Here is a 57,671-nt window from a genome sequence, read left to right as displayed (position 1 = left end):
AACTTAATCCGTAATGAACGCCGGTTAGAGCTTTGTTTTGAAGGACATCGTTTATATGATTTAAGGAGATGGAATATTTTTGATGAAACTCCAGATGCAATAGGCTTGCAGTTTAACGGCGGGGAGTATAATGAATTTTCAGTAGAGCCAAGGCTATACAATGCAAATGCCAATTATGCGCCAATTCCTCAGAACGAGGTGGTAAGATTCAACCTTATTGAGCAGAACGAGGGTTGGTAGGGATACTTTAAAAGGATATAAATTTAAGCTTCGGCCAAGATGTTAATTTAATTTTTTCATTTTATGAACACAAGATATTTCATTGCCATACTTACAGGCCTGTTTATGGCGTCGTGTAGCAATACAGAACCTGAATTTGATGATTTTGAAACTCAATCGGTTTACTTTCCGTATCAAACTCCAGCTAGAACCTTGGTTTTAGGTAATTATAATCAGGGTATAAATGAAGCAGATAATGCACATCGTTTTGAAATTACGGCTTTAATGACAGGTGTGTACTCCAATGATGAGGAAAGAAAGATTCATTTTGAAGTAGACAATAGCCTGTTGGCAAACGTTGCCAATGTCCAAGCCTTACCTGCGGATTATTATACTTTTGAGACTATTAGTCCGGTAAGTATTTCTTCAGGAGATACTAAAGCACGTATTCAGGTGCAGTTGTATGACGGATTTTTCAATGATACATTGTCTTTTGGCGAGGTGAATACCACTAACTACGTAATTCCGCTTAGAATTACACAAGCCGATAATATTGATAGTGTACACTCGGGCAGAAGCTTTGAGGGTATTCCAGATTTAGACAGGGTGAATGCGGCACATTGGGATATACTTCCCAAAGACTATACATTGTTCGGAATAAAATATATGAACAGGTTTCATGGCAACTACCTTAGAAGAGGAACCGACATGATTACTACCGGCACCCCTATTTTAGGTAGGGAATACAATGCAGAATTTACGGTAGATGACGAAATAGCGTTTGTAGAGACCAGTGGGTTTAACAAAGTTCATGTTCAGAATATTATAGGTAGAGGAGAGAATTCTAGCCCTGGTAATGTAGATATGGAACTAACTTTTACGGATGACACTTGTATTATTTCTAGTTTCAAGGATGATCCTTATGGTATAAGTGGTACCGGTCAATTTGTGGAAGGTGGTGATACATGGGGAGATAAGCCTAGGGATGTTATTTATCTAGATTATACCTACACGGATGCTGATAATTCAGAAACACATGCGGTTAAAGATACTTTGGTAATACGAGATAGAACTGCTGTTTTTGAAGAGTTTGAAATTGAACTAAAATAAAATTGGAAAATGAAATATATTCTAAATTTTACACTAGATAAAGTTGCGCTGCTGCTAATGGCATTGGTGATTTCTGTTTTTTCTTCCTGCGAAAGTGATGATGAAGGCGGCGAAGTAAATACAGCTTCCACGGTACGCATGAAAACGCTGCCTAAAGTAGCCTATGTATTAGGGGAAGCATTGGACCTTTCCGAAATTGTGATTTCTATGGATAAGGATGGGGATACGGTAGATGTTCCATTTTCCTCATTTTCCGCAGAAAATATTACAGTTGAACCCAGTAATGGTACTGTACTTAACTTTGATCACCAACAGATTACCATAAAAATAGGAGATACCGGTAAAGGGTTGATACAGTCCATTAGCGTAACAAATAATGTGGTTGAATTAGAGGTGAAAACAAAAGCGACCGAGAACTACGTAGATGGTCAAAAGTTGGACCTTGCAGATATGGAGGTTACATTGGTTTATGAGGACGGAACTAAAGAAAATCTAGTTTTTGATGATTTTGGTACGGAAATTCAAACTGTTCCCATGCATGGAGATATTCTGTCTACGGAAAACTCCGAAGTAACGGTGACGTATGTCTCTACAAAAGCGAAAATAACACAGGACATACAGGTAGTACCGTTTGCTCCAATAAGTGGTGTTTTAACAACAGAACCAGTTAAATCTGAATATGAAATAGGCGAAAGGTTAGAGTTGGCGGGTACTGTTTTGACCTATACCATGTCCACTGGGGAAGAAGTAATTATTCCATTCGAAGATTTTGAAGCTTTTGGATTGACGGCATCCCCAGCAAATGAGGAAAAATTGAAGGCTACAGACGAAGAGGTGCAAATAATGCATGCATCCGGTGTTTCGGTTTCGGTTCCAATTACCGTCAATACCTTAGATGTTACTGCAATGGTAATGGAAACCAAGCCAGAGAAGACTTTGTATGTAGCAGGCGAAACGATTGATTTAAAAGGGCTGACCCTGCGATTATCGTTGAATGGCAAAGACGATCTTATCGTTTCAAGTGAAGATTTTGATATCTACGGAATTATATCCACTCCTGCTCAAGGAGAAGTTTATGCCGAAGGTTCTTCGGAGATTGTTATATCCTATCCTGATTTGGTGGATACGGTTTCCATATCATTAAGTTCGGAAACTATCTATGAGTCGGATTTCTCAGGAGGTATAGATGGTTGGAGTGCCAATCAAAACGGGGGAGGTTCAGTTAATTTCTTTGCAGAGGATAATGAATTAATTGCTAAGGATATTGTTGTAGGGGCTAATCCTTGGGATGTGCAGCTATTCAGAGGAGGAATAGTTTTAGATAAAGATGCCAAGTATAAACTTACCGTAATTGTTAAAGCATATCCAGGACAAGGAGATTTCTGGTTCAGCCTCTCGGTCGGCGATGGCACAGGTAGGGATGGTTGGCAAGCGTATGGTGCAGCTGATGGCGTCTGGTTGGCCGGTGATACCGAGTACCAGACGTATGAGAGAGAATTTGTAATGGGGCAAGAAACTACGACCGGAGCCCGTATTTTATTGGATATAGGTAACCAAACGAACGGTATTATGGTACAGTACGTAAAGTTGGAGAAGTTATAGTTTAGAGTTGAGTAGTAGTTAGTGTAATCTTTTGACCCATTAGAATCAGTCATGGAGGTCAGAAGAGAAAAAAAGGCCGGTTTGTTTTGCAATTGACCGGCCTTACTATTGCCGTTTTATAATCCAGTGAATATTCGATAAGTCAAGAAGTAATTAAAGACCGAAACTCGTCTACAGGGCGTTTTATATAACGCTAGTGCCGCAACACCCTAAAATTAGAATCAAATGAAAAATACAGTTTTACTATTTATAGCTTTTACCATAAACCTTGGCTTTTTTATTGGGTGCGCCCAGACAGACAACGTAGACAAGATAGCTACGCCCGATACCGTAGAAAGTATAGATGATAGGGAAAACGAGGAAATGGAGCGTACTGAAGAAGATGATAATGAGGATATGCAAGAAATCACTCCTAAAGATTTTGTAATGGATATGGGTGCCGGTTGGAATTTGGGGAATGCTATGGATACCGAAGATGAAGATGAAACCGCGTGGGGTAATCCGTTGACAACTAAAGCAATGATTGATGAGATTGCTAAAAAAGGTTTTAAAACCTTACGGTTACCCGTTACATGGAGGTTTCATATGGGTTCCGCACCGGATTATGTAATAGAAAAAGAGTGGTTGGACAAGGTTGAGGCGATTGCCAATTTTGCTTTGGATAATGACATGTATGTCATCCTGAATATTCATCATGATGAAGCCTGGATTATCCCTACTTATGAAAAGGCTCCGGCTGTAAAGGAGCAGTTGACAAAAGTTTGGACACAAATAGCGAACAGATTTAAATCTTACAATGAATACCTAATTTTTGAGACCCTAAACGAGCCAAGGCATGAAGATACGCCTGAAGAATGGAACGGAGGTACTGCCGAGGGGCGTGATGCAGTTAATCAATTTCATCAAGTTAGCTTGGATGCCATCCGTGCAACGGGTGGTAACAATGCAACCCGGAAAATTATGGTTTCCACTTATGCCGCAAGCACAAGTCAAAATGCCCTAGACGCCTATACCGTTCCCAATGACGATGAAAACGTACTTGTTTCCGTACACAGTTATTTTCCTTATTTATTCGCTCTTGAAGGAAGTGACCCTACATGGGGCACCGAAGCTGATAAATCAGAACTCACTCAGGAGTTAAATAAAATTTACGAGAAATTTGAAAAAGAGGGTAGAGCGGTTGTAATGGGGGAATGGGGCTCTACATTTAGCGATAATCCTGAAGACCGTTTGGCACACGCAGAATTCTATGCTAACGGCTGTGTTGAGAGGGGCATTTGCCCTGTTTGGTGGGACAACGGAAATCTTGATGAATTTGCAATTTTTAATAGGAACACCTTAGAATGGAACTACCCGGAAATTGCAGATGCAATTGTTAAAGCAGTTAAGGACCGTAATTCTATGGGTAAAACGAATTGATTTTAAGTCACTTATATTTTCGGTGTCCGTTAAATCCCCGCAATATAACTCTCTAAATTCTCGGATCGCTCCAGCCCCATTTTTTTGCGAATTCTGGAACGGGATACATGAACACTGTGCGGTTCTATATTTAGAATTCTAGCCATTTCTTTGGTGCTCAAATTTAGTTTGATGAGGGCACAATGTTTCTGTTCAGTGCTGCTGAGTTTAGGGTGAAGTTCTTTCAATTTATCGTAAAAAGCGGAGTTTACTTGAGTAAATTGTAGATTAAAGTCGTTCCAAAGGTCTTTGGATCCTTTTTTGTATTTACTGAAAAGCGATTTGTATTTAGGTGAAGCTTCCGTTTTTAGCAGCTCTAAAAGTTCATCAATAGCACTGTCTTTATCTATTAATTGAAGCGCATAAGAAGTTAATTCCCTACTTTTTAGCTCTATTTGATTTTCGCTTCGTTCTTTTATGAGTTTGGAATTTAATTCTGCTTCTTTTTTATGGAGCATTGTCTTTTTTAATTTAAGTCGCATTTGGAATATCACCGCGACCACGATTCCCAAAAGCACCAGTAAGAATAAGATGACCTTTAGACGGAATTGAATAATGTTGTTCTTTTCTATAATTAGGTTTTTCTGTCCTAATTGCTCATTTTTTTCTGAAATCGACTTTAGATAAGTGTCTTTTATTTGAAAAAGTTCACTGTTTGTTCTGTTTTTCGCCTGTAGCACACGGTTGGCAGTATTTGTAGATTCCACCAGATAATTATAAGCGCGTTTTGTTTGCCCGTTTGTAGAGTACACTTCGGATATTTTGCCGAGAACTTCTGCTTCCAAATCATTCCGAAGTCCGTGTTCACGGCTCAAGACCAAACTTTCATTGTAAAAATAGAGTGCACTATCATTTTGTTTTAGGTCCTTTTTTAAATCGCCCAAATACATAGATATATTGGGTCTGTAACTTATTTCTTTATGTAAAGTATGGGTGCGGGCAAGGTGTAAATAGGTGCTAGCTTCTTTAAATTCATTTAATTCTTGCATTATTTTTCCCTTTTCTGCATCCCAAAATGGCATTTCTATACTTTTCTCAATGTGAACCGATGGGTTTACAAAGCATGAATCTAAGTATTGGAGGGCTTTTTCATAATTTCCGGATTTACGTTGTCTCACCGCCATATACATATAACCGGAAATGAGGTTTTGCACGCGGGTAGAATCCTGAAGGTATATTTTTTTCGATATTTTTAGGGCTTCCGTTAAATGTAGTACAGATTGTTCGTTCATATTAAACTCATCGTACAAACGGGCCAAAGCAATACGGGTTTGCACTTTTTGAGTTTTGTTGGAGAAGTAATCACCTAAATATTTTGCCTGCCAGAGGTGGTCAAAGGAAGTACTGAACCTCCCTTTTTTCTTTTCAATTTCTGCCATTCCCAACAGACAATTCACTATTTGATTGGTGTCCTTTTTTCTTTCAAAAAAGGCTTTGGAACGTTCAAAAATTAGATACGACTCATTGGGGAACTGATTAGAGCCCGCCATCGCATTTCTCATTTCAGTTGTATAGTAGCTTGTGCTATCCTGTATATTTTTTTTACTAGCTCTATTTTGGCCAAATGACAATGTAGACCAAATTAAAAGTATAATTGATATATGTAAACGATTATAATACAGTAGTTTATTTCTTTTAGTGATTCAGCAATTCAAGATATTAAAATATAGGATGAATATAAGCCTAATGACTTAAAATTTCAGGTTTGTATAATATTTGTAAAGTGTCATTTTGGTGATTTTTAGGTTGCAATAGTTAGTTTTGGAGATACATGTGGAAGAAAACCTCTTCAGTTAATCCAGTAATTTATTTTATCTATGTCACCTACTAAAGTATCTAAAAGAATATTAAAAAGTTTGTTTTACATCTGGGTAGGATTATTTGCCTCCGATGCATTTTCCCAAGAACAAAAACCGAATGTTATTTTAGTCATGACCGATGATCAAGGAATTGGTGATTTGGCATGTCATGGTAATCCATGGATCAAGACTCCTAACATAGATAAGTTTTACAAGCAAGCGGTACGCATGACGGATTTTCATGTTAGCCCAATGTGTACGCCAACCCGTGCAGCATTAATGACGGGTAGGTACCCTGTTAATAATGGTACTTGGGCTACATATAAAGGCCGGGACGCACTGGCTGAAGGTGCGCTCACAATGGCTGATGTTTTCAAACAAAATGGTTATAAAACAGCTATGTTCGGCAAGTGGCATTTGGGAGATAATTATCCTTCACGACCTACCGATAGTGGTTTTGATGTTGCCGTACACCATAAAGCAGGAGGTGTTGGGGAGCTATCTGATTATTGGGGAAATAGTTACAATGATGATGTATACTATGTAAACAATGAACCGCAACAGTTTTCAGGGTATTGTACTGATGTCTGGTTTCAAGAGGCTATGCAATTTATGGATAAGAACAAAGGTGCTCCTTTCTTTTTGTACCTGCCCACGAATGCACCTCATAGTCCGTTTATTGTTGATGAAAAGTATGCCGCTCCCTACCAACATTTGGTGGGTAATAAAATTGTGGGTGCCGAATTTTATGGAATGATTACCAATATTGATGAAAATTTTGGGAAGTTGGAGGCCTACCTTAAAGAGAAAAAATTAGCGGATAATACCATATTAATCTACATGACAGATAACGGTTCTGGTGGCGGTGTGAGTCCAGATGGTAAATTAGGTTTCAATAAAGGATTCAGAGGCAAAAAAGGGCAACGAACAGAAGGTGGTCACAGAGTACCATTTTTCATTCGATGGAAAGATGGCAAGATTAGAGGAGGAAAGGACCTGAACGAATTAACAGCACATGTAGATTTGATTCCAACTCTCGCCGGACTCTGCAAGCTAGAAATTCCTAAAGAGATGAAGTTGGATGGAGTCGATTTTTCTCCTGTGTTGAAAAAAGAAGGAAAGCTTGAAGATGATAGAACCGTTTTTGTACATAACAGACAAGATTGGCGCACACCTTATGATACAGACCAAATGGCTATACTTACTGAAAAATGGAGGTTGGTGAATGGTAAAGAGTTGTATGATATTGAAGCTGATAAACATCAAGATACTGATGTTGCCGCAGCAAATAAAGAGGTTGTAGAACAGCTATTGGCGAAAAATAAGTTGTTTCTAGAGGGGGCAAAGATAGGTTTTGAGTACCAAGAATTTCCAGTGAGTATCATAGGAAGTGAAAACCAAAATGAAATTAAGCTTACCATACAACATGCAATTGGGGAAGACGGTGGCATCTGGAAACCGGAGCAAGTTGCATCGGGCATGAAAAATAGAAACAATACACATCCGATTAAGGTTGAAAAAGCGGGAAAATATAAAATATCCTGTATGCGTTGGCCAAAGGAGTGTCCTGGTCCTATTTTGGGTGTTCCTGAAAAAAATCCTAAAAATCTGTATGAATACAAACCTATGCATCCTGAGAAAGCACGTATTCAGATTGCCAATCAAATTAAAGAACAAGAAATTTCCGGGGACACCCATAGTGCGGATTTTATTGTAAATCTTGATGAAGGCAAGACCATGCTGGTAACCGATTTTATAGAAGGCGATGAAGCTTTTGGGGTGTATTACACTTACATCCAGTACTTAGGTAGCAAATAAAACACTCTTTTAGAATTTAATAACCAATATTAGAATATGAAAAATATCACCATAACCTTAGCGGTACTTTTAGTACTTGTATCTTGCCAGGAACCGACTAAAAAAGAAACTGCAACAGAAACTACAACGGAAGACCAAGGTAGTTTCCCATTTGTGTTGCCAGATGAAAAGCCCAATAGAAAAATGAGTGCGGCCATGGAACGCATTTATACGGATTATGAATCACCGGAGCCACAGAACAATGAGCTTTTTAGCCAGTTTAAGTATACTGAATTAAAGGGGTTCGATTATAACGGGCACGATGGTACCATTACCAGAAGAGACCCTTCAAAAATACTCTTGCACGATGGTAAATATTATGTGTGGTATACCTACAGGAATACCTCTACGCCACCACGAGGGGCAGATATGAGTAATGATACGATTCCATCTTCGGACTGGGACCTTTCTGAAATTTGGTACGCCACGTCTAAAGATGGCTTTACCTGGGAGGAGCAGGGTGTTGCCATTAAAAGACCGGAAAAACCACTAGTGGGTTGGCGTTCGGTAACTACAACGGATATTTTGGAGTGGAAGGGAAAATATTACCTCTACTATCAAGGGTTTATGGAAGCGAGTGGCAAAAGAGGCGATGATTGCCCAGTAGCGGTTTCGTATGCCGATTCTCCGGAGGGTCCATGGACGGCATATAACAAAGTGGTTATACCGAATGGTGGAAAAGGCGAGTGGGACCAATATTCCATACACGATCCATACCCACTTGTACATAATGGCAAGATTTATATCTATTACAAATCAGATTTTGGGGAAGTACCGGATAAAGTCCGTATGCAGGGGCTTGCCATTGCGGATGATCCCTTGGGACCTTTTACCAAGCACCCTTTAAACCCTGTTATTACATCGGGGCATGAAACATCGTTATTTCCTTTTAGAAAAGGAGTAGCTGCTTTGGTCTATAAAGATGGTCCGGAGCATAACACTATTCAATATGCAGAAGATTGGGTGAATTTTGAAATTGCTTCCATCACAGAACTGATGCCGTATGCGGCAGCACCTCATGTGCCCGATGCTTTTACGAATACTAAAGACGGACGCGGAATTACCTGGGGACTTGCCCATTTTATCAGTTTGGGAGGGAAGGACCAATTTCACTCCAAGCTAGTACGTTTTGACTGTGATTTAAGCTTGGACCTTGACGACCCTGAAATGAAAAATCACCGTGTAAATCATAAACCTGATGTTTATTATAGCCAAGGGCTGAGTAGCAAACAAAAGGAACGTTTGCAGTCTGAAAATTTAGAATAAACACGGGAGTAAAACTTCTGTTGATTGAGAAGGGCATCATTTTATGATGTCCTTTTTTTATGTATGAAATTTATCAAATTATAATTTTATGGGCGATTTAAAATGAAAAAAATATCTGATTATTAATGTGTTAGGTTTGGTTTTTCGTTTCGTCTATAGCTACGTGAAGCTCATAAGTAGGTACATGTAATTCAACGAAAGTAAAACTTTTATTATGATTCCATGAGCTACTTTTGGGGTATACAAAACGAATAAGAATTTTTCATAATTAAGTTTTTAGTTCATTAAAATGCGGACGATACATGTCTGGGAGAAAGTTTAGGAAGGTCCATTGCCTCGGTTCATGATAGAAATGATGATGAAGTTACCCCCCTTGAGAACCGGTAGTTGGCCTAGTTGAAAATATCGTTCGCATTTTATTATTTTATAGTGTAATTTCATGTACCTCCATCAGTCACAATTTACTACGGTGACCGTTATTTTTTAAATCCATCTTACACAGTAACTTTACCTTTATAACTTCATTATTTAGGTAATACATATGTCATTTTATAGCAATCTAGCTGATTTTGGGTCCCGTTTTATAGGAAAACATAAGTTGTTCAAACATGGTTTTAATCTTTCACCAATGTATCGTAGAAGTACGGGGAGGATCCAAACGGTTTCTGAAGATTTAAAAAAGGTCACTATTAAATTACCTATCAGTTATAAGAACCGTAATTATGTGAATTCTATCTACGGAGGGAGTTTGTTTTCGGCTGTAGATCCTATACCCATGGTACAGCTTATAAATATTCTTGGTGATGAATATGTGGTTTGGGATAAGTCTGCTGAAATTTCATTCAAAAGACCGGCTAAAGAAAATTTATATGCCGATTTTGAATACGAAACTCATGAAATTGAAGAAATTAAACTACGTGTGCAGCAAGAAGATGAAATAGACATTTTAAAAACAACGCAGTTAATGAATTCCAATAGAGACACGATTTTCTGTGAAGTACGAAAAACCATTTATGTAGCCGATAAGGCGTATTACAAGAAAAAACGGGCCCTGGCCCTGGCTAAGAAGGAAACTATAAATAATCTTAGTTAGGCACCAGTTTTGTCCGAAACCCGCTCAGGTTTAGAAGATAGCTAGACCCCACTTTCTTTTAATTCGGCTTTATTGCCTTTCCAACCTTTGTTGAATTGTATCATTAGATTTTTTACAAGTTCAGGATGGTCATTTGCTATATTTACAGTTTCCATTGGGTCTTTATTGTGGTCGTATAGCTCAATAAAAACAGGTTCGGCATCCTTATCCGTATAATCTTTCCAGACAATAAAACGATAATCTTTGGTACGCATGGAATAGCCCATTAACCGATTTTCGAACAAGTCACGATCCCATTTTTTACCTAGTTGTTTTTTTATCCGTGTTTCAACTTCCTTTATTAACGGACCAAAAGAAGTTTCGCGCATTCCTTTAGAAAGTGGATTTGCAGCCCATTCTCTTAATGCCGGATTTGGGTACTGCGTAAAAGCAGCTGATTTCCATTCTTGGTTTGGATTAGAGAGCAATGGGGCAAAACTCTGTCCTTCTAAGCTGGTGGGTTTTGAAAGGTCCGCTAGATCACATAAAGTAGGGTACATATCTACCAATTCTACGAGTGCATCTGTAGATTTTCCTCTACTTTCTTTAGCCATATCCGGGGTCCAAATTATAAGAGGTACTTTAGTGGCAATTTCATAATTGGTGGCTTTTCCCCAAATTCCCATATCGCCCAAGTGCCACCCGTGGTCACTCCATAAAATGATGATCGTATTATCCCTAATTCCTGCATCATCAAGAGCACTGATCATACGACCTATTTGAGCATCAACATAACTTACACAAGCTAAATAAGCGTGTTTTAATTTTAGGGCAAGTTCAGGATCAATATCACCTTTTTTTGGTATACCTGCTCTAGCGCGCAATTCAAAAGATGCATGGAGCCCCATGGAAGCTCCGTTTTTTGGCGCTTGTGTTTGTTCTGCCAGTTTAATATCCATTTCATCGTACATATCCCAATACTTCTTGGGCGCAATCCAATCTAGATGTGGTTTTTTCATACCCAATCCAAGAAAGAAAGGCTTTTCAGGATTCTTACTCAACATATCTTTCATTGTAGCAATAGCCAAGTCGGTATTATATCCGTCTTCGTAGGCATTGTCGGGAAAATCGGCAAACTCATAAGATGGCCCCTTTCCTAAGCCATTTCTTAGGGCCTTTTTTCCATATTTAGCAACCATTTGTTCACTGACTTCCTTTTGCATTTTAATGTTTTCCGGTAATTTGAATCCGAATTTTACATCGGGTTTATCCATTGCAACGGGTTTTCTGCTCCAAGAAAGTTCAGGGTCGTTATATTGTCCGTGGTAAATTTTTCCGGTGCTGACCGTTTCGTATCCATTAGCCTTAAAATGTTGGGGAAGTGTGACGATATCTGGGTTGGCATCCCTGAAATAGGTAAAATTTTCAATAACCTGAATAGTTTCAGGTCTAGCACCTGTCATTAAACTAGCTCTAGATGGGCTACAAATGGCTTGTTGGCAATAGGCATTGTTGAACAATAATCCGTCATCGGCAAGGGCATCAATATGAGGTGTTATGGCAATTTGGGACCCGTAAGCACCAAGTTCAGGTCTTAAATCATCGATAGCTAAAAAAAGGATATTCGGTTTTTTAACTTTTTCTTCTACCATGTTTTTGGGTTCGTTCTTGCAACTGGCAAGTATTCCAAAAATGATTAGAGCTAAAATTCGAAGATTCATAGTTTTGTATTTGATGACTAATTGAAGGTAAACTTATGTGTAATACAAAATAACCGTAAAATTCGGATTTTTAGTTTCTCTATTTTAGCCAGCGTCGGCACTATTTTAACTCTATCTAGAAGGATGTTATTGAAGAAAATTTTATCATTTTATTCATGCTCATAAAAATTAAGTGTACGTAATACATCAAAATTAATTTACCTTTCAATAGAAATATTCTATATTCAAAACATGGGTAGAGTTTCTAGTTTTTATTTCTTATTTGTGACGATTGTTGCATTGGGGTTTTCGTTCACGGTTCATGGTCAAGATGATATAAGTGATTTTGAAATCACCCATTTTCAGTTGCCTATAGAGACCAGTGCTCAACATATTCTTGAGGATCGTTATGGCTTTATCTGGATAGCTTCCACTAATGGATTATGGCGTTTTGATGGCGGTAATTTTAAAAACTATAGTAAAAATGAACATGAAAAGACCAGTATAACCGATAACCACATTTCGTATCTTTATGAGGATAGTAAGGGTACGTTATGGGTTGGTACCTATGGCGGTGGTCTTCTTAAATATGACCGCGAATATGACCGTTTTCAACGATTTATTCATGATAGTGAAAACCCTAAAAGTCTTAGTTTTAATGAGGTTCGTGTGATTTATGAAGCATCGGACCATTCATTCTATGTTGGTACAGATGGTGGCGGTCTTAATATTATGGACAGGGAAACCGGTACTTTTAAAAGATTTCAGCATGATCCAGAAGACGTTAACAGTATCAGTCATAATAATGTACTTGATATACAGGAAGATGATGATGGACGACTTTTTATAGGCACTTGGATCGGTCTAAACATTTTTGACCCTCATACCGGAAGTTTTACGCGTCTTTCTCAAAATACACCTGGCGCATCCCATTCTTATGGGTTGTTAAGCTTTTACCAAGATATTTTGGTTCCAAATACAAAGTTGTACACTGTTGATGAAAACAACCAGTTTCATGACCTTAATTTTAAATTTGAGAGCGCTAACCATATAGAACCGGATTATGAGAATGATTGTTGGTTCGCCAAAAATGATAAAATAGTTATTGTAGATAGTAATTTTGATGTGAAAAAACGTATCTCACTTAATGAGAGGTTTAACGGAGAGGCATTTTATTTGAGCGATATTTTTCATAACCCATCAAAAGAAGATTCTTGGCTATTGGATTATACGGGCCATTTTTTTCACATTACTAAAGCACCAAAAATCTTCAAACCTTTTATAAGGCCTGGAAGCGGTAGTCAAGTATTAAAAACTAAAAAAAATTATTGGGTTTTTAAAAATGGTGTGGTAAGCATTTATTCGAAAAAAAATTTTGACTTTGTAAAAGAAATAAAAGGGTTTTTGCGTAGAACTTACATGAGTTCCTATGATGATGAAACCGTTTGGGTGGCAGACACTAACACCATTAATAAATATTCAGAAGAAGGCGAACTTTTAAAGACATCACGCCGCAAACCTGCTGAACTTTTTGGATTACTGGAAACCAGTGAAGGCCTTGTTTGGACCGGAGAAGTTTTGGGTGCACGGATCTATAACCCTAAAACTGGGGTAACCGTTTATTTTGACTGTGACCCAAATGACCCTGATGGGATTGGTTATTTTCATAGGGCTAACGAACTTTTTGAAGATTATAAAAATCAGATTTGGCTGGGTACCAATGGCGATGGGGTCAAGAGGTATGTTCCGGAGAAAAATATTTTTGTTCATTACAGGCATGAGATAGGCAACACGGCTACGGTAAACAACAATTTTATAAATGTAATTTTTGAGGACGCCGATCGCACACTTTGGGTAGGTACAAATTCCGGACTTTGTAGTTATGACGTGGAGCAAGATGCATTTATTCAATATGATAATAGCCTGTTAAAGGATAGGATTATCAATAGAATTGAGCAAGATGGCGAAGGTAATTTGTGGTTGGGTACAAGAAATGGAATTATTAAGTTGGATGTTAAGAACGATGTAGCACGTATCTTAAATGAGCAAGACGGGCTGGTATCACAGAAAATTGGTATTTCAAGTTTGGTTACCGATGACGGCCATATGGTGTTCGCAACCAATGAGGGTCTAATGACCTTTGACCCCAAAAAGGTGAAACCAAGTACCAAAACTCCTTCGGTTTACATTTCAAAATTGTGGGTCAATAATGAGCTGGTGACCCCTAACAGCAGCTATATTAAGAAAAGTATAGAAGTAGAGGACCAGCTGCAACTTTCTTATACAGACCGAAAAATAGATCTGGATTTTCAAGCCATTCAGTACGAGAACAATCAACGTTGTCAATATGCGTATAAATTAGAAGGTTTTGATAAAGAATGGACCATTGCCAACGGTACGCGAGCAACTTATACGAACCTTCCATCGGGCAGTTATTCCTTTCTCTTAAAAGCAACGAATGAAGATGGGGTTTGGACGGATAGGATAAAACAATTGGCTATTACCGTTACCCCTCCGTTCTGGGAACGTTTTTGGGTACAGTTGCTGGCCGTTGTATTGGTTCTTTTAATTGCAGGATGGGCACTGAGGTTGTATTTACAACGTGAACGCGCCAAGAATATGTTTGAAATAGAAAAACAGCGGGTGTACCAATTTGAGGAATTGGCACAAATGAAACTCCGTTTTTTTACCAATATTTCGCACGAACTAAGGACTCCTTTAACGTTGATCACCTCTCCACTTGACAAATATATAAGAAGGGGAGTTAGGCCAGATACAAAGGTGCTGCAGATGATGCATAGAAATAGCAATAGACTGCTAGAACTGGTGAATCAGATTTTAGATTTTAGAAAGCTGGAAGGCAGCCAACAATTACGAGTAAAACCGCATGATGAACTTTCGGTATGCGCAAACATATATGCGGCCTACGAATATTGGGCGAAAGAGAAGGATATCGATTTTAAGTGTACTTGTCCTGATACGAACCATACTATTTATTTTGATGAAGATGTTATAGAAAAGATAGTCACCAACCTTATTTCGAATGCCTTTAAGTTTACTGCCAAAAATGGAAAGATTAGTTTGAACGCTACTTATTTGGACACCCAAACAGATGCAGATGACAACACTGTAAGCGGTAGCCTTAAATTAGAGGTGATAGATAACGGCTCCGGAATCCCCCAGAAATATCAAGAAAAGGTTTTTGAACGTTTTTATCAATTAGATGAAAATCCTAATAAAGGATATAGTAGCGGAATAGGTCTTTCCCTGATATCAGAATTGGTAAAGTTGCATAATGGTACAATAGATTTGATAAGCGAGGAGGGTAAAGGGTCGCATTTTACGATTACCGTTCCTATTGGGTATAAAAATTATGAAACGGAGACCGCAGAAGTTCCTACAACATTCGGCGAAATAGCATCTGGCGAAACGGTAATACTTCTTATTGAAGACAATGAGGATATCCGTAATTATCTTTCCGCAGAATTGTCTGACGACTATGTTATAATCCAGGCCGATAATGGTAAAGATGGTTTTCAGTTGGCACTTGAACATATTCCAGATATTGTTATCAGTGATATAATGATGCCGGTTTTTGATGGAATTCAAGTGGCGAATCAATTAAAGTCCAATGAACTTACGGCTCATATTCCCTTGATGTTTTTAACAGCAAAAACAGGTCTAGAGAATAAATTAAAGGGGCTGGAAACCGGTGCTGAAGATTATATTGAGAAGCCGTTTAATGTTTCGGAGATTAAGATGAAAATTCAAAATCGTTTAAAAACCAGGCACCGTCTAATAAAAAAATACCAAAAAGAGGAGTTGTTTGTTGAGCCGTCAACATCCGTAGACCAGTACTTGATAAAAGTAAACGAAGTTATAGATGAACATCTAGAAAACCCAGATTTTTCAATCGATTATTTGTGTGATCAACTAGCTATAGGTCGGTCGCAATTGTACCGAAAGATTCAAGCCCTCACCGGAAAAACTATTATAGAATATGTCAATTCGCACAAATTGTCTAAAGCTGTGCCGATGCTACAAGAAGGCACTCTTAGTATAAAAGAAATAGCGTTCAGGGTAGGGTATAATGACAACAGGTACTTCAGTCGTATATTTAAAAAAGAGTTCGGGCATCCGCCTTCATACTACGTACCTAAAAAATAGATTAAGTGTAAAGGGCACACAAAAAGTGCACCCTTTTGCACAATTAGTCTACATTGGATTTTAGGTTGTTAGGTATTTTTGGGAAACACATTTTCTTACGCACTTAAAAAATACCGAATGATAAACTCCAGACGAAATTTTATTAAACAATCAGCTATGGCTGGTGCCGCCCTAACCGTTCCTTCCTATAGCTTCGGGATTATAAATAAACCAAAATTGTCAGAGCAAATAATTGGTCATGGTAGTTTTACCTACCGTGTTCATCAAGAGTGGGGAAACCTTAACCCGGGAACGACCCCTATAAAAAATTGCCATGAAATGGTAATGGATTCCAAAGGGCGACTCATTATGGTTACTGATGAAGTTAAAAATAACGTCATTGTTTACGATAAATCCGGTAAGCTTTTAAAGACTTGGACGCATGATTTAAAATCCGCTCACGGCCTTACACTATTTAAAGAAGGGGAAGAAGATATGCTTTTCATAACCGATAATGATGGAGCAATTCTTAAAACGACTACCGATGGAAAAGTGTTGATGCAACTTTCCGATCCAAGAGAAACGGGAGTTTATAAGAAAGATCAAAAATACCGTCCTACAGAAACTGCAGTGGCTCCTAACGGTGATATTTATGTGGCCGATGGGTATGGTTCGGATTTTATTTTACAATACAATAAAGATGGAGAATTTATCAGAAAATTTGGCGGTCATGGGTTGGAAGACCATCTGTTCTCAACTGCTCATGGAGTAACCATTGATGATAGAGATCCTGATAATATTACGCTATTGTGCACCTCTCGAAAACATAACTCTTTTAAGCGTTACACCTTAGACGGAAAGTATTTATCCACTATTTTTCTTCCGGGTGCTTTTGTGTGCAGACCAGTAATAGATGGGGCTAATCTGTACTCAGGAGTATGTTGGTCTAGATTAAAATATTTAGAGCAAACACCAGATTCAGGTTTCGTCACCATTTTAAATAAAGAGGATAAGGTAGTTTCCAATCCTGGCGGTACCGCTCCTGTTTATGAAAATGGAGAATTGCAGCTTATGCTTCAAGATACACCGCTATTCAATCATTGCCATGATGTATGTATTGATAATGATAAGAACATTTATGTCTGCCAGTGGAACGCTAATAAGACATATCCTATTAAATTGGAAAGGATATAGTTTATGAAAAGAATCGTTCTACATATCGTCTTTCTTTGTGTAATCCTGGTTTCTTGTAAAGAGGAAGGACAGTATGCTTCTATTCCAGGGAAAAAAATACCCGAAATAGTCGATTATAATTTTGACGTGCGCCCTATATTATCTGACAAATGTTTCAATTGTCATGGTCCGGATGCGAATAAAAGGTCGGCGGAACTTCGTTTAGATACCCCGGAAGGCGCTTATAAAGCACTAAAAGATTCTGAGAACGAATTTGCAATTGTTCCTAAAAACATTGAAAAATCAGTTGTTTATCAGCGGATAACCGCGAAAGATAGTGCCGATTTAATGCCTCCCTTAGACTCCAATCTTAAACTATCTGAATATGAAATAAAGGTTCTAAAAAAGTGGATAGAGCAGGGTAGCGTTTATGAACCGCACTGGGCGTTTATACCTGTTAAAAAACCTGAGGCTCCGCAAGTATCCTCTGATTGGGTAAACAATGAAATTGATCAGTTTGTTTTACGAAAGCTCAATGAGGTAGGTTTAGCTCCCAATGAAATAGCGGACAAGGAACGCTTACTAAAAAGGGTTTCTTTAGATATTACGGGATTACCACCATCAACTGAAATGCGTAAAAAATTTATGCAGAACCAAGCTGGTGATGCCTATGAACAAATTGTAGATGAATTACTGGCCAGTAAGCATTACGGAGAGAAAATGGCAAGCCATTGGTTAGATGTGGCGCGCTATGCTGATTCTCACGGCTTTCAGAACGATCAGTTAAGAACTATGTGGCCTTGGCGAGACTGGGTAATTTATGCCTTTAATCAAAATTACAGCTATGAAAAATTCGTAACCTATCAATTAGCCGGCGATTTGATGCCAGAGAAGAATATGGAAACTATTTTGGCAACAGGTTTTAATAGAAACCATAAAATCAATCAAGAAGCGGGTATTATAGAGGAGGAATTTAGAATCGAAAACGTAACGGATAGGACCAATACTTTTGGTAAAGCCTTTTTAGGGCTAACCTTGGAATGTGCCAAATGTCATGATCATAAGTACGACCCTATATCTCAGAAAGATTACTTCAGCACTTTTGCTTTTTTCGATAAAGTAGTACATCGCGAGAAGGCATTGGGAGAGGTCTTGGCGGAACCACCGCTAATTACTTTAACGGATGATATAATCCAAAAAGAGCTTCCGTTCGTGAATAAGAAAGCTCCGGAAAATGTAGATGTTATGGTTATTGAGGAGAAACCGGACATTAGAACTACGCATGTATTGAACAGGGGTGTTTATGATGATAAAGGAGAAATTGTTCAGCCAAGAACACCTGAATCGGTGTTGAAATTTGATACGTTAGTTTTTGATAGTAATCGTCTTGGATTAACAAAATGGCTCTTTGATACTAAAAACCCATTGACCAGTAGGGTATTTGTGAATAGAGTTTGGCAGGAGATATTTGGGGAAGGAATAGTAAGGTCTTCCGGCGATTTTGGTATGCAGGGCGACTTACCTACACATATAGGTTTGCTGAACTGGCTTTCCTCAGATTTTATGGAGAATAATTGGGATATCAAACGATTGGTAAAACAAATCGTGATGTCTTCAACGTACAAACAATCTTCTGTAGTTACGAAAGAAAAATTAGCGGTCGACCCAGACAACAGGTACTTGTCTCATATGCCGCGTTTACGGTTCAGTGCGGAGACTATACGGGATCATGCTTTAGCTACAAGCGGATTATTGAATGATGAAATAGGAGGACGAAGTGTTAAGGTGTATCAACCAGATGGCATTTGGGAAGCGGCAAGCTCAGGCCGTGGTATTTTGGCAAACTATGTGCAGGACCATGGTGAAGATTTGTACAGAAGAGGGATTTATATTTTTATAAAGCGAACGACCTTACCACCCGTACAGTTAACTTTTGATGCCGCTACAAGAGATCAATGCGAAGTAAAAAGGCAATCAACAATGACTCCGCTTCAAGCATTGATTGCTTTGAACGACCCTACTATTCTTGAGGCTTCAAGAGTATTGTCAGAGAAGTTGGTAAAGGAAAAAGGCACGGTAGAGGAAAAAATAGAAAAAGCTTTTGGTAGAATATTATGCAGAAACATTAAACCGGAGGAAAAACAAATGTTGGTGGATTACTACCATGATCAAGAAGCAGCGTTCAGTGCGGATAAGGATAAGGCCAGAAGTTTTATTGAAGTAGGGGAATACCCCATTCTAGAAGGTCGGGACGAGGTGAAAGTAGCCTCGTTAATGCAAATCATTCATACCATCTACAATCTAGAGGAAACAATTGTAAAAGGGTAAAGGTCAATCAAAAGATATGGATAAAGAAGTTTTTGAACATTATTTGAATACGAACCGAAGACATTTTTTGGGAAAAATGGCCATGGGAATGGGCGGGGTAGCATTAGGTTCTCTTTTAATGCCCGATTTGCTATCCAGTAAGAAAACCGCGGAAGAACAGCTCCCATTAGGGTTAAAACATTTTGCGGCAAAGGCAAAACGCATCATTTTACTGGTCCAAAATGGAGCACCTTCGCAACTGGAGAGCTTTGATTACAAGCCCAAGTTGAATGATATGTTTGGTCAAGAGCTTCCTCCTTCAATTCGTGGAGACCAAAAATTAACGGGAATGACCGCTGGTCAGGAATCTTTTCCTTTGGTGGGTTCCAAATTTGGCTTTAAACAATACGGTAAATCCGGAGCTTGGGTGAGTGACCTTTTTCCACATATAGGTAAAATTACAGATGATATTTGTATCATAAAAAGTATGCATACAGATGCTATTAACCATGATCCGGCTTTAACGTTTATGCAGACAGGCGCACAAGTGGGTAATCGTCCAAGTATTGGCTCGTGGTTTAGCTACGGCTTAGGTAGTGAGAATCAAAATTTACCGGCATACTGCGTTTTGCTTTCTAAGGGTAAAGGTAACGGCCAAGGTGTATATTCCAAATTATGGTCTAATGGCTTTTTGGATAGTTCTCACCAAGGTGTACAGTTAAGTGCAAGTGAAGACCCTATTTTGTATCTGAACGATCCAAAAGGGATGGATAGGGAATCACGCCGTAAAATGTTGGATCACTTGGCTTCTTTGAACCAATTAGGGTATGATGAGTTTGGTGATCCGGAAATTCCAGCAAAAATTAAGCAATATGAAATGGCCTATAGAATGCAAACGGCCGTACCGGAAATAACGGATGTATCCAAAGAACCGGACCATATTAAGAAATTGTACGGACCGGATTGTATGGTGCCCGGTACTTATGCCGCAAACTGCCTATTGGCTAGAAAACTTTCTGAATCCGGAGTGCGTTTTGTGCAATTGTACCACCAAGGTTGGGATCAGCATAATAATTTAGTAGGAGAAATGGCAGGACAGGCCAAAGATGTAGATATGGCATCCGCAGCGCTGATAACCGATTTAAAACAACGTGGATTATTAGATGAGACCTTGGTCATTTGGAGTGGGGAATTTGGTAGAACTAATTATTGCCAAGGTAAATTGACAAAGGATAATTATGGACGTGATCACCACCCCAGGTGCTATAGTATTTTTATGGCGGGTGGAGGTGTTAAAGCCGGATTGTCTTATGGTAAAACAGATGAGCTTGGTTATAATATTGTAGAGAGTCCCGTTCATATTCATGACTTACACGCAACTATTATGCATTTAATGGGCTTGGATCATGAAAAATTAACCCATAAACATCTTGGAAGAAGGTTTAGGTTGACCGATGTTCATGGTCATGTTGTTAAAGATATTTTGGCTTAGACCTATGAAAAAAGGAATTCCTGTGTTTCTGAACGTACTGTTCTTCCTTCATGTACTATTAGCGTTTTTGGTACTTTTTGAAGGCTATCTTAAAATTCCATTTTGGTTGCAGCCGTTGGGTAGAATGCATCCATTGGTTTTACACTTTCCAGTGGCTTTTATCGTGCTTCTGGCCGTACTTAATTTGTTTAAAAAACAGCTAGACCCAGTTTCATTTCAAAAGATAAACTTCACTTTAGTGTTGGGAACTTCTTTTATGACCGTGCTGGCAACGCTCATGGGTCTCATGCTTTCACTGGAAGGGTACGACTCGGAAACAATGACATTTCATAAGTGGTTGGGTATTGCCCTTTGCTTTATTGTGTACGCGCTTGTTTGGTGCTATTCTTATCAAAAGGTATTTCAAGTAGTATTATATATCGGAGTAGTTGGAGTGGTTATAGCAGGACATTATGGAGCGAGCCTTACCCATGGTTCGGATTTTATAATGCAGCCAATTACTGCATCAAAGAAAGCTGTAGTAAATGAAAATACACCCATATATACAGCATACGTTGCTCCAATACTAAAAGAAAAATGTACGAGTTGCCATAATCCTCAAAAGCATAAGGGCGATTTAGATTTGACTACTATTGAAGCAATAGTAAGAGGAGGTGAAAACGGAGATGTTTGGTTAGCACATAATGCTGATAAAAGCCTTTTTTTAAATAGGGTTGCATTGCCGTTGGAAGATGAAGAGCACATGCCACCAGAGGGAAAACCGCAACTGACACAAGAAGAAATTGAGCTGATGCAAACTTGGATAGATCATGGAGCAGACGCTCAAATCAGTTTTGCTCAGTTACAAGAGGTCGATACTTTAAGAACTCTGATTGCTCAAAAATGGATGAAGGCTGCTGAAGATGCAACGTATACATTTGATTTTGCTTCGGCGGAAACTATAGAAGAGCTTAACAACCCCTACCGGACGGTAGTTCAAAAAGCACCTAATTCACCTGCTATTGAAGTCGCTATTTTTGGTAGGGCCGCTTTTCAAGAAAGTTACCTTAACGATCTTGAAAAAATAAAAGAACAATTGGTGTACTTGAATTTAGCCAATCTACCTGTAGAAAATGCGCATATGAATACTATTGGAAAATTGACTAACCTAGAACATTTGGTGCTCAATTTTACAAATATAGATGCTGATGGAATTGCGCAGTTGAATACCTGTAGGAAATTGCAAACGGTATCATTGTCCGGAACAGCCATAGATTTATCTGTACTGGAATCGTTAAAAGCATTAGCTGGATTGAAGGAAGTATTTGTGTGGAACACCCAACTGACTACCAAAGACATTCAAAAAATAAGAAACGAATTACCAAACGTTAGAATAAATGAAGGGTATGTACCAAACCCGGAAGAAGTTTTGCCCCTAACGCCACCTATTTTGGTTGGTGAAGGAAATATCATCAGTAGCGGCGATACAATTTCTTTAGGGCACAAAATGACCGGAGTTACCATTAAGTATACTATAGACGGTTCTGCACCAGATTCAACTTCAACAACATTTAAGGAGCCATTTTCTTTAGATTTGGATGGCAAAAGAAAGCGAATAATCAGAGCCTACGCATATAAAAAGGGATGGTTGCCCAGTGAACCGGTATCGTATGAGTTTTATGATAGGGGATTCGTGCCTGAAGCAGTACAGGTTGAACACCCTGGCATCTTGAGCTCGTATACTGGAGAGGCAGCAAAAATATTGACAGATAATATTATAAATAGTGAAAAAATTGGGTACTCTAAATTTTGGGCTACCTATAAAACAAATCCACTAGTGGCTATTGTCGATTTTAGTAAAGATAGCCTCAAAATAAAAGAAGTAGTTTTAAGTTGTGGCATTCACAACAAGCAGAAAAAATCACCTCTTAAATTCGTTGAGGTGTATACCTCAAAAAACAAAGAGGATTGGCAGTTAATAAAGAATGAGAATTTTGCAGGTGAGAACGATATGGAAAAACTCAAAGAAATATCAGTTCAATTTTTACCAACTTCAGAAAGGTACTTTAAGATTGTAGCACAACCCGTGAAAAAGGAAACGATCAGGGTAAACCAGCTCTTCTTTTTTTAGTAGTCAAACTTGTTGTGGAGTGAGGATAGTTTTTTGTTTCCTGTGTGATTATCTTTGTCATTGCAAATGTCCGCGGTGAGCGCGTTATCCTAAATACATATATGAAAATAAATATTGATGGATTTGTTCTGTCAGTTATTGCTGTAATAGGCATTGCTTATATATTTCCGCAATGGGGAGTGCCCGGAAGTAAAATCCCTATTGATACCATTAGTACAATAGGTGTTTCTCTTATATTCTTTTTCTACGGTCTTAAACTAAGTCCCGAAAAATTGAACTCGGGTATTAAGAACTGGAAACTCCATCTATTGGTACAGGCCTCTACTTTTGTAATATTTCCGTTATTGGTGTTGCTTTTTAGGCCGTTAGTTCAAAACCAGGAACAAGAAATCATTTGGCTTGCCTTCTTTTTTTTGGCAGCTTTACCGTCAACCGTTTCTTCTTCCGTGGTAATGGTTTCCATTGCAAAGGGAAATATTCCAGCGGCTATTTTTAATGCAAGTATTTCAGGAATCATAGGTGTTTTGGTGACTCCTTTGTGGATGGGGCTATTTGTGCAAAATGCACAATCCGACTTCGATTTTACGGACATTTATACCAAACTTATAGTGCAAATTATTTTACCGGTCATAGTGGGCTTTCTTTTACAACGGTTCTTGGGAGAAATGGCACAGAGGTATGGTAAGCAGTTAACGTTATTTGATAAATCGATAATCCTTCTGATTATTTATAAAAGCTTTGCGGAATCGTTTGCAGGGAATGTTTTCTCTTCAGTATCTATTTTAGATATAGTACTTCTTTTGTTTGCCGTGGTTATTTTGTTCTATACCGTTTTTCTTTTAACTGGCTTTTTAGCTCTAAAAATGAGGTTTGATTTGGAAGACCGGATTACCGCACAGTTTTGTGGAACAAAAAAGTCACTCGTACACGGAACGGTGTTTTCTAAAATCCTATTTAGCAATATGGCTTCCATAGGTATCATACTCTTACCGCTAATGTTGTTTCATGCTACACAACTATTGATTATAAGCGTAGTCGCTTCAAAAATGAGTAGGAACGCTAGTATCGATTAGGACACTATATCACTGTTGCTCAACTATAAGTTGTTTACAATGAAAGCTTTAATTAAGCGTTTCGCTGTTCCTCTACAGATTTACGCCATTTAACTACGGGTACTTGAGTCCTGTCGAATTTAAGTCTTGATTTATAGCTTGTTAGAGTAATTTTGAAGTATACAAAGAGACTAAGAATTAGTTCGATTTGTAAATTTTGTTCATTGAAATGCGAGCGATATATGCCTGATGGAAAATTTATGAAGGTCTATTACTGCTGTTCATGATAGGAATGATGATGAATGCAGCCCCCCGGTAAAACAGTAGTTGGCCAAGTTGAAAATATCGTTCGCATTTTTTATTTCACAATTGCAATTTCCACCTTAAGTTAAGGCCAGCGTAGATTCCCTTTCAATCATTGTGGTTTTTATAACCTCGGTCTTAAAATCTTTTTCGGTGTCGTTTTGTTCTATTCTTTCCACAAGTTGTTTTGCTGCGGTTTCACCCATATAATAGCCATGTTGACTAATGGAGGTCAAACTAGGTCTTACATATTTAGGAAGAATTCCATTAGTAAAACAAACTATGGAGAGCTCCTCGGGAATTTTAATACCTAAGGAATTTGCCGTTAACAAAGAGGTGACTCCGGCTTCTTCTTCCAATCCTAAAATAGCATCTACTTTTCCGCTAGAAAGCAATTTTCTGATTTCAACTTCCATTAATGACTTTTCTAGCTTTTCAAAAATCAAGCTTTGGTCTACAGGAATAGCATGGTCTTTTAGACACTGACTATATCCATTTATTCTTAGTTTAGAAATTTCAAGATCACCCAATAAGGAAACAACTGCAATACGTTTGCATCCAGATTTTATAAGATGTTCGGTAGCATTATAGGCTGTTTTTGTATCATCAATCGTAACTTTGTCGCAATTCAATTTTGAGGATACACGGTCAAACATTACTACAGGTATACCTTTGTTCAAAAAAGGTTCAAAGTGTTCTACTTTGTCAAGTCTTCCCGTTTCTTCGGCAAGGGAAACAAGGAGTCCGGATATAGCTCCCTTCCGTAGCATTTCTGTAATAGCAACTTCCTTTTTATAGGATTCATTAGAGATACAGGCAATCATATTGTAACCATTATCATTCAATATTTTTTCAACTCCGCTAATAACTTGGGCAAAGAAATAATTGAGAATATTTGGAATAATAACACCTACGGATTGAGAAGGTTCTTTTCTAAGATTTATTGCGTTTAAATTCGGTCGGTACTTATGTTCTCGTGCATAAGCAATAATCTTGGCTTTGGTACGGTCACTAATTTCATGGCTGTCGTTCAAGGCTTTGGATACGGTAGATTTAGATACCTTAAAGTGCTTGGCAATATCGTCTAAACTAAGTTTTCGCTTCATAACCGTTTCAAGATACTAAATATCATCAATAATTTTCTTCCTCTTTTCTTCCTCTTTTCTTCCTCTTTTTTGTCTTCTGGATTGCTAAAATAGCATTTTGCAACTACGCTTTTTACGAAACCCATTTCGAAAAACATAAATAATTATAAATATCTGATTTTAAACAGGTTGTGGTTATGAAATTTTCAATTTAAAAATGCTGCTATTTCGTATTTTAGTGCAGAATGGAATTATCTACAGTTCGTTTTAAGTTATAGTTTAAATTTGACAAAAGAGCTTGGTTTTGAATTGAATAGTACTTTTTCTAAAGGAATTCCTTCAACAAATGCCAGCACTTACAAACATGAAGAATTATGTATAGTATAGGATATGATATTGGGAGTTCATCCATAAAAGCGGCCTTGGTTGAGGTAAGTACGGGAAAACCGGTTGCGGTAGTGAGCGAACCCAAAAAGGAAATGGATATTCTGGCCATTAATAATGGTTGGGCAGAACAGGACCCGGATACTTGGTGGAAACATGTTTGTACCGCTACAAAAACATTACTGTCCGAGAACAGCATCAAACCGGAACAGGTTACCGGAGTGGGTATATCTTACCAAATGCACGGTTTGGTTGTTGTGGACGAAGACCTTAAACCATTGCGCGATTCCATTATTTGGTGTGACAGTAGAGCGGTAGAAATTGGACAAAAAGCATTTGATGCACTTGGCAATGACCGTTGCAGTGAGAATTTATTGAACTCACCTTCTAACTTTACCGCATCCAAATTGAAATGGGTAAAAGATAACGAGCCGGAGGTTTTTGAACGTATCCATAAGTTTATGCTACCTGGCGATTATATAGCTACAAGATTAAGTGGTATTGCAAATACAACCTTATCTGGACTATCGGAAGGTATCTTTTGGGATTTTAAAACGAATAGTCTGGCCACATGGTTGCTGGATTATTACGGGTTGAACGAATCTCACGTACCAGAAATAGTAGATACCTTTTCTGTACAAAGTAAAGTTTCGGAACAAGGGGCAAAAGAGTCCGGTTTAAATGCAGGTACGCCAATTTTATACAGAGCAGGTGACCAGCCCAATAATGCCTTGTCTTTAAATGTTTTCAACCCAGGAGAAGTTGCGGCTACAGGTGGTACATCTGGAGTAATTTATGCGGTAACCGATAATCTTTCGGTAAAGGAAAGCTCACGGGTAAACAACTTTGCCCACGTGAATTATAGTGAGGCCAACAGGTTTGTAGGAAAACTTCTTTGTATTAACGGAGCAGGTATTCAGTACCGTTGGATGCTGAATAATTTGGATGTTGCTTCGTATGATGAAATGAACGATTTGGCCAATTCAGTTCCTCAAGGTTCTGATGGGGTTAAAATATTGCCCTTTGGAAACGGTGCCGAGCGTATGCTGAACAGTGTGGATTTGGGCACCAATATTTATGGAATTAATTTAAACAATCATACCAAAGCACATTTGTGTAGGGCTTCTCTAGAAGGTATAGCTTTCTCATTTGTTTACGGTATGGAAATCCTTAGATCGGACGGAATTACCGCTACCAAAATACGGGCAGGGAATGATAACCTGTTTAGGTCCAAAATTTTCTCAAATACAATAGCGACCCTTATTGATAGGGAAATTGAAATTTACAATACTACAGGAGCCATTGGAGCGGCAAGGGCCTGTATTTTAAGTGAAGGCGATTTTACAAGCTTCGGTGAGCAGATAATGACCAATGATTATGTTATGAGCTATAAGCCTTCTGAAGAAAAAGAAGCCTTGCAAACGGCATATTCGGCATGGAAAAAGGAATTAGAACAAGTATTAAAAAACAAATAATATGGCATTTTTAGGAGACAAAGAGTATTTTAAAGGAATTGGCGACATTAAGTTTGAAGGGAAAGAATCAGACAACCCTTTAGCGTTTAAATATTACAACCCGGACCAGGTTGTTGCAGGTAAAACTATGAGGGAGCATTTTAAATTTGCTATCGCATACTGGCATACGTTCTGCGGACAAGGTTCTGACCCGTTTGGTCCCGGCACACAAAATTTCCCTTGGGATACATCTTCTGATGCGGTTCAGGCAGCAAAGGATAAAGCGGATGCAGCCTTTGAATTTATTAGTAAAATAGGTTTTGATTATTTCTGTTTCCATGATTTTGATTTGATCCAAGAAGCTTCAACTTTCGCTGAATCAGAAAAAAGATTGGCTACTATTACCGAGTATATCAAAGAAAAGAAATCGGCTTCCGGTATTAAATTATTATGGGGTACCGCCAACTGTTTTTCTAACCCAAGATATATGAACGGCGCAGCTACGAATCCTGATTTTGATGTGGTTGCCAGAGCTGGTGGGCAGGTTAAACTAGCCTTGGATGCCACTATGGCCCTAGATGGTGAAAACTATGTTTTCTGGGGAGGCCGTGAAGGGTATATGTCCCTTTTGAATACCAATATGGGTCGTGAATTAGACCATATGGCGCAGTTTTTGACTATGGCCAGAGATTATGCCCGTAAGCAAGGTTTTAAAGGTAATTTCTTTATTGAGCCAAAACCAATGGAGCCAACAAAACACCAGTATGATTTTGATTCGGCTACGGCAATAGGCTTCTTAAGAGAATATGGTCTTGACCAAGATTTTAAAATTAATATTGAGGTGAACCATGCTACTTTGGCTCAGCATACTTTTCAGCACGAAATGGAAGTTGCAGCTAAAGCCGGAATGTTGGGTAGCTTGGATGCTAACCGTGGTGATTACCAAAATGGTTGGGATACGGATCAGTTCCCGAACAATATTCAAGAGACCACCGAAGCTATGCTGGTATTCTTACAGGCAGGTGGTCTACAAGGTGGCGGGGTTAACTTTGATGCTAAAATCAGAAGAAATTCTACGGACCTTGAAGATATCTTCTTGGCGCACATTGGGGGTGCGGATACCTTTGCCAGAGCGTTGATTACTGCAGATAAGATAATGGCTTCTTCAGATTACACCAAGCTACGTGAAAACCGTTACAGTTCTTTTGATTCTGGTAAGGGGCAGGAATTTGAATCTGGTAAATTAAGTCTTGAAAACTTGTATGATTTAGCGACTAAGAACGGTGAGCTGGAACTTAAAAGCGGTAAACAAGAATTGTTCGAAAATATAATTAACCAGTATATTTAGGTTAAGATAGTACTAAAGTAAATTAGTCGTTTATTGATCTTTAAGCTTTGTTGCCGGTGGTAAAACTACCGGCAATTTAGTTTAAGCCTATTTTTTGTTTTGTACACTTGATGAATGTAATTGCCTATTTGCATGAATTGAACAATTGACCTATCTTCCAACGGCCTCAAAAATCAATTGCTTTCTATGGTAGTAAAAATAAGTCTAAACACACCTGATTAAGTGGTGTTATATATGAAGTGGATTAAGATATTTTTGATTTCTATGTTTTGTGTGTTTTCTACACAAGGTTTTCTACATGCCCAAAATTCAAAACCTGAATATACTTTCGTAAACATTGAGCAGAACAATACACAGAGAGCGGTTTCTACTATAGTTCAAGATAGCATGGGGTTCATCTGGATGGGGACCAATGGTGTTGGTCTAAAGAAATATAACGGTATTGATATCACCACCTATACGAAGGATTTTAATGATGAAAAATCACTGAGTAATTCTCTAATATATACCTCGTACATAGATAGTTCGGATAGATTGTGGGTTGGTACAGAAACCGGTTTGGACGTGTATAATAGAGACCTTGATAACTTCAATGCGGTTCAATTAGATGATAAACAAGGATTGGAAGATGGTATTCTGATAAAAACCATACAAGAAGGTATTAACGGAGAGCTGTTAGTAGGTTCTTATTACCATGGGGTTTTTAGGATTGACCCGGAAACCTTAAGAAGTGAACCCATTCCTTTTCAATCTACATTGGCAAAATCATCAATTCAGGTTACTGGCATAATAAAAAGTGCTTCGGGTAAGATTTTTGTAACCACCAATTACGGACTTTTTGAGTATGATGGGGTAAAGGTTGTGCCTTCTCAGGTTTTGAATGATTATTATGAACAAATTAAGAATCCGAATAAAAATATTATTACCATCTTTCAAGATAGGGAAGGAGCTATTTGGTTGGGTACTTTTACAGATGGATTAATAAAGATAAAACAGCAGCCTTCTGGTGGCTATAAAATAAATAATTACCCTATCTCTCAGCAGAGAATTTTATCTATAGCCCAAGCAAGTGATGGAAACATCATTTGTGGCACGGAAAATGATGGGCTCTATGTTTTGGATACTGAGGGAGCTTCCATTAGGAATTATCGGTATAACAAGTCAGATGTTCATAGTGTACAGTCCAACTCCATTTGGTCCGTTTTTGTGGATAAACAAGAGCGAATTTGGATAGGCTACTATAATAAAGGAGTAGGGGTATATGATAAGTTGTATGATAAATTCAATGATACTGAAAGCTTATTTGAGATTAACAATTCCCTTATTTTACCTTCGGTTACGGGTATTGTAAGTGATGAGCAAGGTAGGTTATGGTTTGGTTTAGATGGTGGGGGTATAGATGTTTATGATTCTAAGGATAAGAGTATTGTTCATTTAAAAGATGATCAAAACCCAATAGCGAACAATATTGATGCAGCGGCAATTGCCGGAATTTTTTTTGATAGTCAAAACAATCTTTGGGTAGGTACGTGGAATTCCGGTATTTACTTCCTTCCTAAAAACTCATCAACTTTTATAAATTATACAACGTCAAATACGAATGGGGGGTTGACAAACAACCGTATCATGACCTTTGATGAAGATAAAAATGGAATAATTTGGATTGGCTCGTATGAAGAAGGGTTACATTCATATAATCCTAAAACCAAAAAAATCACCTCTCATAATGCTCAAATCTTTCCTGACAAAAGGCCTAGTCATGGAGAAGTGCGTATAGTTTTGGTAGATAGTATTGACTTTCTTTGGATAGGAACAACCGGCGGATTGTATAAAATACCTGCTGATTTTTCTCCGGGCGAGAAAGTTGTTTCTTTGGTAGAACGTATGTATGCAGATAAGGGGCAAAACCTACATGTAGATAGGGTAATATCATTATTTGAGGATAGTAAGAACAGAATATGGATAGGTACGGATGGTGCAGGTGTATGTAAATATAATCCGGTGGCGGATACATTTACCTGGTACGGACAAAAAGATGGTCTGGTTCAAGAGACTATAGCTTCTATTCAAGAAGATGATAATGGAGATATCTGGATCAGTGGAAACAATGGCATAACTAGACTGAATGTAGAAAAAGCGGTTTTTAAGAATTTTAATAAGGATGATGGTTTATTAGCTAATGATTTCAATTATAACTCTACTTATAAAGACGCGTCCGGTATTCTGTATTTTGGTAGTTATGAGGGGGTTAATTCTATAGACCCCAAAAACTTGAGCTTCAATAACTATGAGCCACAGGTTTATTTTACGGACTTCAAACTTTTTAATAAGTCCGTTTTTCCGAATGCTGAAGAATCGCCTTTAAAAAAGGTTATTGGGCAAACGGAAAAAATAACCCTAAACAACAAACAATCTGTATTTAGCATAGAATATGCTGGCATTAATTTCACAAGACCCAAAAAAAATCAGTACGCATATTATTTACAAGGGTTTGATAATCGTTGGAACTATGTGGGGGAAAATAGGAGTGCTACGTATACCAATCTACCACCGGGAGATTATGTTTTTAAAGTAAAAGCGGCCAATAATGACGGGGTATGGAACGTAAAGCCCAAAACATTGCGCCTTACTATTTTAGCGCCGTGGTGGAGTACAAACTTGGCTGTATTGGGCTATGTTTTGGCTCTTCTACTCATTACCTATTTTTTAGTGAACCTTGCAAGCCAGAGGATACGAGAGAAAAGGATAATTCAGTTTGAGCGTGAAAAGCGTCAGCAGGAAGAAGCACTTAACGATAGGAAAATTCAGTTTTTTACTAATATTTCGCATGAGTTCAGAACGCCGCTTACACTTATTTTAAACCCTCTTGAAGATATTCTAAGTGAATCTGGGCCTGCGTTTTCTAAGAAGGTTATAGAAAAATTAGGAATCATCTACAAAAACACTAACAGATTAAAACGGTTGATTGATGAGTTAATGGATTTTAGAAAGTTAGATATCAATAAACTCAATGTAAAAGTGTCAGAATTAGAAGCTGTAAGTTTCGTAAAGGAAATCACCGATCACTTTGAAGAAGAAGCCATACAGAAGAATGTGCATCTTTCCGTGGAAGCGGACGAACCGCCAATAATATTGTGGAGTGATCCTTCTATGTTAGAGAAAGTGATTTTTAATATACTTTCCAATGCGTTTAAAATTACACCTGATCAGGGAGAGATAACGGTAAGTGTTTATAAGTCTATGCAAAAAATTGTATTTCCTCAAATAGATGAAAATGAGGCTCTCCAAGCTTTGGAAATTAGTATTGAAGATACGGGTACTGGTATTGGCAAGGATGATTTAAAGAAAATATTTGAGCGTTTTTATCAAGTGGAAAAAATGAACAGTCAGTATTATGGAGGTACTGGCATTGGTTTGGAAGTGGTAAAAAGTTTTGTAGATCTCTTAAAAGGAAAAATAGAGGTAGAAAGTGAGGAAGGTGTAGGCACAAAGTTTAGGATTTTCCTCCCTATGGGCAATGCGCATTTTAAGCCCAGTGAATTATTTCTGAATCCTAAATTGGAAAAAAGGGAAGCACAATCAGCTATGGCTACCGAAGATATTGTAGATCGTTTTACGAATGAAGTGTCTACTACCACGCTATTAATTGTTGAGGATAATGCCGAGTTGCGGACGTATTTAAAGAATGAGCTTAAAGAATTTTACACGGTAATTGAGGCTGTAAATGGAATTGAAGGGTTAAAAGCGGCCGAAAAAAGAACCCCAGATATTATTCTTACAGATGTAGTTATGCCAGAAATGGATGGCTTTGAATTTTGCAGACGGATTAGAGAAAATCTTAACACCAGTCATATACCTATTCTTATGTTAACGGCCAAAACAATGACGGATGATTGGGTAAAGGGAATTGATAGTGGTGCAGATATTTATTTGACCAAACCTTTTGAGATGACTGTTTTAAGAGCTCAGTTAAAACAGATTTTAAGCAGCAGGCAGGTCTTGTTCAATAAGTACTTAAATGATTCAAACAATGTAAAAGTGCCCGAGAATACGTCGGAGCTGGATAAAAGTTTTATCGCAAAGGTGCTAAAGTATATTACCGCTAACCTCGCAGATGAAAACCTAAGCGTGGAACAGTTGGCTGAAGAGCTAAACCTTAGTAGAAGTCAGTTGTACAGAAAAATAAAGGCACTTACGGGGTATACCGCAAACGAGTTTTTGAGGAATATTAGACTGGAAAAAGCAAAACAGATGATAGAAACCGGAAACGAGTCCATTAGCGAAGTGTGCTTTAAAGTCGGTTTTTCATCTCCTTCCTATTTCACTAAGTGCTTCAAGGCTCATTTTGGGCTCCTTCCAACGGAAATAAAATAGTGCCATAATAACAGTTTTTTCTTCTTTGTACTGCCAATGAAACTATGCTTGTTAAGCTAAAAAGTACAAATGCCACAAATATTCTAGATAGCGCTTCATTTGTAGTATCTCACATTTAGTTATTTACCGAATTTTATCATATTCATAATTAAAAAACTTTAAGACTGTGTTAATCTCAGTTTTTAGTCCAATAGTTTAATTAGTTCAAATTTAAGATATGGTAAAGTCAATTGTCGTATGCGTCATAATTTTATTGTTTTTAGTCGGTTTTGGAAAAATAAGGGAAACTAAACTGCGAACGGAGGAGCATGATGCCAGCCTTAAAAAGCTATACGCAAAAGATTTTTACATAGGTGCAGCAGTAAATGATGGGGTTATTTTAGGAAAAAATACGCAAGCGCTTCAAATTTTGAAGAAAGAGTTCAATACAATAAGTCCTGAAAATGTAATGAAATGGCAGGAAATCCATCCCTCTCCCAATTCCTTCAATTTTGAAATGGCGGATAAATATGTGGCCCTTGGCAAAAAGAACAATATGCACATAGTGGGGCATACATTGTTATGGCATAGTCAAATTGGCTCATGGATGAACTCTGTAAAGGATAGCGCTGTAATGGCAAACTATATTAAAGAGCATATAACCACGGTAGCGGAAAGGTACAAGGGCAAGATAGACAGTTGGGATGTGGTAAACGAAGCCTTGAATGAAGATGGTGCTCTCCGAGAATCTGTTTTTTTAAAAGTTATGGGTGAACGGTATTTGGAGTATGCTTTTAAAATTGCCGAAAAAGCGGATCCCTCTGCAGAGTTGTATTACAATGATTACAATATGTGGAAGCCCAAAAAAAGGGAAGGGGCTATTCAGCTTATCGAAAACCTTCAAAAAAACGGAGTTAAGATTCACGGGGTTGGTATGCAGGGCCATTGGGGCCTTACCGAACCTTCATTGGAAGAAGTGGAGACGAGCATTATTGCCTATTCCAAATTAGGGATTAAAGTAGCTATTACGGAATTGGACATTACCGTTCTTCCCAACCCATGGGAACTTGAAGGAGCGGAGATAAGTCAGAACTTTGAGAACAGTGATGAAATGAACCCATACCCAGATGTATTGCCAGACTCCGTAGAAGTGCAGTTGGCCAATCGCTATCGCGATATTTTTAAACTATTTCTAAAGCATAGTGATAAGATAGATAGGGTGACTTTCTGGGGTGTAAACGATAAGAGCTCATGGCTTAATAATTGGCCTATTAAAAAAAGAACTAATTACCCACTACTTTTTGATAGAGACTACAAAACAAAGAAAGCATACCACGTCGTAACCGGTCTCAAGACCAACTAAAATAACCAACCAACCACCTTTAACTTTATGAACTCAAAACCTCAAAAATTATCCGTTAGGGAGAAAATTGGCTATAGTCTAGGAGACCTATCCGCAAATTTGGTCTTTCAAACCTTAATGACATATCTGGCTTACTTTTATACAGATATATACGGACTTGAAACCGGTCATGCATCTGCAATTATATTAACCGTAGGCCTTGTTGCGGCCTTTGGTTTCAATCCTATAATTGGGGCTTTGGCAGATCGTACTACGTCAAAGTGGGGTAAGTTTAGACCTTGGGTTTTATATACTGCTGTGCCGTTGGGAGTTGTTGCCTTACTGGCGTTCAGCACACCAGATTTTGAATATAAAGGAAAGGTCATTTATGCCGTAGTAACCTATTCTCTACTTTTACTACTGTATGCTGCCAATAATTTGCCGTATTCCGCATTAAGCGGAGTCATTACAGGTGATATGGGCGAAAGAAACAGCTTATCTGCCTACCGCTTTGTAGCTGTGATGTTGGCACAGTTCTTCGTGCAAGTTTTCATGCTTCCTATAATTGAATCCGTGGGGAATGGCAATAAAGCGGTGGGTATAGAAATTGTAATGACTTGGCTAGCCGTCATTGGTACGGTAATGCTCATTATTACATTTTTGACAACCAAAGAACGGGTAGTGCCCACTCCAGATCAAAAGTCTACATTAAAAGAGGACTTGGGCGATTTATTCCAGAATAGACCTTGGATTATTATGTTGGTTCTCACTACACTGGTGTTTGTAACCCTGGCAATGAAAGGTGGGGCTTATGTTTATTATTTTGAAAACTATGTGGACAAAGAAAGTTTGACGCACTTTATACAACCCATTATTAATGGCTTGGAATCTATTGGTGTCAATTTTTTTGGTGAGAATCCGGTTTCTGCAGGATTTGGTCTCTTTAATGCAGGAGGAATTATATTTATGATTTTTGGTATAACCTTATCCAAAAGATTTGCAGATAGGTATGGAAAAAGAGATGTGTTTATGGTGGCACTTTTTCTATCAACGCTATTTATTGTTTTCTTTTATTTCCTCGCTCCCAGATTTGTGGGACTCATATTTGCAGCTCAGATTTTTCATGGATTTTTTTATGGGTTGACCATTCCATTGCTGTGGGCTATGATTGCCGACGTTGCGGATTTTTCTGAATGGAAAACTAACAGAAGAGCTACAGCTATAATTTTTTCGGCAATGATGGTAGGCTTAAAAGGAGGTTTGAGTATAGGTAGCGCTTTGGTTACGTCCATTTTAGGTGCATACGGTTATATTTCTAAAGAAGCTATGGGGGGAGAATTGGTTAGGCAACCAGAAAGTGCGGTTTATGGCACAAAAATGCTGGTTAGTATTTATCCGGCAATTCCATTTTTATTGGGTATAGGGTTGCTATTTCTTTATGAAATAAACAAACAGATGGAAACCCAAATAGAAATAGACCTAAAACAGCGAAGAATAGAATAAGTTAATCCAAAAACAATAAAGTAAATCCTATGCCAGAAGAATCTATAGAACATATTGATTTTGATAAACTGAATGAGAATGCTATTTCCAAACCGTTGGTTAAACATATATTTACGGCAGATCCTTCAGCTCATGTTTTTAATGGAAGAATATATATTTATCCCTCACATGATATTGAATCGGAGATACCTTTTGATGATTTAGGAAGTCATTTTGCAATGGAAGATTACCATGTTATTTCGATGGATGGAATAAATGATGAAGCAATCGACCATGGTGTAGCCCTTCATGTAGATGATGTTCCCTGGGCAGAAAAGCAAATGTGGGCTCCTGATGCAGCTCATAAAAATGGGAAATACTACTTATATTTTCCGGCACGAGGTTATGATGGGATTTTTAAAATTGGTGTTGCCGTGGGCGATGCTCCAGAAGGACCTTTTACGCCTCGGCCCGAAGCTATAAAAGGAAGCTACTCCATTGACCCTGCTGTGTTTGAGGACGAGGACGGATGCTGCTATATGTATTTCGGAGGAATTTGGGGAGGACAACTTCAAAAATATCGGAACAATACATACGATAAAATTAATGAAATGCCAGAGCCCAAGGAACATGCCTTATTGCCTATTGTAGCAAAATTGACCGATGATATGTTGGAGTTTGCAGAGGAACCTAAAGAGGTCCAGATTTTAGACGTAAACGGAAACCTTCTCTTAGAAATTGATAATAATAGGCGCTTTTTTGAAGCCTCCTGGGTGCATATGTATAACGGCAAATATTATTTTTCCTATTCCACAGGAGATACACATTTTATTTGTTATGCCATTGGGAATAATCCCTACGGTCCGTTTACATATACAGGGCGAATTTTAAATCCTGTTGTAGGTTGGACCTCTCATCATTCCATATGTGAGGTAGATGGTAAATGGTATTTGTTTTACCATGATTCTAGCCTCTCTAAAGGGGTAACACATTTAAGATCCGTAAAAGTTGCCGAAATCACCTATAACCCGGACGGAAGCATTGTTACTTTAGATCCCTATGAGAATGGTTGAAGCATATGGGCAAAAAATAAAATAAAAGGCAAGAAGAGCAGTTCGGAGCGCTGTTAACTAAATTGTTAAGTACAAAAAAAGCCCGATATAACATCGGGCTTTTAAAATATCTTCTGGATTTGGTAATCTATGCGACTTCCGCTTCCGGATTTTCTTTTCTGTTTTTCATCCAGAAATAAAGCAGGGTGAAAAGTACGATTAGAATACCTGGGAATATGGTCATCGTTAATAAAGTAGCTTGACCGGAAACCAAATCTAGCTCATCACCAGTAAAACCTTCCGCAGCGGCTTTTGCTTTATCGGAATCAATCCATCCGCCAATAATAGGCTGAAAGATAGAGCTGGAGAACATCCCTACGGCACCAACAATAGAAAGCCCTAAAGCACCACTTTTTGGAATTTTATCAGCAACAAAACCAATCATGTTAGGCCAGAAATATGCAACGCCTAAGGCAAAGAAAATAGCGGCAACATACGCCATTGCACCTGTTTGTGTACTGAACATATAAATACCTAAGGTTGCTAAAACAGCAGAGCCTAATAGAACTCCCGTCTGATTGAACTTCGCTACCATATTTCCGCCAAAGAATCTGGCAACAGCCATTAATCCTGCGGTAAGTGCTAAAATAATCATTGGGTTTGCACCACTTTTGGAAAGAATGAGACCTACCCATTGGTTCGGTCCAAACTCTGATATAGCTGTCAATGCCATACATACTAACATAAAAAGGAATAGGGGGGAAAGCATCGCTTTAAAGTTTCCTCCAATAGTAGCGGCTTCTTCCACTTTGGCCTTAGGCCAAGATTGTCCAAAAAATAAATAGGCATAGATTAAGGTTGGTATAATAATCAACCATATTTGAGTTTCCCAGCTAAATTGCATATCGGTCATAAAGCTAGAGATAAGACTACCAATAGCAATACCACCTGGGAACCACATATGAAAACGGTTCATCATGGTACTCATTCTGTTTCCTTGGTAGGCATCTGCGATCATTGGGTTACAAGCAGCTTCCGTACAGCCATTTCCTAAACCTATTAATAGGGTTGAGATAAGAAGACCTGTATAACTTCCTGAGTAAATAGTCATGATTATACCAACGGCATGTGCAAAGAAAGCGAATTGCATAATTGCTTTTCCGCCTACTTTATGATAAATGAGTCCGCCTATGACCATTGACAACGGAAAGCCTAAAAACCACATGGAATTTATGAAACCTAATTGTTCACCACTTAAGCTTAATTCTTCTCCTAACTGAGGAAGAATACCGGCCCTAATACTAAAAGAGAATGCGGTTGTAATTAAAGCAAAGCAACTTGCATAAAAAAGTCTATTGGCGTTTGAGGCCATTTCATTTGTTTTTGTTTCCATAAAATATTGGTTTGTTGTTTAAGCTGAGATTCGTAAAAGTAACATTTGATAAATATTTATTGCGAAAATCGAAACGAAAGATAAATCAAAAATATGTAATTGATAAAAAAAATCGGAATTTAACAAAGATGTACATCCTATTAAAAAGCCCGAAAAAGAGCTGATAATTTCTTTTTTCAATTAATCATGTGTTAAATATACACTTATTTAAATTAACTATGTTACCTTCAAGGTGCCAAAAGTCAAGTGTTTAAGTGTGAAAAAGAGTGGACTCTTTCTTAATCGCTGTTAATTAACAGAGGTTGGGATACAGATATGCGCTTCCACAGAGGGAGGTATAAAAATTAACAATATTATATTTCTTTGATAAAATTGATAGAGGCAAAGTGAGAAAAACGTAATTTTTTACCTAATAAGTTGCCTTATTATTTTTATATTCACACCTGCTTTATAGAAAGATTATGTGCTACAAATAATTCCAGAAATATTGAGAAAATGAAAGAAAACAAGACCAAAACCAGTATGATCAAAAAATCAAGAAGAGATTTTGTAAAGAACACCGCATTGTTTACCGGCGGAGCTATGTTATTGCCTAACCTACAAATGAGTGGTATGGCTAATGTATTAGGAGACAAAAAGTTGAAATTGGCGTTGGTAGGTTGCGGAGGTCGCGGTACTGGTGCTGCGGTACAAGCACTTAATGCCGATGAAAATATAGAATTGGTGGCAATGGCAGATGCCTTTGAAGATCGCTTAAAAGGAAGCTTGGCGAACATTTCTAAGGCCATGGGTGAGACCAAAAAAATAAACGTAAAAGAAAAGAATCAATTTGTTGGTTTTGATGCGGCTAACAAAGCTATGGATTTAGCCGATGTGGTTATTTTGGCGACACCTCCGGGTTTCCGTCCTCAACATTTTGAATATGCTATAAACAACGGCAAGCACGTGTTTATGGAAAAACCAGTTGCAACAGATGTACCAGGTGTTCGTAAGGTCTTAGCTGCGGCAAAAAAGGCAAAAGAGAATAAGTTAAATGTAGTAGTAGGTCTTCAAAGACATTATCAAGACAGTTATTTGGCTGCGATGGACCACCTTAAAAAAGATGCCATCGGTAAAATTGTTTCTGGGCAAGTGTATTGGAACAGTGGCGGAGTTTGGGTTCGTGAGCGTCAAGCAGGGCAAAGCGAGCTTGAATATCAAATGCGAAACTGGTACTACTTTAATTGGTTGTGCGGTGATCACATTTTAGAGCAGCACATACATAATATAGATGTCGCAAACTGGTTTGTTGGTGAATATCCTATTTCTGCGCAAGGTATGGGAGGTAGACAAGTCCGTAACGGAAAAGACCATGGTGAAATTTATGATCATCATTTTGTGGAATATACTTATCCCAGTGGTGCCGTAATAGCTAGTCAATGTCGTCACCAACCGGAAACTATGAGTAAGGTTTCAGAATTTTTCCAGGGAACAAAAGGTACGGTTTATACTAAAGGAGATACAGCTACCTTAACGGATTGGAACGGTAACGCTATATTTGAGCACAGAGGTAAAGATGATCCAAACCCATATGAGGTAGAGCATGTGAAGCTTTTTGAATCAATTAGGAATGGAGGCGTAATTGCAGATGCCGAAAATGGGGCCAAAAGTACCATGAGTGCTATTATTGGTAGAATGGCTACATATTCAGGTAAAGTTATCAAATGGGATGAGGCCATGCAGTCAAATATAGATTTGGCACCGGACGAATTAACATGGGATTCTCCTGCTCCTGTTCAGCCTAATGCAGATGGTACTTATAACATTCCAAAACCTGGGGAAACAGTCGTAATTTAATTTAAGATGACTAGATAATACTTATGTCCCCGTAATCTCGGGGACATTTTTTTGTTTCCATTTTTTTAAAGAAACCTCACGTTTCTAACATAGTGGTTAACCGGAAAATAGGTTTAACTTTGTTTTCCATTTTTGAAATAGAATTATGCATAATACAATTAAACTTTTTGCTTCTGCGGCACTTCTTTGCTTGTCAATAGGGTGTAAGGAAGATAAATCTCAGAAAGTAAAAACAGAAGTAGTTCAATCTGCCGAAAAAATAGAAGCTCCCAAAACTGTAGAGGTGGATACTACGGTTATAAAAGAAAAGCCAACGGATGTATCTGCTCCTGAAGGTATGGTTTGGGTTCCCGGAGCTGTATTTTCGCAAGGTGCGGTGCCTCAAGATAAAGGGGCAATGGAGCATGAGAAACCGGCACATAAAGTTGCGGTAGATGGTTTCTTCATGGATGTTACAGAGGTTACCAACGACGACTTTAGGAAATTCGTGAAAGCAACGGGTTATGAAACTGTTGCGGAGCGCCAAATAGATTGGGAGGAAATGAAAAAACAACTTCCTGAAGGAACTCCAAAACCTCATGATAGTATCATGCAACCGGGTTCATTAACTTTTAAGCAAGCAAAGAGTTCCGTACCTAATTTATATGATTTTTCGCAATGGTGGAGCTGGACGATCGGTGCCGATTGGCAACATCCAAACGGGCCTGACAGTTCTATAAAAGGAAAAGGAAATTACCCTGTGGTTCACATTGCTTATGAAGATGCTTTAGCATATTGTGAGTGGGCTAACAGACGTCTGCCGACCGAAGCGGAGTGGGAGCGTGCTGCTCGCGGTAATCATTTGAACACTACTTATTATTGGGGCGATGAGGATACCAAATTATCGGAAAAAGCAAATACTTGGGAAGGTGAGTTTCCGGTTACCAACGTTGAGACAGATGGTTTTGGCCTTCGCGCACCGGTAAAATCATACCCTGCAAACGATTTTGGTTTATATGATATGGCAGGAAATGTATGGGAGTGGACAAATGATTGGTACAACACAAATTATTATAAAGAGGTAAATGCCACTTATCCTATAGCAAAAAATCCGGTAGGAGCTGACCAAGCTTATAATGAAAGAGATCCGTATGCCCGAGAAAAAGTAATGAAAGGCGGTTCGTTTTTATGTAATGCCAGTTACTGTGCCAGTTATAGGGTCTCTTCCCGTATGGCCACAAGTTTAGATTCATCATTAGAACATTTGGGTTTTAGAACTGTTGCTACACCTGATATGGTTCGTAATTCAAAATAAATAATTTCCCTTATGCAATTTTTAAATAATTTTAAGCCAGAGTTGGTCATTTCATCGCCAGGTAGAATTAACCTTATAGGTGAACATACGGATTATAATATGGGGTATGTATTGCCAACGGCTATAGAAAAAAACATCACCTTTAGTTTTAAAAAGAACGGTTCTGATAACCAATGCCACGTATACAGTAAAACGTATGATACGGGGTTTGAAATTGATTTGAATAAAGTAGCCGTTAGCAAGGTAGAGTGGGAGAATTACATTCTTGGTGTATTGAATGAAATCTCAAAACGAACGGATAAGGTAAGGGGTTTTGACTGTGTGGTAGAGAGTAACTTGCCTACAGGGTCAGGACTTAGTTCTTCCGCGGCATTAGAATGTGGGTTGGCGTTTGGTCTTAATGAGATGTTTGATTTGGGCTTGTCCAAGATAGAAATGGTACAGCTTTCTCAAACCGCAGAGCATACCTACGTGGGAACGCAATGTGGTATAATGGACCAATTTGCTTCGGTAATGAGCGAGGCCGGAAATGTTATTCTTTTAGATTGTCGTTCTTTAGAATACAAACATATTCCTATAGACCTATATCCGTATAAAATAATCCTTCTTAATACTAAAGTTTCCCATAACCTAGCTTCTAGTGAATATAATACCCGTAAGCAAGAATGTGAGCAAGGTGTAGCTGTAATACAACAGAAATATCCCAGCGTAAAATCATTGAGGGACGTTGATGAAGAAATGCTTCTTGCTTCCAAAGATTACATGAACCCTATAGTATACAATAGATGTTCTTTTATTGTAAAAGAGAACAATAGGGTGTTAAAGATGGTAGAAGCCTTAAAACAAAACAATCTTAAAGAGGTAGGTGAGTTACTTTATATGGCACATGATGGCATTAGTAAGGAATATGAAGTCAGTTGCCCTGAATCTGATTTCTTGGTAGATTTCTCAAAAGATAACAATCAAGTTTTGGGAGCGCGACAGACCGGCGGTGGCTTTGGTGGCTGTACGTTGAATATTGTACACGAAAGTGCCGTAGGAGACTTTGTAAGCTCGGCTACAAAGGCATACAAAGATAAGTTTGATATTACACTGGAAGCTTTTGAGGTGCGGCCAAGCGGCGGAACAACAATAATATAAGTAGAAAGGCCAATCTTAAGATCGGCCTTTTGTTTTTTTGGAAAAGAGAAGACTAGTGCGCCTGTGAATTCAATAGGGCGTCTTCTAATGCGAGTTTTTTGTGCCTGCTTAGTGGAATTGAATGTCCGCATACTTCAACCTGCGAGCCGTTAAACTTCTCCACTTTATCAAGATTTATAATGTATGATTTGTGAACCCTTAGAAATCTGTCTTCCGGAAGTTTTTCCGCGAAAGATTTCATGGTAGACAGAATTAAAATGTTCTGTTCATCGGTAATGACTTTAATATAATCACCTAGGCCTTCAACCCATTTTATATCACCAAGAGGTAATTTTACTTTTTTTAGTTTGCTATTTACAAAAATATAGTCGTCCTCGTTTTCTTCAATTTCAATATTGTTTTGGAGCGCTTTTTTAATGGCGGTATTAAAACGTTCTTGCCCAATAGGCTTAAGAAGATAATCCGTTACATCATAATCAAAGGCCTGCATGGCATATTGTTCTTTGGCTGATATGAGAATAATTTGTGGTCGGTTCTTTAAAGAGTCTATAAATTGAAACCCATTAATAAGGGGCATTTCAATATCTAAAAAAACGAGGTCAATGTTGTTTTCCCCCATATGTTTTTGAGCATCCACAGCGTTCTTGTAGTCTGCAATAAAACGGAGATTGATGTGGTTGTTTATAAGTTTTGCAACTGCCGTGCGCTGCGTCTTAGAGTCGTCTATTACTACACACGTTAATTTTACAGAGTTCATAATAAGAGGATTTTTTAAAAAGTATATAACTTCTTAATGAGGTTAAATATTTATTAATTAATCACCTTCTTTTTACAGTTGTGGGGCCAGAAAAAATAGGTTAGTGATTACAAATATATAGTTTAAAAATTTATTGGCTCTAAGGCCTTCTTAAAATAAGGAATGATTTTAAAAATCAGCAATTATTAAGCGGTAAACTGATAAATGTCATGTTTTTTTTCTTTAGATGGTTATATTTTTATAAGACAAATCAAAAGTCATGCTAAAAATACTTTTACCAACAGATTTTTCTGAAAATTCTAGAAATGCTATAGATTACGCCCTGCATTTTTATAAAGATGTGGAATGTGTTTTCTACTTGTTACATGCTTATACCCCTGTAGCTTATAGGGTTGATTACCTTTTGGGATCACCAGCACATGTTGGACTTGGGGACAATTGGCAATCAGAAACCGAAACCCATATAAATGAATTCTGTAGTGAAATAGAGAATTTAAATAAAAATGAGAAACATAGTTTCATAACGCATATAGCCTTAGAATCTTTGTTGGTTGAGGTGTTAAAGGTTACCTCCAGAGAGGGAATAGATATAATTGTAATGGGCACACAAGGAGCTACGGGAGCAAAGTCCATATTTTTAGGAACTAGGACCATGAGTGTTTTAAAAGTTTCCACATGTCCCGTATTGGTTATTCCGGAAAGATGTTTTTATAAAAAGCCCGCAAAACTGGCTTTAGCTACGAATTACAAAAGAAATTTCTCCGCAGATATTTTAGCACCGGTAGAACAGGTTCTTACGCGTTTTAGTGCATCAATGCACATTATGCATATAAATGAGGAGAAACGGTTGGATTCAATTCAGGGGTCCAATAGAAATACATTGGATGCCTACTTAAAAGCATTTAATCCTAATTACCACTGGATGCCCAATTTCACGAGTAAAACAAAGAGCATTCAGTTTTTTTTAAAGGAGTTGGATATCGATTTTTTGACTATGATCAAGCATGATCAGGACTTTTTTGGAAGTATTATGAGGGAATCGGTTATCAAAAAAGTAAGTTTTTGTGTGGAAGTACCATTTTTAGTGGTCCCTGTAACTGATTAAAAATCTTTAGTTTTTACGAGGTTCCAATTGCGCTCATAAAAGAATCTCTCCTGCTTCTGCTTAAAGTTATCTTTTTGCCTTCAACTTCTACCATGGTGTTGTTAAACTTCTCTATTCTTTTTAAGTTTATAATGTATGATTTATGAATGCGAATAAATTGTGAGTGGGGCAGTTTTTCTTCAAAAGCTTTCATTGATGATAATACCACGTGATTCGATTTTTCCGTAACCAGTTTTACGTAATCTCCCAATGCTTCTACCCATTTTATATCTTTATAATTGATTTTTACTTTTCTAGAATTACTTTTTACGAAAAAATGAGCTTCATCTTTATGGTTTGAACTTAATTGAGTGGTGCGTATTACTTTTTCAATAGATTTCTGGAATCTTGAGGGCATAACGGGTTTTAATAGGTAATCTGTTATATCATAATCAAATGCCCTAAAAGCATAATCTGGTTTGCTGCTGACCATTATGATTTGCGGACTCTCTGTAAAAGTTTCGATTAAATCAAAACCAGTAATCAAGGGTAACTCTACAGTAATAAAAATAAGGTCTATATCCTTATTTGCCCTATTGTTTTTAGCCTCTATTGCGTTTTTATAGATATGCTTTAAACCTAAGTTAGGGTGTTGTTCAATTAACTTTGCCAGTTCATTGCTGTGAACGGGAGAATCTTCTATAATTGTACATGTCAATATTAAATCATCCATAGTTCTCCGTGTTTTTCAATAGGTATTTACGAGACCGGTATAGCTAGGGTTTGGTTTTTCAACTACTTTTTGTTAATTCCGTATTCTGTTCTATGTGGGATTATCTTAAAAACCTTGTGTTTATTGACTGTTTGGGACATTGTAAGTAGTAATAACAAATACGACCAATACATAAAACTTTTAATAACTTTTAGAAGGGTCTTTTTACAAAAAGGCTATTTTTGTTTTTTAACTATTTAAAAAGAGGATTTGATTATGTCTGATAAAATAGAAAGGCTAAAGACGTTGATTATAGGATCGGGACCTGCAGGTTATACGGCAGCAATTTATGCGGCTCGTGCAGATTTAAAACCGGTTGTGTATACGGGAATGGAACCTGGAGGACAATTGACCACTACAACGGAGGTTGATAATTTCCCAGGATATCCAGAAGGAATCGATGGCCCTAGTATGATGGTGCAGTTGCAACAACAAGCAGAGCGTTTTGGTACAGATGTCCGAATTGGCATGGCAACTGCCGTTGAGTTAAGCGATACCGTAGGTGGTATTCATAAAGTGACTATTGATGATAATAAAACTATAGAAGCGGAAAGTATCATTATTTCTACTGGTGCTTCTGCAAAATATTTGAATATTCCTAGTGAGCAACGTTTACGTGGAGGAGGAGTTTCCGCATGTGCCGTTTGTGATGGATTCTTTTACAAAGGTCAAGATGTGGCTATTGTTGGTGCAGGAGATACTGCTGCAGAAGAGGCGTCTTATTTAGCTAATATCTGTAATAAGGTAACTATGTTAGTGCGTAAGGACTATATGCGTGCATCTAAAGCTATGCAACATCGTGTAGAAAGCTTAAGCAATGTAGAGATTAAGTATAATACCGAGGTTGATGAGGTTTTAGGAGAACAAGTTGTAGAAGGCCTGCGAATGGTGAACAACCAAACCGGGGCAAAAGAAGATATTGCTATCACAGGTCTTTTTATAGCTATTGGTCATAAGCCAAATACGGATATATTCAAAGGTCAGTTAGATATGGACGAAACGGGATACATCATAACCAAGGGCAAATCTACGAAAACCAATAAGCCAGGTGTTTTTGCTAGTGGCGATGCCCAAGACAAAGAGTACCGCCAAGCGGTAACTGCTGCGGGAACAGGTTGTATGGCCGCGTTGGATGCTGAGCGTTATTTAGCAACTGTAGAAGCTCCACAGGAAACCGTTTAAGGGTTATACATTACATTACGAGTAAAAAAAGCTGCATTATGCAGCTTTTTTTATTTCATTAGATTTTCAATCTAAACGTCTGTAGTTTTCGGAGTTTATTCTGTTTCCTTCTTCGTCTCTAAAAATCTGACTATATCTATTCTTTTCCAATTGAAGTTCCATTTCCCATTTCATATCGGCATTGGTGATTTTCCTCATTGAGGCGGACATATATTCTAGCTTTTCAGTGAGCGTACTATCTGTAGTTTCATAAGAACCATATCCAAACCATTCCACGGAATCGTTAGGTACGTAACGGGTCCACATTACTTTGCCATTGTAATACATTTTAATCTGTCTATACCCGTCCGCAACCAATAATGTATCTGAGGGATGAATACCGTCGTTATAATTATAATGACTGACCAATTCCCATGTACCCTCTATAGTAGGGTGATAGGTAGCTTCCGGAACTTCATATTTTGCAGCGGAAACAAGTAAGAAAGAAACACAGATTACGGTAATTATTTTTTTCATTGCCAAGTGTTTTTAAGGTTATCATAAAAGATTCTGTAAGATCGATTTAAATTAAATCTAAGGAGCTTTTTTAATCGATACGGTGATAGTTCTCAGAAGCAATACGTCCACCATCTTCGTCCAGTGATATTTGGGTATACGTATTGTTGTCCAATTGCAATTCCATATTCCATTCCATGTCTTCATTCGCTATTTTTCTCATTGAAGCAGACATGTATTCTAACTTTTCGGTTAAAGTATGATCTGTGGCTTCGTAAGAACCATAACCGAACCACTCTACCGTTTTATTAGGGGTATACCGTGTCCACATAACTTTACCGTTATAGAACATTTTAATTTGGCTATATCCCTTCTCTGGAGTAAGTGTGTCGGTAACGTTTTCACCGTCATAGTTGTAGCGGTTAACCAATTCCCAGGTTCCTTCTATCGAAGGGTGGAGTTCAGAAGTATCGGATTTAGTTCCCGTTGCGGAAATGAGCAGAAGCATCAATAATGCCAATCCTAGTAGATTTTTCATAGTAGTGTAGTTTAAATGGATAAGCTATTTTGTACCAATAAGTTACAACAAATTTTATGAAAATCGTATTTTTTGTAACAAAAAAATGTGGTATTCTCAACATAATTTTGTTCGTGTTAGGGTATGATTATGTTTGTGAGATACGGGTTGGGTAAATTGATATGACTTTGACCCCAATGTGTTTATAGGCTTGGAATTGCCCGTAGGACATAACGAAAAATGGAGAATGGGTAAGAAGAGCTCAGTACCCTGCATCGGAACAAACCAGAAACGGTGAACAGGTTGAGGCGGTAACCAAAGATATAGGAGACCCTGTTTGGTGGGATAGGGATTAAAAATTGACCAAAATTCCTAAGGAAGGATATTGATGCAATGTAATACGTGCTCAATATCCTTTTTTTTATGGGCGGCGCTCAATACGATTCTGCTCATAAGCGGCGCACTTTCATCCGGATAGGGAAAGCTGGTAACGATAATTCGGTTGGCTTCAAGGTATTCGGTTAATTGTACGTCCGAAAAAGTATATGCGGGATGCCCCTTCATGAAATGAAATGTTTTTCGCTTTTTCAGGTGCCTAGAAAAGTGATCTATATTTCGTTGTAATCGCTTTCTTTTTATATCGTAAATAATATCGGCCTCTACAAGTGTGGCCATAGCAGCCGGTGTTGCCGGACTTGCACCACCATAAAAAGAGGTCTCGGTTAAAGAGTGGATACGCTCGCCCGTACCAAAGATGGCACCTGCCTGAACCCCAAAACCCTTGCCCAATGACCCGCAAACAATAAGTTCTTTAATTTTTAACTTAGATAAAATGGAATAAACGCCACCGCCATTCTCTCCCACGATTCCCAAACCATGAGAATCATCTACAACTAAAATAACATCTTCAAGGGGAAGAACTTTTAGGGCTTCAAAATTAGGGTAATTACATCCTGAAAAATCAATACTGTCCAAAAACACTATGGGCGTAGTTTTGCTAGATGCCAAATGCTCGTGGATGGCAATATTCAGTGCGGCAAAAGTAGTGTATGGTTTTTTTATGGTTTGATATAGAGCGGAATGTGTATTTGGGGCGTAAAAAAAATGATGCTGTTTTGTGTTGAGTGCCTGAGCTAAAAACTGACCTGCCAAATATCCTGAAGATAAGGTTATGCATCCTTCGCTACCTACTAAATTGGCCAAATAACTCTCGGCCTCGTCAAACACCCTTAGACGAATATTCGATTTTCTTGAAGCGCCATAATTGGTGCCGTATTTGTTAATATTATTTATAAATAAATTCTGAAAATCATCATCGGTCTGAAGGCCTAAATAAGAGGTGCCGCCAAAATAAAGGTGAGAAACTCCGTTAAGCTTAATTTTTCTTCCCGGAAATGTGTCAATGTAGTGGCTCATGATCTTAAAGTAACACCGGTTCCATTCAGTTTTGGAAAAACAAGTTTTCCGTCCGCCAGTATTTTTACGCCATCTGCAATGTCGTCTTTAAGCAATAGAGGGCCATCCATATCAACATAATCCAATTGAGGTACCAATTGAGCTATGGCAGAAATGCCAACTGTAGATTCCGTCATGCAGCCTATCATTACTTTAACTCCCATTTCTTTGGCTTCGGCAATCATTCGTAGGGCAGGGGTAATGCCTCCACATTTTGTTAGTTTAATATTTATGCCACTATAGTGCAACGCACATTTTTGAACATCAGTTTCTAGAATACAGCTTTCATCGGCAATTACGGGAAGTGCGCTATGGTGCAATACTTTTTCCATGCCCTCCCAATTATCGGCTTTAAGGGGTTGCTCTAGAAACTCAACACCTAATTCCTTTAAGATGGGGGCATTGGTAATAGTTTCCTCTGCGGACCATGCACAATTGGCATCAATTCTAAAAATAGCATTGGTATGCTTGCGTAACTCTTGTACTATGGCCACATCATCTTCGGTGCCCAGTTTTATTTTATAGATGGGCCATGGCATTTCGTTCATCTTCTCCAGCATTTTTTCAACGGGAGCAATGCCTATGGTGTAGTTGGTTATGGGATATGAAGAATTGCCGGTACCCCATATATCATAAAGTGGTTTCTTTTGGAGTTTTCCATATAGGTCCCAAGCAGCAAGATCTAATGCGCAAATGGCAAAATTAGATAAGTTTTTTGTGGTTAAAAAAGCATGGAATTTTTCAGGATGGTCTATGTGAAAAGCTTCAATTTCACTCCTTATTTTTTCAATTTCGGCCGTTAAAGATTCAACGGTAATTTTATAGTAAGGGTTTGATGTAGTTTCGCCGTAACCGGTTTGTCCATCTAAAGAAAGGCCAACGATAAGGGTATCTTGAAAATCGTGGGATTCACGACTTATACTAAAGGTGTGTTTTAGGGCTAAAACGTATTTTTTTAAATCTAACTGCATGTTCCAATTCTTTTTACTAATATAAAAAGAGAAAAAGGGTTTATAGGTTTCTCCGTTCTTTTTTTTGAAACCGATAAAAGATTAACGCTAATGCCTCTATAAACAAAAAACAAGCTGCCGAAAATTCGACAACTTGTATTTATGGATTGCTTGTTTTTTGATTTTAGTACTTATATACCTTACCTGATACCGATTTTTTAGTTTGTACTTCGGCAGCACCTGAATATGCTACATGACCACCGCTACTGGCGTCTGCCACGAGGGTTTCCGAAACTTCAATTTTTACGTTCCCTCCACTGCTGGCATCTGCCGTGCAAGTTTTGGTAGAAAGATTTTTCGCATTGATATTACCACCGCTACTTGCACCAACATCGGCACGATTAGTTTTGCCGGATATAGTAAGATGGGCACCGCTACTGGCATCTATTTCAATAGCATTTGCAACAACTTCTGCATATATCTGGGCTCCGCTACTACCATCTAACTCAAGATAATCACTTTCAATCGTATTTTCCACCTTTAATTGCGATCCACTGGAAGCACTTAAATCTGAAATTACCGGTAGGGAAACAAAAATTTTCTTGGTAGCGTTACCAATATTTTTAGTGGCATGAATACGCAACTTTCCGTTTTTAATATCCGTGGCGATAAGGTCTATGATATTCTCATCTGCCTCAACTTTTATATTAAATTCATTTGATTGGGTTACATAAACGGATAGGCCTTCAGAAGCGGATACTTCTGTAAATTGGTCCGTAACTTCTCTAGTGTCCGTAACCACGGTTCCATTGCCTTTCTCCCCAGTGCCAAAGTCGCCAATGTTAATGTCAAACCCACAAGAGGATAAGAACAGCGCTACTAAAAATGCTATTGCAATACGAATTAATGTTGTCATGATTGTTGTTTTAAGATTGATGTAAAATTGAGCTATTAGTTAATTTTCCACCAGATTTTCAGACTCAAACGTCATATTTTGATACTGAATTGATTACACCGGTGTTAAGAATTGAAAATTACTAGATTTATATGCTGTTTTCTTGTTCCGGCCGGTCGTCATCAACATCAATGTCAATTCCGTTTTCATCAATATTTATCCGGTTTTTACCATCAGAGCCCGCCTCGTTCGCATTTATTTGAATACCACCTTCACCTATCTTCATTTTAAAAGATTCGCCATCTTCTTGGATATTTATATCAATTCCGTCTTCGTTAATTTTGATTTTGTTTCTTCCGTTATTGTCATCATCAAAATCATCATCGTCCTCGTCAACAACCTCTGGACATTCTAAGCATTTTAATTCTCCGTCAGAACCCATTTTCCAAGTAAAATCGCTTATTTCACAGGCGTCTAAGTTTCTATCGTTTTGAATATGGAAACGCCAGCATCTATAAGCGCTATCATTTACATAGTTTAAAACAGTGCCTTCTGGAATATAAAGGTTGATGCGAACCTCTTGGTTCATCATTTTATTCTTTCTAGCGGTTGTCAAAAAGTCTTGCAGATGCAAGGTGTTGTTTTCAACCTTATAACTATAGTTAATAGCTTCGGCAAATTTTTCTGCTTCCTCAAAGGATGAACCATCGGATTCTTTTATAATCTCTATTCTAGTGATCGTATCTTTTGATTTTTCTAGATAGAAACTTACCTCGTCTAACACCAGTACCTCTTCTCCAGAAGCATCTCTACTAATGGTAACTCCGTTGCCCATTTCAACTTTACGCTTATTGCGGAACTTTCGGTTATAGGATTCCAAGTTGATTTCTAAAGTATCTACCGTGGTTGGGAAATGAATATTCTCCGTTGTTACGGTAGATTCAGAAAATGCCCGAGCAGAAGCTTGTTTTATCCCAAAAACAATCAATAGTATTATAGATATCAGCCAAAGGCCTAGCAATGAAAATTTAGCAATGCTTCCAATAGATTTTAGGTTGTTGACCAAGATTTTCAATCCTAAATACAAAAGGAAGAAAAATGGAATACCTATGGCGAAAAAACCTAATAGAGAAATTAGCCATATAGACATATCGCTGGCATCCACAATATGATACATATTAATACCAGGTACATGAACCATATCTGCAATTCCTACGGTAATCATCCCTATAAAGAGACCAATAATGGCAGCAGCACCTATAATGATCAAGAGAATACCAATAAATTTTCCAAAGATTTTGAAGAAAAACATGATGATATCTCCCAGGGTGTCAAAAAATGACTGTCCACCACTTTTAACCTTGTTACCTACACCTTCATAATTGACGCTCTTAATTTTTTGGGCAACATCATCAAAGCCTTCCTTGACCTTGCGTTCTATATTGCTGATGTTGATGTCCTCCCCCCGCATATCCAATTTTTGCGACGTAGTAACGGCTTCAGGTATCAATAACCAAAGTAGGCCGTAGATTAAAATGAATCCACCCGAAGAACCAATGGTCAAAAGAACCCAGACCAAACGTACCCAAAGAGGGTCTATATTAAAGTAGTGCGCTAAACCAGAAGACACCCCGGCAACATATTTGTGTTCCGTATCCCGGTATAGCTTTTTGGATTTTCTAGGTTCAGAATAGTTCTTTTGAGTATTTGGCTCATCTTCAAAAATATCCTCATCCACCATATAATCTTCTGGCTGACCCATAATGGCAATGACTTCGTCTACCTGTTTTTGGGTAATGACCTGGCGTTCATTGTCCAGTTTTTCATGAAACAGTTCTGCAATACGCGCCTCAATATCTGCCAGTATCTCATCGCTACCGGGTGTGTTGGCAAAAGAGCGCTTTACGGACTCTAGGTAGCGCTGCATTTTGTTATATGCATCTTCATCCATATGGAAGAGCATATTCGCTAGATTAATATTTATAGTTTTGTTCATATTAGTTGTTTTTGTTCTGTAATCACTTAATAAGGTTACAGGTAATTTTTAGGTTATTTATTGTTGGTTACCAAATTAGTTGCTGTTCTTAGTTCGTCCCAAGTACTGTCCAGTTCTTTTAGAAAAAGTTTTCCGGTTTCAGTCAATGCATAATATTTTCTTGGAGGGCCAGAGGTTGATTCTTCCCAGCGATAGCTAAGTAATCCCGCATTTTTTAATCGGGTTAATAAAGGGTAAATAGTACCCTCTACCACAAGCATTTTCGCATCTTTTAGCGTTCCGAGAATTTCAGAGGCATATTTGTCTTTTCCGTTTAGGATAGACAGAATACAGTACTCCAAAACGCCCTTACGCATTTGTGCTTTTGTATTTTCTACATTCATAATTTCCTTTTGCTTTTTATGCAGTTCCTTTAAGTTGGGGGAACGTGTCTGTTCGTAAATAGTACGCTGCATAGAGTGATTGTTCGTTTTTTACTACCCCAAGCTTGCTATTGGTTATTGCCCCGTGATTAGTGAGACCCTTTTTGCAAATTCAGAATAATTAGATTGATGAATAAACTCCTTTTTGACCAGGGTGTGATGAGTACCTGTTTCTATATTAATGAAGGCTGATGACCCTCGTGATTTTCCAATTAGATTCTGTTTTTTGCCATATCATAATAAATTTTCCAGGCTTTGAAATGGCATTGGGCTCTTGATTGTTGTGAAATTTGTGCAAACCTATTTCTACCGCGCCAAACCCGTTTATAGGGTAAACTTCAATACTACCTTCTACTAATTCTCTTGTTACCTTTCCGCAAATATTTTTCTCCAAACTTTCCAGTAAATCTTGTTTTGATGTGGATAGTCCACCTTTATCATGATAGAACTCCAGGTCTTCTGCATACATCTCAGCTTGTTTTTCCATATCACAAGAGTTATACGCATCAAAGTATTCTGTATCTAGCTTAATTATGGTCTCCTTTAATTGCTCATGGGCAGTAGATTGAGCTGACGTTCCCCAAATACCGGAAATGAGAACAATGATGAATATGACGGTTGAGGATTTCATTATTTTAGAAATTTTATAGTAATAGGATAAGAAAACTCTCTTCCCTCATTGGTGTGAATAACGGCTTGAATAGTATAAACAATGTTAACAATGAATAATGCTCCGTGCGCAAGCCCGGCAATACTTAATGGAAACAACCAAGAGCTAAAGCTAAAAACATCACTAAAGTTGATATTCAAATTGTTATAATCGTTCAAATGATTAAAACCAAAAAAACTACTACTGAATAATTCAGGAAAAAAACCTACAAATAATGGTATACTAATAGCGCCCAACACAATAGAGTAGAGCAGTAGGCTAATCTGAAAGTTTAAAACCTGTTTTCCGTTGTAATCTACAAAAGGGTAGTCTTTTTTGTTAGCCGACCATAAGACCAACGGAATAATGAAATTTCCGAAAGGAATAAAGAATTTAGAAAAGGCCGATGCATGCAGCAATGCTGCCAAATTTCTTTCGTGTTTTGCTAATGTACTTTCCATGGCTTAGTAATTTCTTATGCAAATATATGTCTAAAAGAAGGTACTATGCAAAACAAAGTACTAAATATTAACATTATATTAACAATTGTAGAAACAAAAAAAATCAATACATTTAGAGAAATTATATAAGACAATGGCAGTATCTGCGGGCAAATTCAACACATTTACATTCTTTAAATTACCATCTGCATGGTGGAGCGGCGTACGCTTACGTTCTATAGATGATAAGCTGGCAGTGGTGACTGTAAAGCATAAATGGTTCAACCAGAACCCGTTTAGAAGTATGTTTTGGGCCGTACAAGGAATGGCCGCGGAGTTGAGTACGGGCGCTATGGTTATCACTCAGATTAAAGAAAGCGGAAAGAAAATATCTATGCTTGTGGCTAATAACAATGCCAATTTTTCTAAAAAGGCAACAGGTAAAATAACCTTTACTTGTGAGGATGGGCATCTTATAAAAGAGGCTATAGATAAAACCATAGCCACAGGAGAAGGACAAGCCTTTTGGATGAAGTCTATTGGTGTAAACGAAGATGGGGTAGTGGTGTCTACTTTTAATTTTGAGTGGACAATTAGAATAAAAAAGTAGTGTATGGTAGACTGCTCATATCAAAATTGGTATTATAATTAATGGCTTCCCATAGTTCAGTCCTCAATTCCTAACAATAACCAAATGAAATTAGGTTGGTAGACAAAATAATGCTTTTGCTCTATACCGTTGTCGTACAGATCTATTAAGATTGACTTCACTTTAAATTTTAAACACTTTTATGGTGTGTAGAATGGTATTTGTCCATTCTTAAAATCATTAATAAAGTAGTGTTTTTATGAAGAAAATTTTGATTCTCTTATTGTTAATTGTAGCCAATAACGCTTATGCCCAAGAAACCGACGATATTTATATAAACTCAGAATTTTTTCCGAGTTCAGATGTGGGCAGTGTACTTAAATTAGAGGCAGGAGCTGCTATCCCGGTATTGAATACCGCTAAAGAAAAACTTGCCATTGGTGCTTCCGTTCAAAATGCAAGTTTCGATTTTGTAGATAGAGAAGTTCCTTTTGAAACGGATCAGATAGAAATGTTCAATTCTTTTGGATTACAATTTAAATACCAAAGAAAATTGTCTGCCAACTGGGCCTTAAACGTAATGGGTGAATCACAAATAGCATCAAACTTTGATGAGAACGAGATAAAATCAGATGATATTTTCTTCAACGCTATGGTTACCTTAGAAAAATATAGCGAAGAAAATAATAGCATTTGGACGTTTGGTGCGGTTTACGATATAGCGTATGGATTGTATTACCCTATTCCTGTTATTGCTTACACCAAAAGAATAAATGAAGCTTGGGCCTATAAAATAGGTGTCCCGGATAGCCGTGTAAAATGGTCGTTAGGTACGAATCATAATTTTGAGGGCTTTGCTACTCTTACAGGTTTTACCGGAAACATTAATGATGACATAGATGTGTATAAAGAAGACTACACAGGAACATTAAGACAAACAAGTGTGTTATTAGGCCTAGGTTATAATGTTACATTCTTGGGTAATTTTGGAGCTACCGTAAAAGGCGGTTATACAGCGTACAACCGTTTGCAAATTCAAGATTACAACAATAATGAGATTTACGATTTTAATGTATCGAATAGTTTTTATCTGAATGTTGGTTTGAAGTATACCTTTGATAGTAAGACCAATATTAAAAGCATATATTAGATACTGTAGCTATTTCTAGAGTTGTTACGGAGGCCATTTTTTTTTGAAACAAATGCCAGCTACCATACCTTAACGTAAATATATCTTTCGTATAAACTTCATTTTTGGGTTCATTTTAAAACTTAGGTGGTAATTTGTAACAAACAAGTTAGCGGTACTACTTATATATTGAATAATAAAATAGACATCTTAATATGAACGCACACGAAATAGACTACCAGATATATGGTGAAGAAATGCAATATGTAGAAATAGAACTAGACCCGTTAGAAGCTGTTGTGGCCGAGGCCGGTAGTTTTATGATGATGGATTCCAATATTAAAATGGATACCATATTTGGAGATGGCTCCAACCAAGAAACGGGTGTTTTGGGAAAGATTTTTTCCGCAGGAAAAAGAATTCTTACAGGAGAGAGTCTTTTTATGACCGCTTTTCTAAACGTAGGTCAGGGTAAAAAGAAAGTCAGTTTTGCCTCGCCGTACCCAGGAAAAATACTTCCTATAGATTTATCCGAAAAGCAGGGCAAGTTCATTTGCCAAAAAGATGCTTTTTTATGCGCCGCTCAAGGAGTATCTGTTGGAATTGAATTTTCAAAGAAACTAGGGCGAGGCCTTTTTGGAGGTGAAGGTTTTATAATGCAAAAATTAGAAGGAGACGGCATGGCCTTTGTTCATGCAGGGGGAACATTGGCAAAGAAGGAACTTGCCGCTGGTGAAGTTCTTAAGGTAGACACAGGGTGTATTGTTGGTTTCTCCCAAACCGTAGATTATGATATTGAATTTGTAGGTGGTATTAAAAACACGGTCTTTGGTGGCGAAGGTCTATTCTTTGCTACACTTAGGGGGCCAGGAACAGTTTATATTCAGTCCTTACCATTCAGTAGACTTGCCGGAAGGGTATTGGCTTCTATTCCAAGAGGAGGTAAGGATAAAGGAGAGGGAAGTATTTTAGGTACGTTAGGTGATATTGTTGGCGGTGATAATCGATTTTGATAATGCCTATAACAAATTATATAACGTATAACAAAATGCTTATTGAAGATAGTTTTTAAATGGATTTCAAAAACCTAATAGAATTTTTAAAGGCACTCAATTCCAATAACTCAAAAGAATGGATGGATGCCAACCGAAAATGGTACAAAGATGTACGCGATGATTTCATTAAGTGGCTAGACCACATGAATGTTGTTTTAGCGGAAATTGATGAGGAATATTATGATACACCGGGAAAAAAAGGAATAAACCGTATCAACAATAATTTAATGTTTCACCCAAATAAACCAATTTATAAGGACCATTTTGGGGCTGGGTTGGACAAACGACCTTTTACGGGTGATTTTTATATTGAAATAGGAATAGAAAGATGTATTATGGCAGGGGGCTTTTGGCGACCCGATTCTTCAACATTAAAAAGTATACGAGATGCTATTGATTATGATGGTGAAACCTTAGAGGGTATTATAGAACAAAAATCGTTCAAGAAAATTTTT

The 57,671-nt window shown here is 37.9% G+C and carries 43 protein-coding genes (2 of these 43 running past the window's edge); 28 read left to right on the top strand and 15 right to left on the bottom strand.

The genetic code is table 11. The features are described 5' to 3' along the window. The 4 genes from P0077_RS01020 to P0077_RS01005 form a co-directional block, all read left to right on the top strand. On the top strand, positions 1–240 hold the end of the coding sequence (locus tag P0077_RS01020) for a RagB/SusD family nutrient uptake outer membrane protein (protein WP_276167324.1). Its footprint begins 1,485 nt before the window's first position; only the last 240 of its 1,725 coding nucleotides appear in the window; its start codon lies off the left edge, out of view; its stop codon occupies positions 238–240. 63 nt (positions 241–303) lie between these two features. Beyond that, on the top strand, positions 304–1,329 hold the full coding sequence (locus P0077_RS01015; RefSeq protein ID WP_276167323.1) for a DUF5627 domain-containing protein: 1,026 nt from the start codon (positions 304–306) through the stop codon (positions 1,327–1,329). Positions 1,330–1,338: 9 nt separating this feature from the next. Continuing rightward, positions 1,339–2,931, top strand: coding sequence for a carbohydrate binding domain-containing protein (locus P0077_RS01010; protein ID WP_276167322.1), 1,593 nt, complete (start codon positions 1,339–1,341; stop codon positions 2,929–2,931). A gap of 225 nt (positions 2,932–3,156) precedes the next feature. Further along, a complete protein-coding gene (locus tag P0077_RS01005) occupies positions 3,157–4,350 on the top strand; it encodes a glycoside hydrolase family 5 protein (RefSeq protein WP_276167321.1) in 1,194 nt (397 codons plus the stop codon). A 29-nt stretch (positions 4,351–4,379) separates the two neighbouring features. On the opposite strand, the gene P0077_RS01000 is transcribed toward P0077_RS01005, so the two are convergent. Then, positions 4,380–5,891, bottom strand: coding sequence for a helix-turn-helix domain-containing protein (locus P0077_RS01000; RefSeq protein WP_276167320.1), 1,512 nt, complete (start codon positions 5,889–5,891; stop codon positions 4,380–4,382). Between the two features lie 315 nt (positions 5,892–6,206). Here P0077_RS01000 and P0077_RS00995 point away from each other — a divergent pair, with 315 nt between their 5' ends. The 3 genes from P0077_RS00995 to P0077_RS00985 all read left to right on the top strand — a co-directional run bounded on the left by P0077_RS00995 (position 6,207) and on the right by P0077_RS00985 (position 10,404). Continuing rightward, positions 6,207–8,006 carry an arylsulfatase gene (locus P0077_RS00995; RefSeq protein ID WP_276167319.1) on the top strand — a complete coding sequence of 600 codons (1,800 nt, stop codon included), beginning with the start codon at positions 6,207–6,209 and terminating at the stop codon, positions 8,004–8,006. A gap of 36 nt (positions 8,007–8,042) precedes the next feature. After that, on the top strand, positions 8,043–9,311 hold the full coding sequence (locus P0077_RS00990) for a glycoside hydrolase family 117 protein (RefSeq protein WP_276167318.1): 1,269 nt from the start codon (positions 8,043–8,045) through the stop codon (positions 9,309–9,311). Between the two features lie 541 nt (positions 9,312–9,852). Continuing rightward, positions 9,853–10,404, top strand: coding sequence for a DUF4442 domain-containing protein (locus P0077_RS00985; RefSeq protein ID WP_276167317.1), 552 nt, complete (start codon positions 9,853–9,855; stop codon positions 10,402–10,404). A gap of 41 nt (positions 10,405–10,445) precedes the next feature. On the opposite strand, the gene P0077_RS00980 is transcribed toward P0077_RS00985, so the two are convergent. Further along, on the bottom strand, positions 10,446–12,104 hold the full coding sequence (locus P0077_RS00980) for a sulfatase (RefSeq protein ID WP_276167316.1): 1,659 nt from the start codon (positions 12,102–12,104) through the stop codon (positions 10,446–10,448). Between the two features lie 231 nt (positions 12,105–12,335). On the opposite strand from P0077_RS00980, the gene P0077_RS00975 reads away from it, so the two are divergent. The 6 genes from P0077_RS00975 (at position 12,336) to P0077_RS00950 (ending at position 24,384) form a co-directional block, all read left to right on the top strand. Continuing rightward, positions 12,336–16,250: a hybrid sensor histidine kinase/response regulator transcription factor gene (locus P0077_RS00975; RefSeq protein WP_276167315.1), complete on the top strand. Its 3,915-nt coding sequence runs from the start codon at positions 12,336–12,338 to the stop codon at positions 16,248–16,250. Between the two features lie 117 nt (positions 16,251–16,367). Then, positions 16,368–17,423, top strand: coding sequence for a twin-arginine translocation signal domain-containing protein (locus P0077_RS00970; RefSeq protein WP_276167314.1), 1,056 nt, complete (start codon positions 16,368–16,370; stop codon positions 17,421–17,423). A gap of 3 nt (positions 17,424–17,426) precedes the next feature. Continuing rightward, complete coding sequence (locus P0077_RS00965) at positions 17,427–19,730, top strand: PSD1 and planctomycete cytochrome C domain-containing protein (protein WP_276167313.1); 2,304 nt, start codon at positions 17,427–17,429, stop codon at positions 19,728–19,730. 16 nt (positions 19,731–19,746) lie between these two features. Then, on the top strand, positions 19,747–21,201 hold the full coding sequence (locus P0077_RS00960) for a DUF1501 domain-containing protein (protein ID WP_276167312.1): 1,455 nt from the start codon (positions 19,747–19,749) through the stop codon (positions 21,199–21,201). 4 nt (positions 21,202–21,205) lie between these two features. Beyond that, on the top strand, positions 21,206–23,311 hold the full coding sequence (locus P0077_RS00955; RefSeq protein WP_276167311.1) for a c-type cytochrome domain-containing protein: 2,106 nt from the start codon (positions 21,206–21,208) through the stop codon (positions 23,309–23,311). A gap of 101 nt (positions 23,312–23,412) precedes the next feature. Next, entirely contained in the window at positions 23,413–24,384 is a 972-nt protein-coding gene (locus P0077_RS00950) for a bile acid:sodium symporter family protein (protein ID WP_276167310.1), read from the top strand. Positions 24,385–24,746: 362 nt separating this feature from the next. Here P0077_RS00950 and P0077_RS00945 read toward each other — a convergent pair whose 3' ends face one another. Then, positions 24,747–25,772: a LacI family DNA-binding transcriptional regulator gene (locus P0077_RS00945; protein ID WP_276167309.1), complete on the bottom strand. Its 1,026-nt coding sequence runs from the start codon at positions 25,770–25,772 to the stop codon at positions 24,747–24,749. A gap of 353 nt (positions 25,773–26,125) precedes the next feature. Here P0077_RS00945 and P0077_RS00940 point away from each other — a divergent pair, with 353 nt between their 5' ends. The 6 genes from P0077_RS00940 to P0077_RS00915 all read left to right on the top strand — a co-directional run bounded on the left by P0077_RS00940 (position 26,126) and on the right by P0077_RS00915 (position 37,187). Beyond that, complete coding sequence (locus tag P0077_RS00940; RefSeq protein WP_276167308.1) at positions 26,126–27,610, top strand: xylulokinase; 1,485 nt, start codon at positions 26,126–26,128, stop codon at positions 27,608–27,610. A gap of 1 nt (position 27,611) precedes the next feature. Continuing rightward, complete coding sequence (xylA, locus tag P0077_RS00935) at positions 27,612–28,937, top strand: xylose isomerase (RefSeq protein WP_276167307.1); 1,326 nt, start codon at positions 27,612–27,614, stop codon at positions 28,935–28,937. A gap of 234 nt (positions 28,938–29,171) precedes the next feature. Further along, positions 29,172–33,311, top strand: coding sequence for a hybrid sensor histidine kinase/response regulator transcription factor (locus P0077_RS00930; protein WP_276167306.1), 4,140 nt, complete (start codon positions 29,172–29,174; stop codon positions 33,309–33,311). A 217-nt stretch (positions 33,312–33,528) separates the two neighbouring features. After that, complete coding sequence (locus P0077_RS00925; RefSeq protein ID WP_276167305.1) at positions 33,529–34,653, top strand: endo-1,4-beta-xylanase; 1,125 nt, start codon at positions 33,529–33,531, stop codon at positions 34,651–34,653. Positions 34,654–34,680: 27 nt separating this feature from the next. Then, positions 34,681–36,135: an MFS transporter gene (locus tag P0077_RS00920; protein WP_276167304.1), complete on the top strand. Its 1,455-nt coding sequence runs from the start codon at positions 34,681–34,683 to the stop codon at positions 36,133–36,135. A gap of 29 nt (positions 36,136–36,164) precedes the next feature. Further along, positions 36,165–37,187, top strand: coding sequence for a glycoside hydrolase family 43 protein (locus P0077_RS00915; RefSeq protein ID WP_276167303.1), 1,023 nt, complete (start codon positions 36,165–36,167; stop codon positions 37,185–37,187). Positions 37,188–37,314: 127 nt separating this feature from the next. Here P0077_RS00915 and P0077_RS00910 read toward each other — a convergent pair whose 3' ends face one another. Next, complete coding sequence (locus tag P0077_RS00910) at positions 37,315–38,559, bottom strand: MFS transporter (RefSeq protein ID WP_276167302.1); 1,245 nt, start codon at positions 38,557–38,559, stop codon at positions 37,315–37,317. Positions 38,560–39,054: 495 nt separating this feature from the next. Between P0077_RS00910 and P0077_RS00905 the strand changes: the two genes are divergently transcribed. The 3 genes from P0077_RS00905 to galK all read left to right on the top strand — a co-directional run bounded on the left by P0077_RS00905 (position 39,055) and on the right by galK (position 42,829). Beyond that, positions 39,055–40,395 (top strand): Gfo/Idh/MocA family protein, encoded by a 1,341-nt coding sequence (locus P0077_RS00905; protein ID WP_276167301.1) that lies wholly within the window; start codon positions 39,055–39,057, stop codon positions 40,393–40,395. A 145-nt stretch (positions 40,396–40,540) separates the two neighbouring features. Next, on the top strand, positions 40,541–41,689 hold the full coding sequence (locus P0077_RS00900; protein WP_276167300.1) for a formylglycine-generating enzyme family protein: 1,149 nt from the start codon (positions 40,541–40,543) through the stop codon (positions 41,687–41,689). Positions 41,690–41,701: 12 nt separating this feature from the next. Beyond that, complete coding sequence (gene galK / locus P0077_RS00895) at positions 41,702–42,829, top strand: galactokinase (RefSeq protein WP_276167299.1); 1,128 nt, start codon at positions 41,702–41,704, stop codon at positions 42,827–42,829. Positions 42,830–42,881: 52 nt separating this feature from the next. Here galK and P0077_RS00890 read toward each other — a convergent pair whose 3' ends face one another. Next, positions 42,882–43,586 carry a LytR/AlgR family response regulator transcription factor gene (locus P0077_RS00890; RefSeq protein ID WP_276167298.1) on the bottom strand — a complete coding sequence of 235 codons (705 nt, stop codon included), beginning with the start codon at positions 43,584–43,586 and terminating at the stop codon, positions 42,882–42,884. Between the two features lie 259 nt (positions 43,587–43,845). Here P0077_RS00890 and P0077_RS00885 point away from each other — a divergent pair, with 259 nt between their 5' ends. Further along, positions 43,846–44,691 carry a universal stress protein gene (locus P0077_RS00885; protein WP_276167297.1) on the top strand — a complete coding sequence of 282 codons (846 nt, stop codon included), beginning with the start codon at positions 43,846–43,848 and terminating at the stop codon, positions 44,689–44,691. A gap of 13 nt (positions 44,692–44,704) precedes the next feature. On the opposite strand, the gene P0077_RS00880 is transcribed toward P0077_RS00885, so the two are convergent. Further along, on the bottom strand, positions 44,705–45,403 hold the full coding sequence (locus tag P0077_RS00880) for a LytR/AlgR family response regulator transcription factor (protein ID WP_276167296.1): 699 nt from the start codon (positions 45,401–45,403) through the stop codon (positions 44,705–44,707). A gap of 255 nt (positions 45,404–45,658) precedes the next feature. Here P0077_RS00880 and trxB point away from each other — a divergent pair, with 255 nt between their 5' ends. After that, positions 45,659–46,624 (top strand): thioredoxin-disulfide reductase, encoded by a 966-nt coding sequence (trxB, locus tag P0077_RS00875; RefSeq protein ID WP_276167295.1) that lies wholly within the window; start codon positions 45,659–45,661, stop codon positions 46,622–46,624. A 66-nt stretch (positions 46,625–46,690) separates the two neighbouring features. Here the strand turns inward: trxB and P0077_RS00870 are convergent, their stop codons facing one another. The 9 genes from P0077_RS00870 to P0077_RS00830 form a co-directional block, all read right to left on the bottom strand. Beyond that, positions 46,691–47,140: a hypothetical protein gene (locus P0077_RS00870; protein ID WP_276167294.1), complete on the bottom strand. Its 450-nt coding sequence runs from the start codon at positions 47,138–47,140 to the stop codon at positions 46,691–46,693. 70 nt (positions 47,141–47,210) lie between these two features. After that, complete coding sequence (locus P0077_RS00865) at positions 47,211–47,657, bottom strand: hypothetical protein (protein WP_276167293.1); 447 nt, start codon at positions 47,655–47,657, stop codon at positions 47,211–47,213. A 351-nt stretch (positions 47,658–48,008) separates the two neighbouring features. Beyond that, on the bottom strand, positions 48,009–49,052 hold the full coding sequence (locus tag P0077_RS00860; protein ID WP_276167292.1) for an aminotransferase class I/II-fold pyridoxal phosphate-dependent enzyme: 1,044 nt from the start codon (positions 49,050–49,052) through the stop codon (positions 48,009–48,011). Further along, entirely contained in the window at positions 49,049–50,062 is a 1,014-nt protein-coding gene (locus P0077_RS00855; protein ID WP_276167291.1) for a dipeptide epimerase, read from the bottom strand. The genes P0077_RS00860 and P0077_RS00855 overlap by 4 nt, the downstream gene beginning before the upstream one ends. Positions 50,063–50,225: 163 nt before the next feature. Next, a complete protein-coding gene (locus P0077_RS00850; protein ID WP_276167290.1) occupies positions 50,226–50,957 on the bottom strand; it encodes a head GIN domain-containing protein in 732 nt (243 codons plus the stop codon). Positions 50,958–51,084: 127 nt separating this feature from the next. Then, positions 51,085–52,932, bottom strand: a complete 1,848-nt coding sequence (locus P0077_RS00845) for a PspC domain-containing protein (protein WP_276167289.1) — start codon at positions 52,930–52,932, stop codon at positions 51,085–51,087. Between the two features lie 53 nt (positions 52,933–52,985). After that, positions 52,986–53,315 carry a PadR family transcriptional regulator gene (locus P0077_RS00840; protein WP_038239293.1) on the bottom strand — a complete coding sequence of 110 codons (330 nt, stop codon included), beginning with the start codon at positions 53,313–53,315 and terminating at the stop codon, positions 52,986–52,988. Between the two features lie 217 nt (positions 53,316–53,532). Next, positions 53,533–53,985 (bottom strand): nuclear transport factor 2 family protein, encoded by a 453-nt coding sequence (locus P0077_RS00835; protein WP_276167288.1) that lies wholly within the window; start codon positions 53,983–53,985, stop codon positions 53,533–53,535. Next, positions 53,985–54,464, bottom strand: coding sequence for a DUF4870 domain-containing protein (locus P0077_RS00830; protein WP_276167287.1), 480 nt, complete (start codon positions 54,462–54,464; stop codon positions 53,985–53,987). Before P0077_RS00830 ends, P0077_RS00835 begins: the two co-directional genes overlap by 1 nt. A gap of 133 nt (positions 54,465–54,597) precedes the next feature. On the opposite strand from P0077_RS00830, the gene P0077_RS00825 reads away from it, so the two are divergent. The 4 genes from P0077_RS00825 to P0077_RS00810 all read left to right on the top strand — a co-directional run. Further along, the gene (locus tag P0077_RS00825; RefSeq protein WP_276167286.1) at positions 54,598–55,053 is read left to right on the top strand and encodes a DUF4442 domain-containing protein; all 456 of its coding nucleotides are present in this window, start codon (positions 54,598–54,600) and stop codon (positions 55,051–55,053) included. Positions 55,054–55,291: 238 nt separating this feature from the next. Then, on the top strand, positions 55,292–56,182 hold the full coding sequence (locus tag P0077_RS00820; protein ID WP_276167285.1) for a DUF6268 family outer membrane beta-barrel protein: 891 nt from the start codon (positions 55,292–55,294) through the stop codon (positions 56,180–56,182). 194 nt (positions 56,183–56,376) lie between these two features. After that, positions 56,377–57,174, top strand: a complete 798-nt coding sequence (locus P0077_RS00815) for a TIGR00266 family protein (protein ID WP_276167284.1) — start codon at positions 56,377–56,379, stop codon at positions 57,172–57,174. Positions 57,175–57,233: 59 nt separating this feature from the next. After that, positions 57,234–57,671, top strand: partial view of a DUF2461 domain-containing protein gene (locus tag P0077_RS00810; RefSeq protein WP_276167283.1) — the 5' portion only. Its footprint extends 219 nt past the window's final position; the window shows 438 of its 657 coding nt (coding positions 1–438); the start codon lies at positions 57,234–57,236; the stop codon falls past the right edge of the window.

Origin of the sequence: Zobellia alginiliquefaciens, from assembly GCF_029323795.1 — a bacterium.
Lineage (GTDB): Bacteria > Bacteroidota > Bacteroidia > Flavobacteriales > Flavobacteriaceae > Zobellia > Zobellia alginiliquefaciens.
Note: the sequence above shows the minus strand (reverse complement) of the source record. Positions and strands in the feature narration are given on the sequence as shown.

Coding starts and splice junctions, on each gene's coding strand:
- trxB (WP_276167295.1), top strand. CDS start 45,659: ATGTCTGATAAAATAGAAAGGCTAAAGACGTTGATTATAGGATCGGGA.
- P0077_RS00960 (WP_276167312.1), top strand. CDS start 19,747: ATGGATAAAGAAGTTTTTGAACATTATTTGAATACGAACCGAAGACAT.
- P0077_RS00815 (WP_276167284.1), top strand. CDS start 56,377: ATGAACGCACACGAAATAGACTACCAGATATATGGTGAAGAAATGCAA.
- P0077_RS00970 (WP_276167314.1), top strand. CDS start 16,368: ATGATAAACTCCAGACGAAATTTTATTAAACAATCAGCTATGGCTGGT.
- P0077_RS00885 (WP_276167297.1), top strand. CDS start 43,846: ATGCTAAAAATACTTTTACCAACAGATTTTTCTGAAAATTCTAGAAAT.
- P0077_RS00945 (WP_276167309.1), bottom strand. CDS start 25,772: ATGAAGCGAAAACTTAGTTTAGACGATATTGCCAAGCACTTTAAGGTA.
- P0077_RS00825 (WP_276167286.1), top strand. CDS start 54,598: ATGGCAGTATCTGCGGGCAAATTCAACACATTTACATTCTTTAAATTA.
- P0077_RS00940 (WP_276167308.1), top strand. CDS start 26,126: ATGTATAGTATAGGATATGATATTGGGAGTTCATCCATAAAAGCGGCC.
- P0077_RS00845 (WP_276167289.1), bottom strand. CDS start 52,932: ATGAACAAAACTATAAATATTAATCTAGCGAATATGCTCTTCCATATG.
- P0077_RS00830 (WP_276167287.1), bottom strand. CDS start 54,464: ATGGAAAGTACATTAGCAAAACACGAAAGAAATTTGGCAGCATTGCTG.
- P0077_RS00915 (WP_276167303.1), top strand. CDS start 36,165: ATGCCAGAAGAATCTATAGAACATATTGATTTTGATAAACTGAATGAG.
- P0077_RS01015 (WP_276167323.1), top strand. CDS start 304: ATGAACACAAGATATTTCATTGCCATACTTACAGGCCTGTTTATGGCG.
- P0077_RS00990 (WP_276167318.1), top strand. CDS start 8,043: ATGAAAAATATCACCATAACCTTAGCGGTACTTTTAGTACTTGTATCT.
- P0077_RS00820 (WP_276167285.1), top strand. CDS start 55,292: ATGAAGAAAATTTTGATTCTCTTATTGTTAATTGTAGCCAATAACGCT.
- P0077_RS00890 (WP_276167298.1), bottom strand. CDS start 43,586: ATGAACTCTGTAAAATTAACGTGTGTAGTAATAGACGACTCTAAGACG.
- P0077_RS00880 (WP_276167296.1), bottom strand. CDS start 45,403: ATGGATGATTTAATATTGACATGTACAATTATAGAAGATTCTCCCGTT.
- xylA (WP_276167307.1), top strand. CDS start 27,612: ATGGCATTTTTAGGAGACAAAGAGTATTTTAAAGGAATTGGCGACATT.
- P0077_RS01005 (WP_276167321.1), top strand. CDS start 3,157: ATGAAAAATACAGTTTTACTATTTATAGCTTTTACCATAAACCTTGGC.
- P0077_RS00965 (WP_276167313.1), top strand. CDS start 17,427: ATGAAAAGAATCGTTCTACATATCGTCTTTCTTTGTGTAATCCTGGTT.
- P0077_RS00865 (WP_276167293.1), bottom strand. CDS start 47,657: ATGAAAAATCTACTAGGATTGGCATTATTGATGCTTCTGCTCATTTCC.
- P0077_RS00980 (WP_276167316.1), bottom strand. CDS start 12,104: ATGAATCTTCGAATTTTAGCTCTAATCATTTTTGGAATACTTGCCAGT.
- P0077_RS00855 (WP_276167291.1), bottom strand. CDS start 50,062: ATGCAGTTAGATTTAAAAAAATACGTTTTAGCCCTAAAACACACCTTT.
- P0077_RS00925 (WP_276167305.1), top strand. CDS start 33,529: ATGGTAAAGTCAATTGTCGTATGCGTCATAATTTTATTGTTTTTAGTC.
- P0077_RS00930 (WP_276167306.1), top strand. CDS start 29,172: ATGAAGTGGATTAAGATATTTTTGATTTCTATGTTTTGTGTGTTTTCT.
- P0077_RS00995 (WP_276167319.1), top strand. CDS start 6,207: ATGTCACCTACTAAAGTATCTAAAAGAATATTAAAAAGTTTGTTTTAC.
- P0077_RS00840 (WP_038239293.1), bottom strand. CDS start 53,315: ATGAATGTAGAAAATACAAAAGCACAAATGCGTAAGGGCGTTTTGGAG.
- P0077_RS00835 (WP_276167288.1), bottom strand. CDS start 53,985: ATGAAATCCTCAACCGTCATATTCATCATTGTTCTCATTTCCGGTATT.
- P0077_RS00955 (WP_276167311.1), top strand. CDS start 21,206: ATGAAAAAAGGAATTCCTGTGTTTCTGAACGTACTGTTCTTCCTTCAT.
- P0077_RS00850 (WP_276167290.1), bottom strand. CDS start 50,957: ATGACAACATTAATTCGTATTGCAATAGCATTTTTAGTAGCGCTGTTC.
- P0077_RS00975 (WP_276167315.1), top strand. CDS start 12,336: ATGGGTAGAGTTTCTAGTTTTTATTTCTTATTTGTGACGATTGTTGCA.
- P0077_RS00860 (WP_276167292.1), bottom strand. CDS start 49,052: ATGAGCCACTACATTGACACATTTCCGGGAAGAAAAATTAAGCTTAAC.
- P0077_RS01000 (WP_276167320.1), bottom strand. CDS start 5,891: ATGAGAAATGCGATGGCGGGCTCTAATCAGTTCCCCAATGAGTCGTAT.
- P0077_RS01010 (WP_276167322.1), top strand. CDS start 1,339: ATGAAATATATTCTAAATTTTACACTAGATAAAGTTGCGCTGCTGCTA.
- P0077_RS00985 (WP_276167317.1), top strand. CDS start 9,853: ATGTCATTTTATAGCAATCTAGCTGATTTTGGGTCCCGTTTTATAGGA.
- P0077_RS00870 (WP_276167294.1), bottom strand. CDS start 47,140: ATGAAAAAAATAATTACCGTAATCTGTGTTTCTTTCTTACTTGTTTCC.
- P0077_RS00905 (WP_276167301.1), top strand. CDS start 39,055: ATGAAAGAAAACAAGACCAAAACCAGTATGATCAAAAAATCAAGAAGA.
- P0077_RS00920 (WP_276167304.1), top strand. CDS start 34,681: ATGAACTCAAAACCTCAAAAATTATCCGTTAGGGAGAAAATTGGCTAT.
- P0077_RS00910 (WP_276167302.1), bottom strand. CDS start 38,559: ATGGAAACAAAAACAAATGAAATGGCCTCAAACGCCAATAGACTTTTT.
- P0077_RS00900 (WP_276167300.1), top strand. CDS start 40,541: ATGCATAATACAATTAAACTTTTTGCTTCTGCGGCACTTCTTTGCTTG.
- P0077_RS00950 (WP_276167310.1), top strand. CDS start 23,413: ATGAAAATAAATATTGATGGATTTGTTCTGTCAGTTATTGCTGTAATA.
- galK (WP_276167299.1), top strand. CDS start 41,702: ATGCAATTTTTAAATAATTTTAAGCCAGAGTTGGTCATTTCATCGCCA.